Below are 57,671 nucleotides of genomic sequence, written 5' to 3'. Positions count from 1 at the left end.
TTGGAGCTATGATTGCTTACAACAAGATTACTGGGAAGGCTGAATATGTGTTGATACGGAATGCCGGCTGGAAGATTTCGGGTGTGTTAAATCCTGACGCAATGTTTAATGTAATGTATTGGCAAAAAGCAATGCTTAGTGCTAATGCTAAGTATATTGGCATGTTTGCGAATTCACTACATTATGCTTCTTCGGATGGGAATAGTGATATAGTTGTCAATGGTGTAAAATTGACTGATGATTATATACTTAACGAATGTATAGTTACCTGCGGGGATGTCTCTTTCACAACCTTTGATGAGGATATCCCTCAAACTGATGATAAAACGATTAAAATACAAAAAGATGGCTTGGTCTACGAGGGCTACATCAAAGAGGTGAGCAGTGTGATTGAGAGAAACGATGGAGTGAAGTATGATTTATTTGTCCGTTCAATATCAAAAGCTTAGAATATGATTATAAGTCCATTTACACCGCTGTTTTTTTCTCCGTCTACCGATAAATTTGGTGCAAAGAGTAAATATGTACAATTATTTGCCCGTACAGATCGCATTTTTATTGAACTGGTTTCTAGTCCGGACGAGCAGGAGCCTGTTGTTTATATTAATAATCTTCTAAATGACGCATCTACCTCCATTATATTAAGTTCATGGCAGATGAATGATGATAAGATTATCTATTTCTATAATATATCATTGCTTCCATGTGGATACTACAATGTCGCTGTAAATGGAAAAATCAGTGAGATATTTAAGATTACAGATGATGAACGCGAACTTTTCGAAACAACTCTTATTCAGTATTCGATGAAAGACAATAAGCAGCGTCTTGATACTGTTTGGTGGATAGATGGGATGCAATATTTCTTTGATTTGCGTGTTCCTGGCGGTTTCAAGGATAGCGGTTGGACGTTTGGTGTAGATAATGAACAGTTCATGACTTCTGAGGAGGATATTGTCGAGTTGTTCAGTCATGAATATACAACAATGCTATTCACTTTAGGAAATGCTATGGGATGCCCTGTATGGTTTGCCGAGTTATTTAATCGTGTTTTATGTTGCAATTATATCTATTTTGATGGGGTTAGATATGCTAGGAAAGAAGGTAACGTTCCTGAACTCAACCAACAAATAGAGGGATTAAAGAGCTTTGTTTTTAATCAGATGTTGCAGAAGGTGAAAACGATGAATCCTACTTTGGAATGGAATAATCAGGTATCTATGAGAAGAATTTATAATGATAATTATAGAGTCATAGCAAATGATAGGGAATTGCGTAGCCTAAAACTTGGATTTGAAAATGAAAAATATAAGATTCCAAATCCGCCCCAAGACATTTATGTTAATCTTGAGGATAGTGATTATATTGCTGATGGTACGACACTTATTGACTATAACATACTTGAGTTGAGTAACATAAATAAAAATAGCAGTCGGGGTGATAGTTATTGGATGTTATGTAGAATTGCGGGTAATGCTATCTCTGATACATATCTTGACCGTAATACAGGGGCCAGTCAATTAATTATAGCAGGACTTGATAATTTAACCACTGCTTTAGGTTTGGAAAAATACACATTAGAGCTACGTGTGGATTTAATTGTAGATACGCATCCTGTTAATGGAATAGCCGTCCCTCTTATAAATAGCGCTGATAACACGGCTGCAACAGATGGTTCAATCACGCTTAATCCTATATCTAAAGCTAGTGTTACGAATAATAGGTCATTTGCTATATATCTTCAAAATGTTCCGCCCGCTGTAACTGCAATTGTTGCTGATAATCCGTTGAATATCAAACTTACTTATACTAAATGATATATGTTAAACAATAAATTACAATAAAATGACAGAATCGGAGAAACGGCAAATTGTTAGTCTTATACTGCAAGCATTAAAGACAAACAGTCTTACAATAGAGCAATTAACTGATACAACAGAACTTTCTAAAGATATGTATGTTGAGGTTAGTGGCGGTCGGAAAATATCTATTGATTTACTTTCTAGTACCATAGCCGGGATGGTTGATGGCGATTTTGATACATTGGTGGAAAGTATCAATAAGATTGCAAAAGATTTATCGGATGGGGACACTGAGTTATTGAAACGCATAACAGGCGTTTCGGATAAATCCAGTGCTTTGACCGATCCATTTAAGAGTATTGGTACCTTTACTTCTATTGGTAGTTTTAAGGAGAAACTAAAAACATTATATACCGGTGATTCATCTATTGGTAACTACCGGTGTGTATTGAATATTGATTCGTCTAAGATTCCTGTCAATATTCAGGTTGAACGACTGGAACTTGATAAGGTTTGTCAATCGTTCACTTCCTGCATACAACTTGCTACAATGAAAGATGATACAAACGGAATCTATTTAGGTACTGTTTGTACAATCTCTCGAATTGGTATTGTTTCCAATGGAAGTGTTACATGGGATAAATGGACTTCAGTGATTAATGATTTTTGGGAAAAAATAGGCAAACCGGAAGGTATTGCTCCGTTGGATGGTGATGGTAAAGTTCCGTCAGAGAATTTGCCCGAATCTTTAGGACTGGGCGACGATGCAACAGATGCTTTTCCAGGTGACAGAGGTAAGGACATTGAAAAAGTCATAGATAACATTCCTTCTCCTCTTATGCTTCCAGGTTCTTTGGTGACAAATGTGTCTGCTGCAGGTTTCTTGATTGAATACCAGGTTAAGGATAAGGATACGGGCAAAGTGGAAACCGGGCGTCTTGTTTTGCCGATGGTTACCCTGGAAAAAGCGGGTGTCATGTCAGCAGAAGATAAACAGACACTAGATAGATTAAAGGATAGCGGTGGTTCCGGCAGTGGTTTTTACGATGTAACTAAACTCCATCCGCTTGAGGGCGGTTACTATACTTTAGCGACAGCTGTCGCAGCTTTGGAGACAGCCGGGATTCCGGACGACAAAAAGCCCGGACTTATTATCACATTTGAAATATCCTCCGGTACCTGGGAAGATTACCGCTTTTCCGGAACTGACATTTCCACTTTCCTCACTCCTGCAAGTTGGGAGCGTCATGGCGGTGGTGATGCAATCAAAGGCGTGTCTGTGAATGGTGAGTCTCTTGTACCTGATGAAACGGGGAAAGTCAATCTGGAGATAGAACGGCAGGAAACGGACGCCACCCTGGATGAAGAATCAACCAACGCAATTCAGAACGCTCCTGTTACGGCAAAATTCAAGGAAATAGAAGGAAGCTCCCTGTTTGCCAGCGATGTGACGGAGAATGACGACAACACTGTAACTGTTGCATTAAAAAACAAGGCAGGGGAGAATGTGACGGAGTTTACCATACCCGCCGGAAAAGGTGGTGGCGGCGAAGAAACGGGCAATACGACAAAAATAGCCCTGACTTCATCCGTTGACAATCCCATCCTAAAGGAGGGCGGTTCCGCTGTCCTTTCATATTCATACGATCATCAATACGCTTCCGGTGATGATAAAGGCATGTCTACCGGACAAAAGGCTGATATCACGATTACGATGAATCGTGGTTCACAAACTGTCTATTCCCAAACAACCAATGATGTTTTATCCGGCACATATACCCTTGACTTGTCCAAGTATCTGTTGTTAGGTACTACGGAAATTTATGTGCGTGCCGTCGTCACTGACCTTGAGGGGAAGAAACAGACAAAGCAGTCCTTTTCTTCGGTCAAGGTTATTACACTGTCTCTTACTTCCAGTTACAACATTGCTTCTCCCATATCAGGTTATGCCCCCGGCTCTACGGCATCTATTCCTTTTACCGTGTCCGGAACAGGAAGCAAGATGGTGACAATGTACCTGGACGGAGTGGAGAAGGACAATAAGGCCGTCACTAAGTCCGGTCAGACAAATGGCAGCTTCAGTATATCAATGACCGGGCTTCTTCCCGGTCGGCACACGGTGCAAATGGTTGCGGAACTTCAGGCATCCGGTGAGCTGACGATTCAGTCGGAAAGTATTTACTTCGATATATTTAAGGCGGGTTCGGAAAAAACTCATATCGGAGCCCGGTTCCGCTTCCCTGACGGGCGCATCTTTGATGAAACGGAACATCTGAATCCGCATATCGTGGTTGGTCAGTATGAGAAACTGCAATTTGACTTTATAGCTTATGCCCAGGAAAGGACCCCGGTTGATTTGACCGTGTACCGGAATGATAAACTAAGCCAGACTGTCAGTGTTCCGCGTACCATCCAGATGTACTCAAATCGCTTCACGGAACAGGAACGGATTGACATGAAGTTTATGTGCGGTGAAACGGAATATCCGTTCTGCATTGACGTAGCCAAATCATCCATTGACATAGAAGAAATAACGGCTGACCTGACCTTGAAGTTAATAGCTTCAGGACGTAGCAATACCGAAGGGAATCCGGCATCCTGGAGCTATGAAAATGTAGAAACGAGCTTTACGGGCTTTGACTGGAAGTCAAACGGTTGGACCGGGGATACCTTGAAACTGACCAACGGCGCATCCATCGACATTGACTATAGACCGTTTTCTACCGATGCCACGACCAACGGCGCTACTTATGAATTTGAACTGAAATGTTCCAACGTGACAGACCGTAACGGCATTATCCTCTCTTGTATGTCGGGAGGAATTGGTTTCCAGGTAACAACTCAGGAAGCGAGGATGCTTGCTTCCGGCGGCTCCGAAGTCAGTACCCTGTTTGCCTCTGACCTGGATTTGAAGATAGCTTTCGTCATTAATCCAAAATCGCCCAAACGTCTGTTGGAGTTGTATGTCAACGGAATCAGATGCGGTGGTAAGCAGTATGCGGCAACCGAAAGTTTCCGCCAGGAAGAAGCTGCTACCATAACGGTCCATTCGGATGCTGCGGATGTAGACTTGAAGAATCTTCGCGTTTACAAGCGTTCCCTGACTGATGATGAGGAACTGACCAACTACTTCGTTGACCGTCCGACTGCTGAGGAAATGGTCACATTGTTTCGGAAAAACGATGTGATGAATGATGAAGGCACGGATGTGGATATTGAAAAACTGCGTGCTCAAGGCAAGAGCGTGATGCTCATCGTGGGCGATGTTGATCTCGTTAATGCAACCAACAATAAGAAATTTGAAGTGCCCGTCCATGTCTATTTCTATTCCAAGTATGGAAAGGAATATGATTTCATTCTTCGTAATGCGGGGCTTCGGATACAGGGTACGTCCTCTACCACATATCCTCGTAAGAATTACAGGATTTACTTTGAACGTTCCGGGAAATACGGTACTACCCTTGAAGTTAACGGGGTTAATGTACCAGACCTGACGTATTCTTTCAAACCGGGCGCACGGCCAGTCAGCATTTTCTGTTTCAAAGCTGACTTCTCCGATTCATCCTCCACCCACAATACCGGAGCCGTCCGTCTCGTTTGTGACGTTTGGCGCAAGTGCGGTTTCCTCACACCGCCCCAGGCAGCATATACCGGACCGTATGACGTCCGTATCGGAGTGGATGGCGAACCGTTTGACCTGTTCTGCAATGAAGCCTATTACGGCAAGTATAACTTTAATAATGAGAAATCGGATTCGCATATAGTTTACGGATTCGAGGGAATTGAAGGCTTCAATGATGCTGCCACCCTGGGAGAAACCCGTAACAAGTGTATTTGTCTTGAGTTCTTGAATAACTCCCATCCGCTTTGTCTTTTCGGCACTTCCAACATTACCGCCGAAAATTTTGCAGAAGGACTTGAATTTAGATTCAAGCCGGACAGGGAGTGGGAGGATGCTGATGAGGAAGACAAAGCGGCCGTAAGGCGTTTATGGGAATGGGTGCAATCCTGTAAGGGTAATCCTGCAAAATTCGCGGCAGAGGTCACCGATTACTTTGATGTCAATTTCCTGTGTGGCTGGTATCTGATAACTGATTACCTCATGGGTGTCGATAGCCGGGCAAAGAACATGATGTTCAGCACCTGGGATGGTCTTCGCTGGTACATTTTACCGTATGATATGGATACCCTGTTGGGAGTCCGTAATGATTCTGTCCTGAAATACGGTTATATCATCACGCATGAAACGTTTGACGATTCTATCGGTTCGTATGCATTTGCCGGACATGATAGTGTCCTTTGGGATTTGGTACGTACCGGACTAAAGGAGAAATTGATGGAGGTTGCCGGAGTGATTCGTAGCAATATGAGTACAGAAGAAGTCCTGGAAATGTTCAATGTCAAAATGATGGGTAACTGGTGTGAACGGATCTACAATAAAGACGGTGAGTTTAAATACATCACCCCCCTGATTGAAGGCGTTGAAACCCTTGAAGGAGCCAAGTTCTATGACTATCTGTATGCCATGCAGGGAAGCCGCTACGCTCACAGGACCTTTATGATAAAGAACCGTTTTGCCTTGCTTGACGCTCAGTATGTTGCCGGAACATATCGCCAGGATTCTTTCGCTTGCTATTTTGGCTATAAATTTTCTACCGATAACCGTAAGCTCAAGATTACGGCCTTGGAACGATATTATTTCGGTTATGGCTACACGTCCGGTACAACAACGCAGTCGGCTGTATTGGCAGAAGATGAGGACTCGACCGTAGAACTGACGTTCAAACAGGATTTGATTGTTAACGACCCGCAGTATATCTACGGTGCGAGCAAAATCAAGAACCTGGATTTGACGGATGTCTCCCATGCTATTCTACAGACGCTTAATCTTAATACCTGTCGCGGACTTCAACGGCTGGATGTCAGTTGTTCAAAGACACAGACAACCTTGAACGCAATCCTGGTAAACGGCTGTAAAAACCTGCGTTATCTTGCGATGGCCGGCTTGAAGTCCACGGCTTTCACTAACCTGGATTTGTCGGAGAATGGACGTCTGGAAACATTCATAGCTAATAAGACTGCACTTGCAGGTGTTACTTTTGCTTCAGGTGCTCCACTTTCCCGGTTGGTACTTCCATCTACTGTTCAAACACTGGAGTTGCGTAATTTGAATAAATTATCGAATAACGGAATAACGTTTGAAAGCGTCTCTAACCTTACTAGATTGCTCATTGAAGATTGTGTACTGATTTCTTGGAATATCCTGGTTGAAAAATGTGTGGCCGTCAAATATCTTCGTGTAACCGGCATTGATATGGAAGGTGACCGTTCATTCCTTTCCGGATTCCAAAGATATGGTGGTGTGGATGAGAACGGGGCTAATACGGCCCGGTGCTGCTTGTTGGGTGAATACCGCTTGAATATTGTGATAGAAAATGAAGAACTGGAATCCCTGAAGGCGTATTTTGATGGTTTGAAAATAACAATGTCCCTTTCTGCTTTTATTAATGAAATTGATAAATTCAATAGTGAATCTTACGGCGGTGAACCCTATTATAATGAAATAACCTTAGAGAACATCAATGAAGTTCTTGAGTACTATAACGGTGAATCCTATAATGAATACCTTGAACGTTTCATAGAAGAAAACATGGATATAAACGATTTAATCAATAAGTAGTTATGACAAATGAACAGAGCGCGACCCTGCTGCGCCTCAATAAGCAGGAACAAGTAAAATCTTTGCAGGCGGTGGGCTTTTCCGATATTACGGAAGCCTCCCGTGCCAGTGAGTTTCCTGACCGGATACGTTGGGCCTCCGGATTGCTGGACTTGCGTGTCGCTTGTAACCGTATCTCAGACAATTCGAAATGGTATTTTACACGTGAGGAATGGGATTCCCTGACTCTTTCGAACAAATTGAAGTTTATCCGCCGCGGTCTGTTTGTCCGTGCACATTCCCAGTCTTTTGTCATAGCGGCACAGGAATGTTATGCCGAAGGGCTGTCAACAAGTTTTTATTGGGGCGGACTCGGTAAGACAATCGACGGGCTTTCCCAAAAGATTTTGGGTAAAGCGTACACGTGTTTTACCGGTAAAGAGGATACCCATTTAATCCTAAGCGCTCTGAAAGGTACGGTCAGCAACGGTATCGAAGGCGCTCCCGCCGCAGAAGCTGCCGTTGCGTATAAAGCGTTCACACTAGAGAGCGACGGTCTTGAAGATGATACGGATTGGTTTTTGCCTTCCTCCGGGCATATGATGATTCTGTATCGTTACCGCGAGCAGATAAACGAAATGCTGCGTGTATTTTGGAGCAGCGACAGTATGCTGCTGACTGACAAATATTACTGGACGAGTACCAATTATGATGTGTCCAGCGCATGGACGTGTGAACCGGATACGGGACGTATGCTTACGCAAAATAAAAATACAAGCCTTCTCCATGTGAGGGCAATATCGGAAGACTAACCATTAACATATTATGCTATTTATGACAGACAAGAATAATGAAAACGCATATCTTTTGCGTATGAACAAACATTCCCAAATCAGCGTTTTGCAGGAAATCGGTTTTAGCAGTGTAACTGAAAGTACGCCTGCGGGCGATATCGCAAAATATATCAGGTGGTCTGGCGGCCTGCTTGACCTGTCCTTCGCCACCCTCCGGATTGCTGACGGGGCAAGCATGTTTTTCACGACTGAGGAGTGGAACTCTCTTAGCGCCAATAACCGTTCAAAATACCTGCGTATAGGTCTCCGTATCCGTGCTGACCGTCGTCAGTTTGTCATAGCCAAAAGTGACTGTATTGATGACATAGGCGGACGTACTTTCAAGTGGGGAGCGTACGGTACGGACATCCGTGGCGTCAAGAACTATGGAATCAGTAATCAAGGGCTTTATGAAACGGCAGACGGAAAACAGAATACCGCCGCTATCATAGATGTAACCGCCGGTATCAAGGATAATAATGGTATTGTCGGCGCTCCTGCCGCTGAAGCAGCGAAGAGTTATAAAGCGTGTACGCTTGAACAGGACGGGCTCGAAGACAAAACCGGCTGGTATCTTCCCAGTGAGGGAGAACTCATGATTATCGCTAAATATAAGGTTGAAATCAACGAGCTTCTGACCTCATTGTCGGGTAGTCCAAATATCTTAACAGCCGATTGGTATTGGAGCAGTACTGAGTACGACTCCTTCAGCGCTTGGAGCGTGCTTATGAACTACGGCTCTGTTTATACCTACTCCAAGTCTAGCGCAGGCCGGGTTCGTCCCGTTTCCGCAATAGATTCTTTATCTCTTGGCTGATTACGTTTGGAAAGCCCCTATCCGGGGCTTTTTGTTTTAAAATGTTTTAGAGAAAAGAGTGTTAAATGGTAGGTCTGGAATACCCTCAAAAACCGACAATGCAGCAGATTCAGAGAAATATTGGACGTTATCGTGTTTGTCTTACAATGTATGGGGGAGACAGTTCCTGACGATATTGAGCAAATCGACCTCTTATATGTTCACAGATTAATACTTTCAATATATCAATTGTTCAAGAGATACTTTTTAGTATCCTTAAAAAGATAAGATTTCTAATTTGTTGTTTTATAGAAGTTTATCTCTATACAGATTTTCAAGATTTTGTGAAATTGAGAAACCTGTTATTATACTCAATACATTTGTCTTATACGGAATATTTTATTAATAATTAAACACTTTATGAGTATGGGTATAAAAGTATTGTATGATTGGATTTTGAAATCTAACCGGCCTGCACACGTTAAGGCTGGAATGTTTATTTTTGTTATGATGCTTGCCTTCTGTTTTTTGCTGTTAGGTCTCTCTTTTTGTAAATCAGCTATTGTCTCTTTAGGGACGACTGTTATTGCTGCATTGGTAGTTGAGTACATTCAAAAGAAATGTGGATATGTTTTTGACTGGCTCGATGCGTTAGCTACTGTTTTATTGCCAGGGTTGATTACTGTGTTCTCAACATTTATAGCTTCAATTTTATAAAATTAGGATTATGAGATGGTTGTATGAGCTATTTAATGTAGACCAGATACGAATTATTTTCGTTTCGATGTTCAGTTCTCTTCTTGCTTATTTAACACCGACCAAAGGTTTCCTTATAGCATTGGTGATAATGTTTGGATTTAATATTTGGTGTGGAATGAGAGCTGACGGCGTTTCGATTATACGTTGTAAAAACTTCAAATGGAGCAAGTTTAAGAATGCCCTTGTCGAACTTCTTTTTTATCTTATAATCATAGAGGTTGTTTTCTCCTTTATGACCTTGATAGGAGACGGTGAGAACTCTTTGTTAGTTATCAAGACTATTACGTATGTATTCTCCTATGTGTATCTTCAGAATGCATTTAAGAACTTGATAATTGCTTATCCTAAAAACAGGGCGTTCCGTATTATTTATCATGTGATACGCTTTGAGTTTAAAAGGGCTACGCCTACACACGTACAGGGAATAATAGATAGAATCGAGAATGAATTAGATAAAGAAGAAAAAATATGAAAGTATTGATTGATAACGGTCACGGTGAGAATACTCTAGGTAAGCGTTCACCGGATGGAAGATTAAGAGAGTGGGCGTATTCACGTGAAATAGCTGATAAGGTAGTGTCCGGATTACGAAAACTGGGAATTGATGCAGAACGAATTGTGAATGAAGATACGGACGTTCCTTTATCTGAACGGTGCCGACGGGCAAATGCTATTTACAGTACAACGGGGAAGAAGGCTATTCTTATCTCGATTCATTGTAACGCTGCCGGCTCCGGTGATGGTTGGATGAAAGCAAAAGGATGGAGTGTATTTGTGTCGAACAATGCGTCAGGTAATAGCAAGAAGTTGGCTGACTGCTTGGCTCAAGCAGCAGAATGTATTCCTGTATCTGTTCGTAAACCTATGCCCGGACAACTGTATTGGCAGCAAAACCTTGCTATCTGCCGAGATACAAATTGCCCGGCAGTACTGACTGAAAACTTCTTCCAGGATAACAAGGATGATGTAGAATACCTTTTGTCTCGGGAGGGTAAAGATACAGTCGCCCGGATACACATTGAAGGAATCGTTAAGTATTTGAAGCTATGAAAGCCTTGATTTATATAACCATGTTCCTGATGTCGGGAATATGGTTTGCTTCATGTCGGACTCAATATATCCCTGTAGAGACTGTGAGAACCGAATATAAAGTACGTGATAGTATACGGGTTGACAGCATCTATAATCAGGATAGCATCTATGTACTTGTCAGAGGTGATACCGTATATCAGTATAGATATAAGTATCTGTATAGGTATCAGCATGTGAATAGTACGGATACAGTAATTAAGACTGATTCCGTGCAGGTTCCTTTTCCTGTAGAGAAACAATTAACCCGTTGGCAATCTATTAAAATGGAATTAGGTGGATGGTCGTTTGGTTTGATTATAGTCACAGTTTTTGTTATTGTTAGGTGGTTGGTGTATAGACGAAAGAGTAAATGAGCAGGCAAGATATATCCTTTTGGAATAATTTTATGTGGGGCAACTATAATTTGTAATAGTAGTTCTTTTTATTTAGATTATATTTCTCATTTCTTTTTTTATTTCTATTTTTACAGCAATTTTATAATCAAAGTATGCCAGAAATAAAAATAGGGACAAGTATAGGGAGTAATTATGAAGGATATGAGCAATTAGTCTCAATATACCATCAAATGAAAGAATATAGTGATACCACAATTTATTTGGATTTCTCCTCAAATCGTTGGTTTGAAGCTAATTTGTGTGCGGTTTTAGGAGCTATTTATTTGCTGATGGAAAAAAATAGAGTCAAAATAGCTTGTTCTAATATGTCTAATTCTTTAATAGATATACTGACAAGAAATGGATTTATAGGAAGTAATTATTTAGATTTACCCGATAACCACAATGGAACGGTTGTTAGTTTTCAAAGATTTAAGCATAATCAAGATAATGCTTTTAATGGTTATATAAAAAGAGAACTTCTTTCAAAATCAGACTTTCCTAAGCATAGTTTATTGCTTGGAAAAAGAATTACTGAGAGTATTTTTGAAATATTTGAAAATGCGAGAACTCATGGGAAATGTGAATTTATTCATACTTGTGGACAATATTATCCGCGAAAAAGTCCTGCTCGATTGGATATAACAATCGTTGACGTAGGACAAACTATTCATAAGAATGTTAATGATTTCCATTTCCCTTTAGAAGAATTTGATGCTTGTACGGCTATAGATTGGGCTATAAAATATGGGAATACGACTAAAATAGGAAGGACAGGAGGATTAGGCTTAAGTCTAATTCTTGAATTCATAAAGCTAAATAATGGAGTAATGCAAATAATATCATCAAATGGATATTGGGAATATCGTGGAAATCGAGTACGTATGAACGCACTTAAGAACAATTTCCCAGGGACTATCGTTAATATTGAGTTCAATTTTGATGATAGCTGCTTTTATCAGTTAAAAAGTGAGGCTAATTTGACTATGAATGATATATTTTAGTAATTTTGTACCATGAATATGAAAGAGGAAAATGCTATATTAAAAGTTAATGAGTATACTGTATTAGATATTGCTGTATCTTCTGATGAAGGAGATAAGATTAATCAGCGTATTCATTTATTGTTGGAACGATACCAAAAAGTAACTATTGATTTTTCTGGTATAACTTTGTTGACTTCTGCTTTTTTAAATGCTGCTATTGGACAATTGTATAATGATTTCAATTCGGAAGAGTTGGCATCCCGTCTATTTTTGTCTAATGTGAGTAAGGACGATTTACCGTTGTTCAAAAAAGTAACGGATAGGGCAAAGGAATATTTTAAAAATGAACAGGAATTTTCTAAGACTACAAAAGAAATTTTAGATGGGGAATAATTGCATAGATATTAGGAATTACGCCCCTAAAAGTATGGATAATTTCTTTTTTGACAATAATATTTGGGTGTTTTTGTTTTGCCCAATAGGTAATCACGATAAGAGTAAACAGAAAATATATTCTTCTTTTTTGCAGTCTGTTCGTCAAGTAAATGCTACTATATGGATAAATAGTTTAGTTATTTCTGAATTTGCGAATGTAAGTATTAAACTGGATTATAATTTATGGAAGAAGAATGAAGTGAAGGAAGTATCATTAGAAACGGATTTAGATTATAAACAAGTATATAGAAAATCTCAAAGGTATCATGATACAGTTGCAAGTATTTGTGCTGCGATAAATCAAATATTGGTATTGTGTGAGAAATGTACTGATAACTTCAATGCTTTAAATATCCAATCGATTCTTTCTCATTTTATAGATATAGATTTTAATGATAGCTATTACATAGAGTTATGTAGACATTCATCTTTTAAATTTGTGACAGATGATAAAGATTTTATGAATACTTCAAATAACAATATAGTAATATTAGGTAATCTTAAAAAATAATTTCGCATATATATTTTCACCTCGTCCCTCTGATTCGGGGCTTTTTAATTATTATTTGTTGTATATAAAATAATCATATATATTTGTCCAAATAAAATTGATAAGTTATGGAATACTCAGATGAATTTAAGGAATTTGTAAATTATTGTAATCAAAAATGGCAAATATGTTGGTTAGGGAGCTCCTACTTCTAAAATATTAATGGTAGGAGTCAGCATTAGAAAAGCTTGCCCATTTTTATAATGATAATGCGTCCATGTGGAATAGTGTATTTAATAATGGAACTTTGTCATGGTATAAGGCAAAACGCTGATGTAGCAAAAAGTTGGGGAGTAAATACTTGGAGTAAGTATCAGAATTTGAAAGATTATATCTGTAATGGTGATGGCTTTCAAAAATATTATGTCAATTTCTCGACTTAAATGTTCACCACTGAGATAAATGATACTCCAAACCTTCGAATTTCTTGAACTGATAAAAGTGGAATTTCTGACTGGAAAGAACTTTTCAGGATATCTCCTTTCATTCGGAACTTTCCTATGATTGTACTGGCACATTCTAATTATATTCAGAATAATGACAATATCCGTGAAATAGATGATATTTTCGGTGTTACTTATGATGGTGATGATGTCGGTAAATTTTGGTTTAATAAAGGTAATTGGTTTTATACTCACCATGATATCAGTGGAAGTAAGTTTGTTATACATACTCGTCAATTAAGTGCTAATGTAAGGAATGAACTATTAGAAGAAATGACAAGAATTATAAAGAAACATTTAGGCAATTAATTAGTTTTTGGCATGAATAGAATTATAATTATTGATAACGGTTTTGATATTGCACATAAATTAAAAACTGGATACCGGGATTTTATAGATGATTATTGGATAACTGTTAGAGAAAAAGTATATGGTAGGTATTGGCAGCTATTGGACCAACAATATGGAACAAGCCATTCGTTAAGAGACTATGATGATAAATTTGTGAATATTAAGACATGTGGTAAAAGTGATACTGAAAAAGAATATTTTCCATATCAAGAGGGTAGCCCTTTGGGAGATTTGTGTACACTAATTACTAGATATAATAGTTCTAATACGACTATTGCAGCTTATCTAAAGTTTAAAAATCGATTTTTTGAACGTATATCTCGTCAATGTTCCCTCATTAATTGGGTAGATATAGAAAATGAATATTATAATGCATTGAAAGAACTACTTCAAGAAAGAAATCCTCAAAAACAAAGTGAAAGCATTCGGACATTAAACAAAGAATTTGATGATATTAAAGGACTATTAGAGGAGTACTTAACCAAAGTCACTAAAAATACAAAAATAAGCATACACCGGTCAATCCAAGAAGCTTTTTCAAGTTTTGTAGAATTTGATGAAATTGCGACTTGTAAACAAACAGTGTTTGTTGATTCTATTTTTTCAGACATGTTCCATTCAGGAGATGATACAGACTTCCAATGTGATCGAGAAAATTATCTGCAGTACAATTTATGTATGACAGAAAAGGAAAAACAAATGTTATTCATTGAGAAACATATCGATAAGAAATCTTTTAAAGAGAGGTACCTTATACCAAGTACATTAATTCTCAACTTTAATTATACAAAGACTGCAGAAAAATTATATGCAAGTGATAACCGTAATGAAATAATCAATATCCACGGGGAATTAGATAATGAAAATAATCCTATTATCTTTGGATATGGCGATGAATTGGATGATGATTATAGAAAAATAGAAGGATTACAAAATAATGATTTTCTAGAAAATATTAAGTCTATAAAATATCATCAAACAAAGAACTATAGAGAATTGTTGAAATTTATAGCATTAGGACCATATCAGGTATTTGTAATGGGGCATTCTTGTGGAAATTCTGATAGAACCTTATTAAATACTTTATTTGAACATGATAATTGTCTATCCATAAAGGTTTTTTATCATCAGTTTGAAAAAAGGTCTGATAGGAGATATTCTGATAACTATGCTGATATGATAAAAAATATATCTCGTAATTTTAATAATAAGCTTAATATGCGTGATATAGTTGTAAACCGAGAAAGTTGTTCTCCTTTGGTACCAGTAAAAAATAAGTGACTGAATAGACTAACTTTTTATGCTCTTTGTTAAATGCTATAGCCATTAGTTTTTATGTTCTTTAATAATTGACAGAATAGTATTCAAGTTAAAAAAATAATGGTATATTTGTGTGCAGGTGGGGATACTTGTTGTATCATCTCTCTATGGAAAGTTGCTAGTTTTCGAGAATGGGAGACAATGCGTTATTTATTCCATTAAGAATGAGTCTCGACTAAGGGTAGTTGGGGTTTTATTTTGTGTTTATCTTCTTGTATTTTCATATATAAAGTATGTATTCATAGTTTAATTTACTTATATGCTTTAAAAAGTACTATTCTCGAAGATATGAGTAAGTTTGTGCAACTTTAAAATTAGACATTATGGCAAAGAAGATTGGATATATTGAAAAAGATGGAGTAATCTTTGTATCTGTTAAAGACGTATTTGACTATCTATATGAAGTAGAGGTAATTACTACGGAAAAACAGATGTGTATATCTCGATAGAATTTTGAGGAGAATATCCTTAAGCGTTTATATGATTGTCATAAGAGTGGTGAACGGACAGATGCTGATATTCCTTGGATAAATAGATAGGGAGTTTTATTGCCATTGGTTACGTTTTGAATATACTGACCTCACAAAGGTTATTAAGAATCTGCGAAATGAAAGAGAAGTTAAGAAATTAGCAATAATAATTGATTTTCATGACTTTACACGCAGTAAGCTATTTGTGAAGCGTAAATTTGCATTAAAATGATGATTGAATAAGAAAAGCGAAGAAGAGGTAGCTATTCGGCTACCTCTTGGTTTTGTAACCCTCCCTATCAACAGCACACAATCAAACTCTCTGGAAGGGTTACATAGGTGTTACTATTGAATTGAGAATAAAGTTCGGTATGTACATAAAAAAAGTGAGGGGAACCACCCCCTCACCAAGTCAAACCAAAATAATCGGAATTATGTCCGTGTTATCTTGATGATGCAAAGGTACAAATTATTTTAGATTATCCAATACTTTTCGCAATGCTGCATTTGCAACCTCAGGTGTTGCTCTTACATAGTGGTATATTGAGCCCTTAGCTGAACTAGAAACAGAATGTCCTATTAAGTAGTCAATAATCATTGTCGGTGTTCCAGTATCGAAAGCATGTTGGGCAAATGATTTTCTTGCAGAATAAAACATCAGAGTTTTTTCTATACCTAGTTCTTTTTGAATAGTTTTTAGATTCTTATTTAAAGAAGCGTATATATTTTTAATTGTTTCATTTTTGTGTCTTTGTCTGAATTGCAATTTCCCTTCATCATTAAGATAATGATTGATTATCCATTTGGCTTCATTAGGTATATTGAATACAATTGGAGCGATAGATTTATTGTCTCTCATTATTTTCTTTCTATGATATATCATTTTGCCATTGCAGGTTAAAAAGTTGTAGTTGATTAAATCTGCGAGATTAATGCCGCCAAGATAGTATGAGAGCATAAATATGTCTCTTGTGCGTATAAGATTCTCTTTTGAGAATTGTGTATCTCTGATCGCTTTTATCTCATCTATGGATAACCAAATATCCCTGATTGACTTATCCGGCATCTTGTATGTTGCGAATGGATATGTTTCGTATGATATAAAATGGCATTGAAGCGCAAATCTCATGAGTAGACGTATAACAGACAGTCTCATTCTAATAGTATCTGAACGTAGTCCTGCAATACGTAATTCGTGCTCGAATTTGATAATTGTGAGATAGTTAATATTTGCAATGCTGACATTATTGCCAATGCACTTTTGGAGTGCCTTTACTCCTTTGTCGTACATTGAAATAGAACCTTCTGCAAGTGTATGAGTATCCAGGTATTCTTCATATAAATGCTCGAGTGTCATGTATTTCGCCTTCTTTATTCCTTTGATGGCATCTATCAGTTGTGAACATGTCATACACTCCTGGCATTCTATTGAATCCAAAGCCCTTTGGTAGTTATCAACTAACTTTCTTATCTTAGTATTAAGATATGTTGCATCATTTCTTTTTATGATGGCGCCATTCTTGAACTCTTTGCTAGAGTCAATTTTAATATCCGTTAAAATATAACGTGTTTCTCCGTTATGTGACAACGCGATTCTTACTTTATGTGTATTGTCCTTCAGTACTTTACCTGGGACAATTGTCGGAAATAGATTTGCCATAATTCTTCGACAATAAAATGGTAATGTAAAATGTGTTTCGACAATTTTTCGGTAATAAAATGACCTCAAAAGTGACGTTTAACATAATTTGTTACTAATTGATTATTAAATAGTTCGCTGTAAATCAGACCTTTTTAAATTTGTTCCCTAACAAATAGGGATTTCCCTATAACCCTTTGGGGAAAATCTTCCTTAAACGATAAATCTCTTCTTTATCTTTGTAACATGAATAAGTTTAAGTAATTACATAAACCTAAATGATATGAAAAAGATTGTTTACTTCTTGCTGTTTGCCTTGTGCCTTCCGATAGGTATCTTTGCACAAAGCGTTGATGACGACCTTTACTTCGTACCGTCAAAAGAAAAACAGGAGAAAAAGGAAACTCCGGTTAAGAAGGAAACGAAGAAGCAAGTGACTAACATCTATACTTCACCGGGTACTACGGTCGTGATTCAGGACCGTAAAGGAAAAATACGGGATGTGGATGAATATAACCGCCGTTACGATGCACGTGACAATGAGTTCGTGATGAATAACGATACTTTGTACATAAAGGAGAAATCCGAGTCGGATTTGGACGGGGAATGGGTGACCGGTGAATTCAACGGTACACAGGAAGATTATGAATATGCAGAACGCATTATCCGTTTCCGTAACCCACGTTTTGCCGTTAGTATCAGTAGCCCGTTGTATTGGGATATTGTTTACGGACCGAATTCTTGGTACTGGAATGTATATACCGACGGTCTCTATGCTTATGCGTTTCCGACATTCAGTAATCCGCTTTGGTGGGATTGGCGCTACGGTTCTTACGGTTGGGGATGGAACTATGGCTGGGGATGGCGTCCTTATTATGCTTGGGGGTATTATCCGGGCTATTGGGGCGGTTGGCATGGTGGCTACTGGGGTGGCTGGTACGGCGGCGGTTATTGGGGACATCACCACCATTGGCATGGCGCTCCCGTTTGGGGCGGTGGTCATTGGGCCGGTCCGACTTATACCAATCGTCGTTCTTATGGGCAAAGCAGTTATAGAAATCCTTCTACGGTTCGTCGTTACGGTTCAAGTACCAGAACGAGTTCCGCCGTTCGTGGAGGGAATGCTGTCCGTCGGGAAGGGAGCGCTGTCCGTTCTTCCGGCTCTACTTATAGCAGAAGTTCTACGGCCAGGCGTGTGGTAGGTACACGTTCTTCCGGTGAACGCAGTAGTTCAAGCAGTCGTAGGAGCGGAACTTATTCTCGCCCAAGTAGTACGCGGAGTACCGGAAGTCCTTCGTATTCACGTTCTTCCGGAGCAACTCGCTCTTCCGGCTATTCCCGTTCCTCCGGAACGACGAGGAGTAGCAGCGCAAGGTCGACATATAATCGTGGCAGTTCTACAACACCGCGTAGTTATTCTCCGAGAAGTAGTTCTCGTTCTTCTTCTTATGGCAGTTCCCGCTCTTCATCTTCCCGTAGTTATTCTCCCGCTTCGTCAGGAGGAAGCTCTAGAGGCAGTTATTCAGGCGGTGCTTCCAGGTCATCGGGTGGAGGTTCTTCCCGTAGTAGCAGTGCCAGAAGATAAGTATTAATTAAATGGTTTTGAAAAGGATGAAAAAGATATGTATTTTAACCGCTCTGGGGATATTGATAGCAGCACCCTGGGGAATGGCGCAGACTATTTATGACGGTGCCAAATTTACGGGAAAGGATTTGAATGGAACTGCCCGGTTTGTCGGTATGGGAGGAGCTATGAGCGCCCTTGGCGGGGAAATCTCTACAATGGGGACAAATCCGGCAGGTATCGGTCTTTATCGAAGTAGTGATGTAATGACTTCTTTTGGCTTTTCTCTCTATGGAACAGAGAGTAAGTATATGGGGAAGAAGCTGAATGCTGATTTGACAAAAGGGGCTTTTGATAATATCGGATTAGTCTTTTCTTCCAAGATAGGCAATACGACTCCGTTGCGTTTTGTGAACTTTGGTTTTAATTACCATAAGGCAAAATCATTTAATAGTAATATGATGATGGAGGGGAATCTGGGGAGTTATTCACAGACTTTTCAGATGGCTGAACAGGCGCGTGGTATCACGAGTTGGGGAGATTTGCCTTACATGGATAATAATATCGGATGGCTTTCTATTTTGGGAGCTGATGCAGGATTGATTAGAGATATTACGACACGCGAGATGACGGACGGGGAGAAAAATGAACCTTGGATAAAAGATGGTGAACAGTGTGAAGATATAAATGGCAATAAACTGTATAGATCTCCCGGACATTATGAAGGAATGTTGAATGACGGATATGCAAATTTCCGTTCGGAAGAACGCGGTGGAATCGACCAGTATGATTTTAATGTATCATTCAATTTGCATGACCGGGTATATTTAGGCGTGACTCTCGGCGCGTATTCTGTAGATTATAATAAATATACTTTTTACAGTGAGGACTATGGAAATGGGGAAAGGTATGACTTGCAGAGCTGGAATAGAATAACAGGTTCCGGTTTTGATTTGAAATTCGGAGCTATTATCCGTCCTTTTAAATATTCTCCTTTCCGAATCGGACTGGCTGTACATACTCCGGTTTTTTACAGTTTGGACTACAAGACAAGTGCGCAAGTCGTTTCCGATGTGCTTGATATTGTGGACGGAGATATAGAAGGATACGATGTACGTTCTTGGGATAAACTTCCGGGTAATGAAGATATGGTTCGTCCTTTCCATTTTCAGACTCCCTGGACTTATAATCTGAGTTTGGGATATACAGTCGGTAAGAATCTGGCTTTAGGGGCTGAATATGAATATCAGGACTATTCTTCCATGAAATTTAAGGATACGGAAGGATATTCTTCTTCTTTTGAATATGAGAATAGTACAACTTGGATGTTGAAGGGAGTTAGTACGGTTCGTTTGGGCCTGGAATATAAAGTTATTCCGCAATTTGCTATTCGTGCAGGGTATAATTATAGTTCTTCGGCGTTTAAGAAAGAAGCTTTTAAGGATTTGCCGATTAACTCGATTCAGAGTGATACGGATTTTTCAAATTCCAAATCGTTGAGTAATTATACATTGGGTATCGGTTATCGCGGTTCGATGTTTTATGCGGATTTGGCTTATAAATTTTCTACGTATAAATCGGACTTTTATCCGTTTGTCAATATTACGGAAGAGGACGGACAGTATGTTATCGGTTCACCGGAGGCTACTAAGGTGACTAATACACGTAGCCAAGTGTTGTTTACGGTTGGCATGCGCTTCTAATCTAATAAAGGACAGTTTTCAATTTCAATAATAACTTTTGTGTGTAAAAAATCCCTGGAGTACCGAGTGTCTACGGTAGTTCCGGGGATTTTTATTGTGTCATTTCCCATATCATAGAGAGCTGCGGATTTTTAATACTTTATCTTATCTTCTTTGTCCATCCATATTTTGAAAGCGGCGATGGCTTCATTGTGCAGTAAGATTTCAGAGGGGAGTTTTCTGCTTTCGGGGCTTAATTTCAGTTCATCGTAAATAAAAGAATCGTCAAAGCCGATGTTTTTGGCATCGGTTTTGTCATTGCCATAGTATATTTTGTCCAGCCGTGCCCAATAAATAGCGCCCAGACACATCGGGCAAGGTTCGCATGAAGTATATATTTCATATCCGCTCAGATTGAATGTTCCCAGTTTGGCGGCCGCAGCACGTATCGCACTGACTTCAGCATGTGCTGTGGGGTCGCAGGATGTTGTAACACGGTTTACCCCGGTGGCAATGATTTCCCCTTCTTTAGTGGCGATAACCGCTCCGAAAGGTCCTCCTCCGTTTTTTACATTTTCTTTTGAAAGCTCGATTGCTTTTCGCATTAATTCTTCTTTAGTCATGGCAATAAATATAGGGTTAGCTTTATTCTATTCACCTTTTTTACAAAGATAGAAAAAACTAACAACATATGATGGACTGCTTTCTTTAAATTTCTGCCGATACGGCAGGCTTAAAAAAGGCCGGCAATGTTTTATGTGTCCGTTTATGATATACGGACAGAAGCGATGGAAGGACTGATTTTACAGTTTTCCAAGAATCTTGTCCATGACCCAGTTAGTCAGGGTTGCACTTTCACCGTCACAGGAGCATATTGATTTTCCTAGTAAATGGTCTACCACTGCTTGAATGAGAGGCTGTTGCACATGTTCCGGATTGCCGATACATATTTCTTCCCGTCCGCGTTCCGTATGCAGGCCGATAGGTTCATAAGTGAAAACGGAAAAACAAATCATTCCTTTGTCTCCAATGATTTCAATGCGGTCTTCGCGGGCTGAATCGTGCGCTACAAAACACCAGGAGCCGCTACCTACTAATCCGTTATCGAACTGGAAACATGCGCTTAAGGTATCTTCTGCCGGATAAAGTCCGCCGCGATTGCTCTTATAGCCGCTGGCTTCGAGAATGCAACCGAACATATCCTGTAATAAATCTATTTGATGCGGAGCAAGGTCATAGAAATAACCTCCTCCGGCAATGTCGGCCTGCACGCGCCATGGAAGATTCTCACGGTTGTAATCCAAATCGCGTGGCGGTTGTGCGAAACGAATTTGTACATTGATTACATTACCGATTACCCCATTTTCTACCAGCTCTTTAACTTTTTGAAAGTAAGGAAGATAACGGCGGTAGTATGCAACAAAACACGGAACCCCCGTTTCGTTGGATATGCGGTTGATACGGGTACATTCTTCATAAGTGACTGCCATCGGTTTCTCAATATAAGCCGGTTTTCCGGCTTTCATGGACATAATGGCATAGGTGGCATGTGAAGAAGGAGGAGTAGCGATATAGACGGCATTTACTTCCGGGTCGTCTATCAGTTCCTGTGCGTCATCATACCATTTCTTGATTCCTCTTTCTTTAGCGTAAGCTTTCGCCTTTGCACCGTCCCGGCTCATTACGGCTACGACTTCCGAATGTTCTACTTTCTGGAAAGCGGGGCCACTTTTCGTCTTGGTCACTTCTCCGCAACCTATGAATCCCCATTTAATAATCTTTTCACTCATAACTGTAATACCTCTTTGCATCTGTTTTAACAGCATCCAAAGATAAAGCTATTTTTTGTCAAGAGCAACTTTCTTGATTATTAACTTGGATAAGGCGCGTCCAAATGAGCGGATATCGGCTTATCAGATCGGATGGAAAGTATTTCTGGTAAATCTTCTGGTATTCTTTTTCTTTCCGGAATTTATCCAGCCATGTATTCAAACTGTCAAGTAGGACGGGAGATTGTTTACTGACTGCCCATGAATAGAATTGCGTAAAGCTGATTGCTGTATTAATATCTATTTGCGGCAGGGAATCCGCTGTTGCCTGCGCGATATTCTCATCACATACGGCATAGTCGATATCTCCGTGAGCTACTAATGAAATTAATTGTTCGGAACCGTATTTCTCAATTTCTTTGATGTAAATCGTATCTCCGATTTCATTGCCCAGGTTTTGGATACGCAGGATGGAAGGGGAGCCTTTTACCACATGAAGGGTTCGCTGGGCTAGGTCCAGTTGGCTGCGGATATAAAGTGAGTCTTTTTCTCCTTTCTCTTTACGTTGCACTAGAACTTGTTTATTAAGAATGATGGGAGAGGTGAGGAGTAGGGAATCTTTTAATTCACTGGTTGCTAATATGCCATAGGTAATGACGTCATAGCGTCCTTCACTTAATCCTTCCAACCGCTCTTCGAAACTCATAAGAGGGGTGAGTTCCGTTTTCAATCCCTTGTCGCGGGCAAATGCCTGTATTAATTCATAATGAAAACCGGAGATTGTATCACCGTCTACATAAAAACTGATGGAATTGTATTCAGTGGCTATACGCAATATCCCCTCTTTGGCAATGGCTGCATAATCACGGGGATGTCCTTGGAATTGCTCTTTTTTGTTATATTGACGGAAAAAGAGAATTGCTGCCACCCCAATAATGATTACAGGAATTAAATAGCCGGACAGTTTTAATTTAGAAAGCGGTATCATGGGTTGTGGATGGTTTATTAATCATAGAAATTCCATGAAAGGCCGAATTTCAATACGCTTGGGTTGATCGGGTAATGAGGGGACAAGAAATAGTTGGGCCTGCTCATACCTTGGTTTACATGATACATCATTACGTAGAAACGGGTACGTTTCAAATGCAGGTTCGCATATACGTTTACAATTGGATAACCGCCGATTTCCACCTGGTCGTCTGTCGGTTGCAAATGAAAATTCTGAATGGCCGGCATATAGGCGGGAGCATTATATTTGGTGAAGTAACGTACGTCTGCGCCTAACTGGACACTGAGGACTTTTTTCGCTAATTTGAATTGCATATAAAAATTATGATACAGTGATAAATCGGGGAGAGGGAGAGTGGTCTGGTCGCTGGATTTCTGCCAAGTGACTTCGTTGTCCAAGTGGAAAATGCCTATCTTAAAGTCTTGGTTAAGACTTGCTGACAAGACTTGTAAGCTGCCGCTTTTTTGTTCCGGAAGTGCCTGCTGATTGAAATAGGTATAGTTTTTGATATTTTCAACCCCAACTTTCAAACGTGTTTTCCAACGTGCTATACTTAACTCTCCTTCAATGCGCGTACGGAACTCTTTGTCCATATCATTGTCCCACATAAAATGCTTTGAATGATAATGACGCATGTAGAAAGGAGCCAGGCGGTTACTGACTTCGCCTCGTGCTATGAGGCTGACAGTATCTTTCCATAATGGAAAATTCAGGTCTATGTCTCCTTTGACATTGAACTGTCCGATAGCTTTTCCTGCAAGTCCTACTTCACCGATGGCATGGTAATGAAGGACGTTACCTTCCCGTTTGGATAACTCTCCTCCGACAAATATTTCATTTTCGTTGTATCTGTCGGGATTGGGGTTTCCATCCATGTTCATAAGCGTGTACTTGCTGATTTTATAAGAAGCAAATGCTGTCAAACCGGCTTTTGCATACTTGTTGAAACCTTCCAATAGGGCAATGCCGATTGTGTTTTTGATTCCTATATAGGTGGTGCTGTCTCTTACTATTGCATTGTCTTGGCCGAAATAAGTGTTCTGGTAATAATTTTCATCGACTTCGTCATTGGAATTGAAAGTGTGCCGTGCACGTTCTACTTGAATGGTATGTATAAAACTCGTTACCGGCACAAATTCTTGTTTAACGGGAGTGGTGTCGTTTTCCGCTTGCGGTATATCGCGCTTGAATCCCAGATTGTAACGTTGGGTCAGAAACACGTAAAAATCATGGTTACGGTTGGTTGTTGCGTTTAATACGGTAGGTATATTGGTTGATTCGTATTCTCTCTGTCCCTGCGCCATTTCTTCGGGAGCAGTGATATACCGGTCGTCGGTGATTCCTCCGTTTTCATTTGTTTTCAGGTAATTATTGCTATATATGCCTTGTACCTGATAGCGGTCGCCAATGTAACTGCCGAATACAGCCGCATTGAAATATGCGGTATTCTGGTTGTTGTAATAACCTCGTCCGTATAGGTAGTCGATATTGAAACCGAAAGCGAGTTTTTTATTTACATTGACGGAAAAATAAGATTTAAACCGCTCTTCTCCGTTAATTTTGTTACCTGCTTTATGATAGGTCAGATTGGTGTACGGTACATTACTGTTTGTAAAGTTGAACTCTGTGGGACGTACAAAAAAACTGGAAAAAGGTTCCATGAAAATGGTCGGTTCCGGATAACGACGGTCAAAAAAGATACGTGATATGCGGGGAGAACCCATATTGGCGAGATGATTGTAATGCCCCGTAACTCCTTCTGTAAGATTTATATTCTGGAAATGATGGTAGGCGGTATCTGCGGGGATTATAGTTCGGTCGCCCAGTTGGTTTTTAATACGCCACATATACAACTTAGGCGGTAATCCCTGTACTTCCACATTTGCACTGTCCAGTTTGTCGGGAATCATGGCAGGGTCTACCTGGTTACCATATTGGTCATATCCGTTTTCGTCGATTTGTTGACTGCCGGTATTGAACTGTGCATGGACAGTTGTCAGTCCTACAACGGAAAATAATATATATAATAGTAAGATTCGTCTCATAATTGGAGGCAAAGATACTTACTTTAATTGATTTAACGATAATGGATAATTGAAAATTATGTTGCATCGTTATTTTACCTTGCTAATAATTATCAATTATCCATTATCTATATTTTGCATTGCGGCTGTTGATTAGACTTCACGGATTAGCTCCATTCCTTTTTTGATTGCTTCTTCATTCATGGGAATCAAGTGGTGGTGGCGTTCCGGGAGTGTTTTTTTCAGCCCTTTGATTACATTGTCCAGAGTGACAATAGGCCTGAGCTTTAATAAACCGCCGAGCACAATCATATTGAATGCTTTGGCATTGTTCATCTCATTGGCGGCATCCATCGCATCAATACGGTATACTTGGATGTCTTTCCGTGTAGGCGGATTGATGATTCCGTAACCGTCGTAAATCAAGATGCCTCCAGGCTTTACTTTATTCTCGAATTTCTCAAGTGAAGGCTGGTTCAGAATGATTGCCGTATCATATTTACTTAAAATCGGAGAGGAGATTTTATCGTCGCTTACAATTACGGTGACATTGGCTGTTCCTCCTCGTTGTTCAGGACCGTAAGCCGGCATCCAGCTTACTTCTTTGCCTTCCATCAGGCCGGAGTAAGCCAGAATCTTACCCATAGACAATACGCCTTGTCCGCCGAATCCTGCTATAATGATTTCTTCTTTCATATTCTGTTGGCTTTTAGCGTTATTCTTTATCTTTTAAATCACCCAGCGGATAGAACGGGAACATGTGTTCTTCCATCCATTTATTTGCTTTTTCCGGAGTCATTTTCCAACCGGAGCTGCAAGTTGAAACGATTTCTACCAGGTTGGACCCTTTGCCGCTCATGGAGTTTTCAAAAGCTTTACGGATTGCTTTCTTTGCCTTACGAATAGCCGGCACGGATTGTACGGACTGGCGGGTTACATAAGCGGTTCCTTCCAGTTGGGCTGCGATTTCTGTCATTTTCAAGGGATAGCCATGTAATGCGATGTCACGTCCGTAAGGGCATGTAGAACTTTTCATCCCTACCAGTGTCGTAGGTGCCATTTGTCCGCCTGTCATACCGTAAATAGCATTATTGATAAAGATTATGGTGATATTTTCACCGCGGTTCAGTGCATGGATTGTCTCGGCCGTACCGATACAAGCCAAGTCTCCGTCTCCTTGATAGGTGAACACGAGACGGTCCGGCCATAGGCGTTTGATGGCGGTGGCTAGAGCCGGGGCACGTCCGTGGGCGGCTTCCTGCCAGTCGATATCCAGATAGTTGTAGGCGAAAACCGCACATCCTACTGGAGAGACTCCTACCGTTTTTTCTTCCATCCCCATTTCCTCTATCACTTCGGCAATGAGCTTATGTACTACGCCATGACTGCAACCCGGGCAGTAATGCATGGCATTATCATTCATTAGAGTCGGTTTTTTATAAACCAGATTCTCGGGTTTGATTATTTCTTCTTTAGTCATAACTTTTTCTCTTTATCTGTTGGTGAATCGTATAAAAAACTCCATCAGCTTGACAAAAATTGCCGCACCACATACATAGATAAATATTTTGAAATCATCTTTTGCCACAAAATAAGTGATGATAGCTGCTACTGCCAATATCATGAAGATGATATTCAGTACGTTTCTTATTTTATCAGGATTCATCGTTTCGTTATTTGATTATTTTTTCTTCCAAAGCGGTGACAATTTCATCCGGGTCGGGGACAATACCGCCGAGGCGTCCGAAATGTTCTACTTTGATTTTACCGTTAACAGCCAGACGGACATCTTCAATCATCTGTCCGGCATTTAATTCCGTGACGAGCATGCCTTTCACTTTATCGGCATAAGAGGCGATTGCTTTGGTTGGGAACGGCCATAATGTGATGGGACGGAGGATACCTACTTTGATGCCTTTCTCACGCGCCATTTCCATTGCTTTCTGCCCGATTCGTGCCATTGAACCGAAAGCGATAATCAGGTAGTCTGCATCTTCACAGTTTATTTCTTCGAAACGGACTTCATTTTCTTCTATTTCCCGGTATTTGGCTTGAAAGCGGAGGTTATTCTGTTCCATCGCTTCTGGTTTTAATTCCAGAGAAGTGATAATGTTAGGTTTGCGGTTACCGGCTTTTCCCGTCGTCGCCCATGGACACTGCGTGATGATTTCGGCTTCGGTACGGCGCGGTTTGTATGCGGGGAGCACCACTTTTTCCATCATCTGCCCGATTACGCCATCGGCAAGGATGATAGCCGGATTACGATATTTAAAAGCCAGTTCAAATCCCAGACCGACAAAGTCTGCCATTTCTTGTACGGATGCCGGAGCAAGGGCTATCAATCTGTAATCTCCGTGGCCTCCGCCTTTCACAGTCTGGAAATAGTCGGCTTGGCTTGGTTGGATTGTTCCTAGTCCGGGACCTCCACGCATTACGTTTACAATCAAGCAAGGGAGTTCTGCGCCTGCAATGTAAGAAATTCCTTCCTGTTTCAGGCTCACACCCGGACTTGACGATGAGGTCATTACCATTTTTCCGCTACCCGCGCCTCCATATACCATATTGATGGCTGCTACTTCACTTTCCGCTTGGAGAACTACCATTCCGGTCGTTTCCCAGGGTTTCAGTTCGGCAAGTGTTTCCAGCACTTCCGATTGGGGGGTAATGGGATAACCGAAGTATCCGTCCGCACCGCAACGGATAGCTGCATGGGCGATGGCTTCGTTTCCTTTCATTAATACAACTTCTTCTGCCATATTCTTTTCTTTTATTCTACTTTTACTTTATACACTGAAATACATCCGTCCGGACAAACCGTTGCACACGAGCTGCATCCGTTGCAGGTATCTTCTTTTACTTGCCAGGCATAGTTATAGCCTTTCATATTCACCTCTTTATTGAGGGCGATTACATCGAGCGGGCACGCAACAGTACATAGGTTACATCCTTTGCAACGTTCCGTGTCGACTACGATTGCTCCTTTAATTTTTGCCATAATCTCTATTTTATTACGTTATCTTTATTCCTATTGTTATTGATTGTACATATCTTTGTGGTAGAAGTTGAGAATATCTATCACCATCTTTCTTGCCTGAACGGCAGGACTGTCAGGATTGAGTTCAATAGCATACTGGTAGTTGTCCAGCGCCTGCTTCCAATTTCCTTTTTTTCGGTAGGCATTTCCCCGTAAATAGTAGAGCGTATCTTTCTTTTTTTCAACAGAAGAATTTTGGAGAAGCTGGCTCAATTGTTCAATAGCTGTGTCCACATCCCCTTGATTGATAAGCTCTTTTAAGTTTTCTATTTGCTCCATTTCTTTTATCTTTCGGGATTCTGAAACGCAAAGATAGTTTTTATTTATGTAAATGGGGCAAACGAGGACGGAAATTTGCAACGTTTTGTTTTCTTTGTATATTCGATATCTGGATAGGCGAGGAGTGGAAAAGTGAATTCCTTGGTTCTCTTTTTTTGTTTATAACGAGAATATTTGTTTTCGCGGGTGAAGATAAAAGGAAGTGCCGGACAGAAAACAAACTTTTATACATCGCTTTATCATTTATTTATTCAGCCTAACAATATGGCGGATGTGGACGGGCGATACCGCGGAGCAAATGACAGTGTATATACTTCCGGAACAGGGGCTTATTATTCCACATTTTCTTTGTGGGATACTTATCGGGCGGCTCATCCTTTATATACCATTTTATGTCCGGAGAAAGTGGACGGAATGATTCAGAGCATGTTGGAACATTATCAAGTATGGGGGTGTTTACCTATATGGACTTTGTGGGGAAAAGAAACCCATTGTATGATAGGCAACCATGCCATTCCAGTGATAGTTGATGCATATTTGAAGGGATTTACCGGTTTTGACGCAGAAGAGGCGTACACTGCAATTCGGAACACTTCGACAGTCAGTCATCAGAATTCAGACTGGGAAATTTATGACAAGTATGGATACTATCCTTTCGATTTGGTTCTCAAAGAGTCTGTGTCACGTACTTTAGAGTCGGCTTATGATGATTATTGTGTAGCCCGGATGGCAAAGGCTGTTGGAAAGGAAGAGGATTATGCCTATTTTTCTAAACGTGCCTTGTATTATAAACATCTTTTAGATTCATCGACCGGGATGATGCGGGGAAAAGATTCTAAAGGCAATTGGCGCACTCCTTTCAATACATTGCTGTTGTCGCATGCGGCGACTTCCGGGGGAGATTATACAGAAGGGAATGCCTGGCAATATACTTGGCATGTGCAGCATGATGTGGAAGGATTAATAGAATTACTCGGAGGGAAAGATAAGTTTGCGGAAAAATTGGATTCTTTATTCTTTTTGGAATCTTCGGAAAAGAATGTAGGATTCACACAAGATGTAACAGGGCTTATCGGGCAATATGCACATGGCAATGAACCGAGTCATCATGTCGCTTATTTATATAATTATGTGGGGCAACCTAATAAAACGCAACAGCTTATTCGTGAGGTTTTTGACCGTTTTTATCAACCTGAACCGGATGGCTTATGCGGTAATGATGATTGCGGGCAAATGTCAGCATGGTATATTTTTTCTGCGATGGGATTTTATCCGGTGAATCCTGTGGGAGGAGAGTATATCTTGGGAGCGCCGCAGGTGGAAGAAGTCTCTATATCCTTACCTGAGGGTAAACAGTTTACTGTTCAGGCAAAAGGATTATCTGATAAAAATAAATATGTACGGTCGGTCACATTGAACGGCAAGCTGGTTAAGAATTTCAGAATCTATCATTCGGATATCATGAAAGGAGGTGAATTGATATTTTGGATGACTGATAAACTGTAGGATATAGTTTGTTCATCCGTAAATTAGGACAAATAGAGAAAAAGTATTTAGTTTTTGAAAGTGAAGGAACGGGAAGAGGGTGGAAATAATTTCAGATACTGGTTTGATTTTATGGAAAGTTCCTGTATTTTTGTGCAAAACTAAATGTGCATAAATCATGGCGGACATAATTTTAATCGTAATAAGCGCCCTCTGTATGATAGTGGGACTAACGGGTTGTATTCTTCCGTTTCTTCCCGGTCCTCCTGTTGCTTATGTGGGATTGGTCCTCCTTCATTTTACGGATAAAGTGCAGTATACTGCCACGCAATTAATCGTATGGTTGTTGATTGTAGTTGTGTTGCAGGTATTGGATTATTTTACTCCGATGTTGGGGAGTAAATATAGCGGTGGAAGTAAATGGGGAAATTGGGGATGTGTTATCGGAACTTTTGTCGGTCTCCTTTTCCTGCCTTGGGGAATTATCCTTGGTCCGTTTTTAGGAGCTGTAATCGGAGAATTGCTTGGCAATCGGGAATTTTCACATGCTGTAAAGTCCGGGATAGGTTCGTTAATAGGTTTTATAATAGGTACTTTGCTGAAATTTGTAGTCTGCGGTTATTTCTGTTATCTGTTTATTGTAAGTCTTGTATCACATTGAAATATAGGTGTATATTTGGAAAGATAGAGTTGTATTGAACTAATTTTAATATTAGTCTTATTAACTATGGGCTGAATCTGATTGTAACATTCCCTCAAAAAAAGACTATCTCAATTTTTATTTTGAGATAGTCTCTAGTTGATGTTAAAAATGAGTTTTTGAAGAATATCGGATGCCTGTTCACATTTTTATTTTACCGGAATCTTCTCAATTCTATTCTGATGACGTCCTCCTTCAAATTGTGTGGAGAAAAATTCGGTCAGAATCATATCGGCTTCTTCGGTACTGATAAAACGTCCCGGCATTACCAGGATATTGGCATCGTTGTGCCGGCGTGCCAAATGGGCGATTTCTGCATTCCAGCAGAGTGCGGCACGGATTCCCTGATGCTTGTTCAAAGTCATATTGATTCCATTTCCGCTGCCGCAGATGGCAATGCCAGGATAACATTCGCCTGATTCTACAGCAAGGGCTAATGGGTGGGCGTAATCCGGATAGTCCACGCTTACGGTAGAATAAGTACCGAAATCTTTATAAAGCCAACCCTTTGCTTCCAGCCAGCCGCGAACATATTCTTTCAGTTCAAAGCCTGCATGGTCACATGCTAATCCGATTGTTTCCATTAGAGCATTGCTTTTACTTGGTTATATACATTCTCGGCAGTGAATCCGAGTTTCTCATCCAAGACCTTGTAAGGAGCGGAGAATCCGAAAGACTCTAGTCCCCAAACTTTGCCGTGGTAACCAACCAAACCTTGGAGAGTTACAGGCAAACCTGCTGTCAGACCGAATATCTTGGCTTCTGCCGGAAGGACAGATTCCTGATATTCTTTAGGTTGGTTACGGAACAGACCTTCGGACGGGGCGGATACGATACGTACTTTTACACCGTCTTTGCGTAATAATTCACTACCGGTTACCAGTGTTGAAACCTCAGAACCGGAAGCTACCAGAATCACATCCGGATTTTCATCTGAACCTGCCACGATATATGCACCCTTAGCTGCCTGTTCGTAATCTGTCTCTGCAGGCAGGTTGGCAATATTCTGGCGGGAGAAAATCAAACCTGTCGGAGTAGACATGTTTTCCATTGCTAATTTCCAGGCAACAGTCGTCTCTTCCGCATCAGCCGGGCGGAGTACCAACATCGAATTATGTCCTTTGTGATTTTTCAGCTTTTCCATTAAACGGATTTGTGCTTCTTGTTCTACCGGTTCATGAGTCGGTCCGTCTTCACCTACGCGGAACGCATCATGTGTCCAGATGAATTTTACCGGTTGTTCCATCAGGGCAGCCATGCGTATGGCGGGTTTCATGTAGTCGGAGAATACGAAGAATGTTCCGCAGGCTGCGATTACACCGCCGTGGAGCGACATACCGATACAAATGCATGCCATTGTCAGTTCCGATACGCCGGCTTGGAAAAATGCGCCGCTGAAGTCGCCTTTCTTGAAAGAATGGGTCTTTTTCAGGAAGCCGTCCGTCTTATCCGAGTTGGAGAGGTCAGCGGAAGCGACAATCATATTTTCCACTTGTGTGGCAAGTGTTCCCAGTACGGTAGCAGATGCGGCACGGGTAGCGCTACCTGCCTTTTGTTCGATAGCGGTCCAGTTAACTTTCGGAGCTTTACCGGAGAAGAAAGATTCCAGTTTAACGGCCAGTTCGGGATTTGCTTTCGCCCATTCTGCTTTTCGGGTATATCTTTCCGCTACGATTCCTTTCAGCTCTTCTGCTCTTTTAGCATACAATTCCGCTACTTCAGGGAAAATAACGAACGGATTGTCAGGGTTACCGCCCAGATTTTTGATTGTATTTACGTAAGCATCGCCGCCGAGCGGAGCGCCGTGGGTTGCACAGTTTGCTTCGTAGCTGCTACCGTCTGCTTTGCGCGCGCCCTTACCCATTATAGTCTTACCGATAATTAGTGTAGGGCGTTCCTTCTCGGCTTGTGCTTCTTTTATTGCAGTACGGATTTCATCCGGAGCATTACCGTTGATACTGATAACTTTCCATCCCCATGCCTCATATTTTTTAGCCGTATCTTCAACGGTCACGTCTTTCGTTTCGGTAGAAAGCTGGATGTCGTTGGAGTCATAGAACATAATGAGGTTGTCCAAGCCCAATGCGCCCGCTATACGTCCGGAACCTTGAGAGATTTCTTCTTGGATACCGCCATCGGAAATGTAAGCGTAAATAGTCTGGTTCATTACTTCGTTGAAGCGCGCTTTCAAAAATTTAGCGGCAATGGCGGCGCCTACTGCAAAAGTATGTCCTTGTCCCAAAGGTCCGGAGGTGTTTTCTATGCCGCGCATGATATCTACTTCTGGATGTCCCGGTGTAGGGCTTCCCCATTGGCGGAATTCTTTCAGTTCATCCAGGGTGAATTTGCCGGTCAGTGCTAAAGTAGAGTAAAGCATCGGAGACATGTGCCCTGGGTCGAGGAAAAAACGGTCACGTCCTTCCCAACGGGGATTTTCCGGATCATATACTAAAAACTCAGAGAAGAGTACATTTACAAAGTCAGCACCACCCATAGCTCCACCCGGGTGACCGGAATTGGCTTTTTCAACCATTGAAGCAGCAAGAATACGGATATTGTCCGCTGCACGATTCATAAGTTTATTATCGTTCATATTTTAAGTAATTAATTAATTTGTCAAAATGTTGATGTGCTGATACCGTTGTTGCGAGAATGAGCGTAATTACAGATACACTGTCTTGCCGGTATGTCAGCACATACGATACTGTTGGCAAAGATAACTCTTTATATGGATTTAACAATCCGGAAGAGCTATCTTTTTTATCGGTGATTTTTCTGTCTTTTTGTTTGTCGTACGATAAGTATTTGTCCTTAAATTACTGTAACTCTAGCGTAACAATCGACTTGGCGGGAAGTTTTATCTTCATTGTGCCTTTATTGATTTTTACCTCTTTGAAAGGTTTCGTTTTTACAGTATTAGGATTTTCGAAAGAATTATAATCTGTCAGATTCGTGGAAGTCAGAATTTCTCCGACGGCTTTTTTCTCTTTTATATCTCCCAGGTTGATTGTGATTTCCTGTGCATTGTCGGCATCTATATTTGAGAGAGAGATGTGAATTACTCCTTTCTTGTCTTTGGAAGCGGTGGCGCTAACCATAGGCACTATACGATTGTCGCGTACGTTTTTCTTCTCACAGTTCAAATCAATGGGAAGGTAAGTAGCGTCTTGGTGTACTTTATACATCTTGAATACGTAATAGGAAGGAGTCAGTACCATTTGCTTTCCTTTTGTCAGAATCATGGACTGAAGCACATTGACTACCTGTGCGATGTTTGCCATTTTCAGGCGGTCTGTGTATTTATGGAATACGTCAAGGCTTAAAGAAGCGACAAAAGCGTCGCGTAGTGTATTTTGTTGGTACAGGTGGCCTCTGACGGTACCCGGCTCTTCGTCCCACCAGGTGCCCCATTCGTCGAGTAACAGAGCTATCTTTCTGTCCTTGTCATATTTATCCATGATGGCGCAATGTTTTTTAATTACATCTTCTACTTCGAGGCATTTACCCATTGTCCAATAGTAATCGTCTTTGTCGAATTGGGTTGCCGCTCCTTTGCTGCCACTCCAGCCGGTGACGGTATAGTAATGGAGAGAAAGCCCTTGCATTCGGTGTCCTACACGATTCATCAGTACATCTGTCCAATTATAATCATAGTCGCTTGCACCGCTTGCAACCTTGAAAAGGCTGTTGCCGTCGTAGTTGCGGCAATAGGTTGAGTAACGGCGGTAGAGGTCTGCGTAATATTCCGGACGCATGTTGCCGCCGCATCCCCAGCTTTCGTTACCTACACCGAGATATTTTACTTTCCATGGTTTGTCACGGCCGTTTTTACGGCGAAGATTAGCCATCGGTGAATCGCCGTCGGATGTCATATATTCTACCCATTTGGCGAGTTCCTCTACTGTACCGCTACCTACGTTTCCGCTTACGTAGGGTTCACAACCCAACATCTCGCAGAGGTTTAGAAATTCGTGTGTACCGAAACTGTTGTCTTCAATAGTGCCTCCCCAGTTGTTGTTTACCATTTTAGGACGTTTCTCTCTTGGCCCGATACCGTCCATCCAGTGATATTCGTCGGCAAAACATCCGCCCGGCCAGCGAAGAACGGGGACGGATAAATCTTTCAATGCTTGAAAGACGTCTGTACGATAACCTTTAATATTGGGAATATCCGAGTTTTCGCCTACCCAAAGCCCTCCGTAGATGCATGAACCTAAATGTTCGGCAAATTGACCGTAGATTTCTTTCGGGATGATTTCTTTACCTTGATTGGCATGTACGGTAATACTGGCACTTTTTTGTGCGGAAAGGGATGCCGATACAGCCAAAACGGCCGTACTGATTAATAGTTTTGATATTTTCATAATAGTTAGAGTGATGGAATTGGAAAAGAAAAAAGGCACGGATTTCACGGAATCATGATGACATACCTAATCCAAAATCCGTAAAAGCCGCGTAATCCGTGCCTAAAAAAGTGTGATTTAGCAGAACAGTTCTTTTTCTGTGAATTGTCCCAGTTTGATATATTTTTCGTATATCTTTTTGTATGCGGCAGCATTCTCCGGATTTGGCTTGTATTCATTGGCAAAACCGGAGTTCATAGCTTTTTGCGCATCTTCTACTTTGGCGTATATGCCGGCAGCAGTAGCTGCAAACATTGCAGCGCCTAAAGCACAAGCCTGGTCTGTACGGCAAACTTTGATGGGCATATCCAATACGTCGCTCAAAGTCTGCATGACAAACGGAGACTTTAATGCAATACCGCCGATGCCGATTACGCTGTCAATCCGTACGCCTTCATTGCGGAAACGGTCAACGATTGCTTTGGAACCGAAAGCGGTTGCTTCTACCAATGCGCGGAAAATGCGTGGAGCAGTACTTCCTAAAGTCAGTCCGGTGATTGTTCCTTTCAGCAATTGGTTGGCATCCGGGGTCCGACGGCCGTTCATCCAATCAGTGGCAATGATTGTGCTTTCACTGATAGGAAGTTTTTCCGCTTCTGCGGTCAGGGCTGGGATAATCCGGTCGACAGCTTCTTCAATCAGTTTTGCTTTCGTGTTGTCGTCAATCAGTGTCGATTCGCCGATGATATTACGCAGCGGGAATTCAAGTACCCTTTTGAACCAAGCGTAGATATCGCCGAAGCCGGATTGTCCGGCTTCCAGACCTACCATGCCCGGAATGACCGAGCCGTCTACCTGTCCGCAGATTCCTTTTATCAGATTATGACCGATTTCTTCATGACTTGCCACCATGACATCGCAAGTGGAGGTTCCGATGACACGTACGAATGTGTGGGGAGTTACTCCGGCGCCAACAGCACCCATGTGGCAGTCGAAAGCACCTCCTGCTACCACTACATTCGTTGTTAGTCCCAAGCGTTTCGCCCATTCTTCAGTCAGGTGGCCAACCGGTTTGTCTGCTGTTTCTGTCTTTTCAAACAGACGGGCACGGAATCCTGCCAATAGAGGGTCGATGCTGGTAAGAAATTCTTCGGAAGGAAGACCGCCCCATTTTTCATGCCACATGGCTTTGTGCCCGCAAGCGCAACGGCTGCGGATAATATCATCACTTTTGGTGACACCGGTAATTAAAGCCGGCAGCCATTCGCAATATTCTACGATACTATATGCTTTGGCACGTACGGCTTCGTCTTCTCTCAATACATGCAGGGCTTTTGCCCAGAACCACTCGGAAGAGTAGATGCCGCCTTCATAGGCAGAATAGTCAATATCCCATTCTTTGCATGCTTTATTGATTTCAGCGGCTTCCTTGATGGCAGTGTGGTCTTTCCAGAGAACGAACATTGCATTCGGATTCTCTGCAAATTCCGGCAGCAGGGCGAGGGGAGTACCGGTGGCATCTGTAAATGCCGGTGTGCTTCCTGTCGTATCAAAGGCTATGCCCACTACTTTTTCCGCGGTTCCGGCAGGGCATTTTGCCAATGCTTCCTTGACGCTGATTTCCAAAGCTTCAATGTAGTCCAGCGGGTGTTGGCGATATTGGTTAGCAGCGGGATTGCAGTACAAGCCTTTTTGCCAGCGCGGATAATATTTCACGGCTGTAGCGAGTGTTTCACCTGTCAGGGCATTTACGACTATAGCCCTTGCGGAGTCGCTGCCGTAGTCAAGTCCTATGACAAACTGTTCTTTCATATTATTAGCAAAGTGCTTTGTTCAACATATAATAAACTTCATTCATACGCAGTTCTTTCTTGAAACAACTGATAGTTGTGTCTTTATTAATATGTACCATTTCGATTCCTGCTATTTCTGCGTAATCTTCCCAATATTCTGCTGTCAGGTCATAAGAGAAGCAAGAGTGGTGAGTACCGCCTGCCAATATCCATGCGCCTGCACCTACTTCAAAGTTTGGCATCGGAATCCAGAGTGCGGATGCAACTGGCAGTTTCGGAAGCGGTTTCGGCTCAATGCATTCTACATCGTTAACAATCAGTCGGAAACGGTTACCCAAATCTACTACGGTAGCAGTACAACCTTTACCTACTTTTGATGTGAAGACAAGGCGGGCGGTCTGGCTCTTGCGGATACCTATGCCAAGGAAATGTACTTCCAGGCGCGGCTTGCCGGTTGCGATAAGCGGACATACTTCCAGCATGTGTGACTGCAGGATAGAACTTTGTGCACCGTTGAAATTCAGCGTATAGTCTTCAAGGAATGAACAACCTTTAGGAAGACCCTGATTCATTACCCATACGGTACGGTAAAGAGCGGCGGATTTCCAGTCGCCTTCAGCACCGAACCCGTAGCCTTCAGCCATCAAGCGTTGAGAAGCCAGTCCCGGAATCTGGTCGAAGCCATTGTGCTCCAAGTCGCCTAAATCATCGAAATTGGTAGTAAATCCTTTGGCTCCTTTGGCTTCCAAAATAGCGCGGATGGCAAGTTCGGCTTTAGCGGCATTCCATACTTTGCGGTATGCTTCCGTCGATTTATCTTCCAGAGAAGCGTCGTGGTCATATTCTTTGAAATAAGTAGCTACTAATGCGTCTACGTCATCTGTTTTGATTCCTTTGTGATATTCCATCAATTCACTGACCGGGCAATAGTCTACATGATATCCCATGCGCTGTTCTGCTTCTACTTTGTCGCCGTCGGTTACGGCTACATTGTTCATCTGGTCTCCGAAGCGGATAATCAGCATGTCTTGAGAATCTGCCCAGCCGGCACAAACACGCATCCAAACAGCAATCTTGTGCAAAGTGTCTTCTTCTTTCCAATAGCCTACCACTACTTTGCGGCGGATACGCATACGGGTACAGATATGGCCGAATTCACGGTCGCCATGTGCCGATTGGTTCAGGTTCATAAAGTCCATATCCATGGTGTCCCAGGGAATTTCCTTGTTGAATTGAGTATGTAGATGTAACAACGGTTTCTTCAACTGTTGCAGGCCGTGAATCCACATTTTGGCAGGAGAAAAAGTATGCATCCAAGTGATTACGCCGATACATTTTTCATCATTGTTAGCTGCTTTGAAAATGCCTTCCACTTCTTTAGATGAGTTAGCAGTTCCTTTATATACCACTTTGACGGGAAGTTTACCGGATTCGTTCAGTCCGTTTACCATTTCATTAGAGTGTGCGTCTACTGCGACTACTGCGTCACCTCCGTACAGAAGCTGTGCTCCTGTTACGAACCATACTTCGTATTGTTCAAATGCATTCATATCTTTAATTGTTTTAGATGTTATTATTCAGAAAAATGTTTTTTTACTTTTGTCCGTAATAAGCATTCGGACCGTGCTTGCGGCTAAAATGTTTTTCTATCAGTAATGGATTCATTGTCAAGTGAGGATTGACAGCATAGGCGATACTGGCCATTTTAGCTACCTGTTCCATCACTACGGCATTGTGTACCGCATCATGTGCATCTTTTCCCCATGAAAACGGTCCGTGGTTCTTCACAAGTACTCCCGGCGTATGCACGGGATTTAAACCTTCAAAACGTTTTACTATTACATTGCCCGTTTCCTGTTCATAGGCGCCTTTCACTTCTTCTTCTGTCATGTCTGCCGTACAAGGAATAGCATCATGGAAATAATCGGCATGTGTTGTTCCGATGTTCGGAATGTCGCATCCAGCCTGTGCCCAAGCGGTAGCGTAAGTGGAATGTGTGTGTACCACTCCGCCGATTTCCGGAAATGCTTTGTAAAGCACCACATGGGTGGGAGTGTCTGACGAAGGTTTCAGATGTCCTTCCACTATTTTGCCGTCCAAATCTACGACAACCATATCTTCGGCTTTCATTTCATCATAACTCACGCCACTGGGTTTTATGACAACCAAACCGGATTTGCGGTCGATAGCGGAAACATTCCCCCAGGTAAAAATGACTAATCCGTGCTTCACCAATTCAAGATTAGCATGAAATACTTTTTCTTTTAATTCTTCCAGCATATTAATAACTTTTTAGCACATTGTTCATAGCTTGAATTTAGGATCTTTACGGTATGCCTTACTGTTGAATTTGTATAGGGCGGCTCCACGTTTAGACCCCAATTTATCAATCTTGTCCGTCTTTTCTATATAATCCATTTCGGCGACGCGCTTCCGGAAATTCCGTTTGTCCATCGGTTCGCCGTAAATAGCTTCATATAGACTTTGCAACTGCGATAACGTGAATAACTTGGGAAGCAGGTTGAACCCGATAGGTTCGGCAGAAGCTTTCTGTTTCATCAGTTCTCGTGCTTTCTCAACCATTTGCGGATGGTCGAAAATCAGCGGTGGAAGTTCATTGATGTTTACCCAGTAGGCATTATGTTTTTGAACCAGCTTCCGGTCATATTCATTAATATTAATCAATGCATAATATGCTACGGAGATAACTCTTTCACCCGGATCTCGGTCAATAGCTCCGAAAGCCCCCACTTGTTCCATATATACGTTTTCCAACCCGGTCAGTTCGGCCAGTACCCGTTTAGCTGCATCGTCCACACTCTCGTCTTTTTGTACGAATCCTCCCATTAAAGACCATTCTCCCCTTGCCGGTTCGAAATTTCTTTTTAGTAACAACAAGCTTAGTTCCCCTTCGTTAAAACCAAAAATGATGCAGTCGATACCGACATGAAAGGTAGGATTCGCACTATAATAAGTCGTCATTTTGATTGATATTTTATTTTACCAGAAATATGCGTAGAACAATGCGCAGAGAACTACTACGCCGATAGAGGTGATGACATCCCATTTGTTCCAGCTTTTCCTGATTAATGTCTTATAGTCGTCTGTAAAGGTAATGGCCTCTATTTGTTTGGCGGTCGGTTTCGGAGTGAAAAGCGAAACGACAACCATTAATACGATAAGGAATACCAATAACCATATTTCAAAGATAAGCCAGTTTGTTTGCCAGAACCAAGTCGTATTTTCCCAGAACCAACCTGTCATGACGTCTTTTCCTGTATTGGTAAAGATATTGGTTAACAAACGGACCATACCGATTAGGAAACCTACTATCATCGCTGTTTCACCGGCTTTTGGAGTAATTCTCTTGGAGAATATGCCCAAAGCGAATACTGCTACCATTGCAGGAGCAAGCAACGATTGGATACCTTGCAAATAGTCATAAAGGCTGCCAAGGCTCATCATGACGGGAATCCATGCCATACCGAGGATAACTACGACTATGGTAGCGATGCGTCCTACTAAAACGTAAGTGGCTTCACTCTTGTTTTTAAACATAGGTTTGTAGAAATCTTCCGTGAAAAGCGTTGCACACGAATTGAAAAATGCGGCCAAAGAAGCGACTAGTGCGCAGATAAATCCGATAGTGACAATACCTTTTACGCCGGCGGGCAGTACGTCTTTCACCATTACAGCAAAGGCCGCATCCGTATTTGACATGTCAAACTCTCCTTTGGCTGCTAAAGCTGCTGCTACCATTCCCGGAATAAGGAACATGAATACAGGCAAAATTTTAAAGTAACCGGCTGCAATAGAACCTCTGCGGGCACGTCTCATAACGACGTCATTAGCTTCTCCTTTTTGTTGGCCGAGCACACGTTGTACAATGTGCTGGTCTGTACACCAATACCAAAATCCAATGATTGAAGCTCCGATAAATACCCAAAAACCCGGATAATCTTGATACATCGGGTCGGATTCGCTCCAGTGGAACATATGGTTTGCACCGTAAGCATTTCCGTCCGCACCTATATTCATGGCATTACGTGCATGGTCCATCATCTCTGTCCATCCTGTAGCAATGCTGCCGCCACCTAGAGCCGACAGTCCCAGAAAAAGGACCAGGAAAGAACCAATAATAAGGATAGGAGTTTGAATTGCCGAAAGTGTCATTACTCCTTTCATTCCGCTCAATACGGTGAAAATACCTGTCAGAACAATTAGTCCGATGGCGCCATACCAGAAAGGCAGACCAAGCAGGAATTCAAGGAATATGCCCCCGGTATAAGCCGTTACACTTACTTTAGTCAGGATGTAGGCGATTAATGTGATGATGGAAAGCCACGAACCCGTGCGTGGAGTATAACGGTATTTAAGAAAGTCGGGCATTGTGATGATTTTGCCCATTTTGTTGTTCAATAGTTGATAGAAAGGGACGAAAAGCCATCCTAAAAGAAGAATCATCCATCCTTGCATTTCCCAGTGTGCCATGCCTACTCCGGATTTGGCCCCTGTTCCTGCCAAACCTACAAGGTGTTCCGAACCGATATTGGCAGCAAAGATGGCGGCACCGATGATATACCACGGTTCACCTTTACCGAATAAGTAGTCCTCACTGCTTGCACCTTGTTGCGAACGTTTGTCTTTTTGTACGGAGCGCCATACGGCCCATGTCACAGCGACGATGCCGACTGCGATAATTACCCAGTCCAGCCAGATGAATTCATGCGAATTCCAATTCATGATATTAAATATTTAAAGTTCAACAATTATTTTTCTATACCGAATTTAAAGATACACCGGCTATGATATGTTTGTCCCGGTTCCAGAATTACAGAAGGCCAGTCTGCCTTATTGGGGCTGTCGGGATAGTGTTGTGTTTCCAAGCATACGGAGGCGCGTTGATTATAAACTATACCTTTTTTGCCGGTCACGGTTCCGTCGAGGAAATTACCGGTATAGACTTGAATTCCGGGTTCGTCGGTGTATACTTCCAATGTGATGCCGCTTTCGGGAGAAGTCAGTTTGGCAGCTACTGAGGAAATATCGCCTTTAGTGTTTAACACCCAGTTATGGTCATATCCGTTTCCGTTTTTCAGTTGGACAAAATCATAGTTGTCAATATCTTGTCCGACCGCTTTCGGAGCGGTGAAATCCATCGGAGTATCTTTAACCGGCGCTATTTCACCCGTAGTCATGAAAGTACTGTCTACCGGGGTATAGTAGTCTGCGTTAACATACAATATATGGTCGGTCGACGCTTTTGACGGATCGCCTGCCAGATTAAAGTACGAATGGTTAGTCATATTGATGATTGTCTTTTTGTCGGTAGTAGCGCTATATTGAATGTCGATAGCGTTGTCTTCTGTCAGTTTGTAAGTGACTTTGGCAGTAACGTTACCTGGGAAATTCTCGTCTCCGTCCGGTGAGATACGGGTCAGTTCCAATGTTGTCGGATCAATGAGATTTGCCTCATATACTTGATATTGCCATCCTTTGGGACCTCCGTGCAGACAATGTCCATAGTTATTTTGCGGCAGTTGAATCGTATCGCCATCCAGAATGAAACGGCCTTGGTTGATACGGTTGGCATACCGTCCGATGGAGGCTCCGAAATCACTGGGCACATTTATATAGTCAGCGATGCTGTCAAAACCCAAAACGACATCCTGCATTTTTCCGTTTTTATCGGGAACCATGATGGATACGATACGCCCACCGAAGTTGGTGATGCATACTTCCATGCCTGCTTTATTCTTTAACGTATAAAGATTCGTTTTGGCATTGTTCACTTCTGTTTGAAACTTTACCGGATTGAGCTCGGACAAAGTCAGTTCGGGAGCCGGCTTGTTATTGCACGCTGCTAACATTAATGCGGCAATTCCTGCAAGTAAAAAATGTTTTTTCATGGTTTTATTTTAAATGTAAATGAGATGCTTATCTTATTTTGGGTGTAAAAATAACACTTTTGTTTGGTGTATCAAATACACTCTTGTATGTTATGCAGCATAAAAGTAAAAAAACTGTTCCGGACATCAAGATTCCGAAATGGTTTCCTTAAATTTTTTCATGATTCATCATTGCACTCGGAGTTACATTGAACTGTTTCGTAAAACATCGCGTGAAATATTTGGGGTCATTGAATCCTACTTCATAAGCCACTTCCGCAATATTCATGCTTTTCGTTTCCTTATTCTTTAAAATAAGTTCCCGTGCGATGTTCAGACGGTAATTCCGGATAAACTGGCCGGCAGGCTGTCCGATGAGGTTTTGTAGTTTCTTGTTTAGTAAACTTTTGCTTACCCCGACTGCTTCACTGAAGTCACCAACTTCGAAATAAGAATTCTTATAGTTCTCTTTGATGACTTCCATTACTTGTTTCAGGAATTTTTTGTCACCGGATTCTTCATCCATGTTTAATGTTTCTATATCCATATCGAACGTGAATTTGCGCTGATACCGTTTCCTGTTTTCCAGGATGTTCTGGATGCGTGTGAGCAATAATGTTTCATCAAACGGTTTCAGCAAGTATTCATCCACTCCCGTACGGTAACTTTCCAGCCGTGTTTCCTGTGAAGTTCTGGCTGTCAGCATGAGAAAAGGAATATGGGAAATCGGGAATGTTTCTTTTACCCGGCGGGAAAGTTCGATGCCGTCCATTACTGGCATCATCAAATCACTGATAATGAAATCTATTGGATTATTGTTGAGCAGACATAGGGCTTCTTCCCCGTTTGAGGCTTCCATTACATAATATTGTTCCCTTAGGATGGAATGTATATATTTTCTCATGTCTGCATTATCTTCCACTACGAGAATGGTTAGTGCCTCCTTCTTTTTAGGAGTATCGGACGATAGGGGGACTATCGTTTCTGTATCGTTATGATAGACGGAAACGACTTTGCCGTTTTTTTCATTACCCGGTTGCAAAGGGAGAAGAATGCGGAATGAACAACCGGTGTGGCGGTTATTTCTAACTTTAATTTCCCCTCCGTGTATCTGTATGATTTTTTTGCAGAGATAAAGTCCGATGCCTGTACCCGCTTGTCCGTAAACCGGGTATTTCATTTGATTCCGAGACTGGTAGAAACGGTTGAAAATTCGGTTTATGTCTTCTTCCGGTATTCCGGAACCGGTATCTTTGACACAAATGTATAATTTCTTTTCTCCGTTGATAAGTGTAAGAGAAGCGATGTAGAGTGAAATGGTTCCACCGTTCGGAGTAAATTTGATTGCATTGCTTAATAGATTCGTTATCACTTTACGCATTGCCTCCCCGTCATATAGGATATCCGGTGTTTCCATTCGGTAATAATGATTGAGTTTGATGTTCCGTTCGCCGGCAAACGCTTTGAAAGGGGTAATTATGGAATTGGCTAAATTCAGGAGATTTCCCTGTGTTTTTATAATTTCCAGTTTCCCAGATTCCACCTTTCGGAAATCCATTAATTGATTAACCAGTGATAATAGATATTTGGAGTTACGTTCAACGAGATTCAACTGTTCGACTACCTGCGGATTACGGCTCAATTTCAAAGCGCGTTCAATGGGGCCGATGATTAAAGTGACCGGAGTACGAAATTCATGGGTAATGTTAGTAAAAAAGGATATCTTGTCGAGTGTCAATTCTTGTATTTTGCGTGACATACGGACTAACTGTGTCTTTTGTTTGGTGATTTTCTCGTTCTGTTGTGTCAGCATCCGGTTTTGGCGTATCAGTTCTTCCGTTTGATTTTCCAGCAGATATTTTTGTTGTTCCAATTCTTTGGTACGTTCTTCCACAGTGCGGCATAAATATTCTTTTTGATGTTTCAGCGTGCGTACCCGCCATTGATGGAATTGCCATATACCTATTAATATAAGGATGATAACCGATAGGATAAACCAGGTGTCTTTGTAAAAATAAGGAATGATGGTGATTTTTAATTCCGTCACGTTTTCGTTTGTCCATTTACCATTGGGTGTGTATTTAACCTGTAATGTATAATTCCCCGGGGGCAAATTGGTATAGCTTGCAAAACGTCGGTTACCGGGAACCTGTATCCACCTATCATCAAATCCAACCAATCGGTAACTATAAACGTCCGCATTTCCTCGTTTGAAATTAAGTGCGGAAAACTCGACGGAAAAAGACTTCTCTTTTTCGTGTAATTTCAATTCCGTAGTGATGGCAATGTCCTGTGGCAGATATTCGTTTCCGGGCAATATTTCTTTATTCCCTATTCGCAGACGGGTAAAGCGGACTTTAGTCATGGGAACTGAATCGGACAAGCGGTTACTTTCAACGGCAATCAGTCCGCCCACACTACCGAAATAGATTCGGTCGTATGAAGAACGGCAAAAGGCGTTCCAGTAAAATTGAGTATCAGGCAAACCGTCGTGTTGGGTGTAGTTGGTGAAATGGTTTTCTGCCGGGTGATAACAGGAAAGTCCGTTGTTAGTACTTATCCATATCTTTCCGTTGCTGTCTTCCAGTATTCCCCGGATGCTATTGTTCACCAATCCTTGTGTGGTATCGTATGAAATGAATTTTTCTTCTCCCTGGCTGTCAAACGTCCGTTTATAAATGCCGTACCCGTTACTTCCCAACCATAACGTACCATCCTGGGTTTCATAAAAACAGGTAATCTTCTCAATCAGGCGGGAATCCGGATCGTCCAGTTTGTAATGTAAATGTTTGTATCGGAATTTTTCCGAAGACGACCGGGAATGCAGATCAATTATGTAAACTCCTTCCATGCAGCCTACCCAAAGTTTACCTTCCCTGTCAATGATGGAGCCTATGCATCCGTGAATCATATTCCCTGCCTTATCCGCAAACGGTGGGATAAGCTGTGCTTTGTCTATGTCATAGAAGTAAAGCCCCTGATTAGACCCTATCCACATACCTTTATTTATGGAGTCATAAATCAATGTCCCTATAAAGTCAATGGGAAAACCTCCGCTTGTCTGTGAAGAAATTACTTTTATAGCTTGCTTGGGAGAATCAAGGTCGAACAGGTTAATGCCTCCTCCCCATGTCCCTACCCAAAGACGATTATCCTGGTCTGCTGTCAATGCACTGACAGAATTATGAGTTAATCCTCCATGTTCACAGGTGTAGTGTATGAAATCCTCACTGTTATATTCCTTCCGGTTCAGTCCGCCTTCTACCGTACCTACCCATAAAGTACCATATTTATCTTCATATATTGCATTTACCGGATTACAGGACAGGCTTAACGGATTTTCTTTATCGTGAGGATAGTAGTGAAACGGCAAACGCTTCGGATTCAACAGGTTGATACCTCCGCTTTCCGTTCCGAACCAGATGTGGTCTCCTTCCGTCAGCATGCAGTTAATGAAATTACTGTTCAATAGGTTGGAATTGGAGTTCGGGAGGTCACAGGCGAAACGTTCGAAATTATCTGTTATCGGGTTGTAAATATTAATGCCGCGAAGAGTGGCTATAATCAATTGCTTGTCATTCGTTATCGCCAGGTCAGTCAAGTAATTTTGTGAAAGGGAATGTATGTCGGAAGGATTATGCCGATACTGTTTCATTCCGTTTCCATGTTTGCCGTATCGGAATAATCCCCGGTCGGTGGAAATCCATACTTCATTTCCTTTAACGAGAAAATCGGATATATAAGTCCCTTCTTCGAATTTCAGGCATTCTGCGATAGAAGCGGTTGTTAGCTTCCCTTGTCCGTCCACGGAGATTTTAGCTATTTCCCCGTTGGCTCCCAACCATATTTTCCCGTCCTCGTCAATATCTTGCAAAGCGATGTCCGGTCCGTTCGGTAAGACTGGCGCCAAGGTTGAAACAACTTTTATTTCTCCTTGCTTGTCAAACTCGATACGGTGAAGCCCGTTAACGCAAGACAGCCAGATACAACCTTGTGTATCTTTTATGACGCGGGTTGCGGGTTGGCACAGGATTCCTGAAAAATCATTTTCCCGGTGAGAAGGAATAACAGGCTGAAGAGTTGCCAGGTCGATAATATCTGTTCCTCCTTCGGAGACTATCCAGAGACGTTGAAAATCATCCTCACAGACATTACGGATAAAATTGCTTTTTAATTTGAGATGCGGAGTACCGGGATTGTAATTGATAAATTCATATCCGTCGAAACGGGATAACCCTCCGCCGGCAGTCGATACCCATAAAAATCCCCGGCTGTCTTTATACAAATCATCGATAAAGTTGTGCGGCAGTCCGTCATTCATGGTGATGTAAGTGATATGGTAACGGTCGGCAAATTGTTCTTGTGCTTCAACTCCGCCGGCAGGAAAAAGAATGTTCCAAAATATAATAAGGAATAATAGGTGTTTTTTCATATAAATCCGTATTAATAGAGGCAAAGTTAAAAGATAATCTCTAATCGTGAAAACAGGAAGTCTGCTTTTCGGCAGAATTGTCGGATTGTCCACCAATCATGTTCATATGTCCACCTTTAATAGATGCAACCGGGCGTATTTTTATACCATGATTAACGAACGAGTACAGGTGATATGAAACATTTATTTTTCTTTATCCTTATAGTAACAGGTGGTATGTTTGCAGGGTGCGTTTCTTCTGTATTTACGCCTGTTCCTGCTGCAAATCCTTGGGAAGACAATTATCTGCCGGTGGCTGGAATGGAAAACTATCGTCAGTGGGGGACATATAATGTGCATGACCCGGCTTGCCGTAAATTAGGAAATTACTACTATATGTATTCCACTGACGCTATTTTCGGTGAAAACCGGAAAGAAGCCGAAGAGAAAGGAGTACCGCTGGGTTATATCCAAATGCGGCGTTCCAAAGACCTTGTCCATTGGGAATTTCTGGGATGGGCATTTCCCGAAATACCCGTTGAAGCCGTTCGTTGGGTACAGTCCTGTTCCGGAGGACAAGGAGCTACGAATATATGGGCCCCGTTTATCATCCCTTATAAAGACAAGTACCGGCTTTATTATTGTGTGTCTGCTTTCGGGCGTAAGACCTCTTATATAGGGCTTGCAGAGTCCGCCTCGCCCGAAGGCCCTTGGACACAAGTCGGTTGTGTCGTCAAAACGGATGACTCTGCCGTTATGAATGCCATTGATCCGAGTGTGATAGCCGATGAGACAACCGGTAAATGGTGGATGCATTACGGTTCTTTTTTTGGCGGATTGTATTGTGTGGAGTTAAATCCCGAAACTGGCTTGACATTGAGTGAAGATGACCTGGGCCATCTTGTAGCCCGTCGTGCCGGTTATTGGAAAGATAATCTGGAAGCTCCGGAAATTATTTATAATCCGGTTTTAAAACAGTATTACCTGTTTACTTCTTATGGTCCTCTAATGACAACCTATAATGTGCGTGTCAGCCGTTCGGATGTCGCCGAAGGTCCGTTTACCGATTATTCGGGGGAGGCCGTAAAAGATACGACCGATAACTTTCCGCTTCTGACAGCTCCCTATCGCTTTGAAAATCATCCCGGATGGGCGGGAACAGCCCATTGCGGAGTATTTTCTGATGGAGAAGGAAATTATTTTATGGCACATCAGGGACGTCTGTCTCCGCAGAACCAGTTGATGGTGCTCCATGTCCGCCAACTTTTCTTTACTCCTGAAGGATGGCCTGTCGTTTCTCCTGAAAGATACGCCGGGACATCTTCCCGTAAATTCCGTAAATCTGATTTGGTGGGAGAGTGGGAGATAATTCGTGTACGGGAACCGGAACATGGACGTCGGTCGGAAGTCGGGCTGTGGAATCTTTCCACACGTATGAAACTGTTGGAAAACGGGATTTGTAACGGTGAAGTCATCGGTATGGAAGGGGAACCTGTCCGTGTGAATGGAAATTGGTCTTTTTTGACCGAAAAACGCCTGTTAATGCTAAATTTTGGGGAAGAAGAAATTGAGAATCTGATTATCTTTGCAGGACACGACTGGGAGAATGAAAGAGAAACCGTTCTCTTTACCGGACTCGACAGCCGGGGACATTCTGTCTGGGGAAAAAGAATTAAGTAACCATATATAATTTTTTAATTGAAAACCATGAGAAGATACACTGGAATGTTGGCTACATTAGCCCTGTCTGCCGGAATGGCACTTTATGCGCAAACCAATGAAATGGTGATACAAACGAAAAAGTTGGGAGCGGAAATACAGCCCACTATGTACGGGCTCTTTTTTGAAGATATTAATTATGCTGCCGATGGCGGACTTTATGCCGAACTGGTTAAGAATCGTTCTTTTGAATTCCCTCAACACCTGATGGGTTGGAAAACCTACGGGAAAGTAGTTCTGATGGATGACGGTCCTTTCGAGCGTAATCCTCATTATGTCCGGCTTTCCGAACCGGGGCATGCACATAAACATACCGGGCTGGACAATGAAGGTTTCTTTGGCATTGGTGTTAAAGAAAGAGAGGAGTACCGCTTTTCCGTATGGGCGCGTTTGCCGCACGGAGGTACAAAGGAAACATTGCGTATAGAATTGGTGGATACCAAGTCCATGGGTGAGCATCAAGCATTTGCCGCGGTTGATTTGACAGTCGATTCCAAAGAGTGGAAAAAATACCAAGTCATTCTGAAACCCGGCATAACCAATCCGAAATCAACGCTTCGGATTTTCCTCACATCCAGAGGAACTGTCGATTTGGAACACATCTCCCTTTTCCCGGTTGATACATGGAAAGGACATGAAAATGGACTTCGTAAAGATTTGGCGCAAGCTTTAGCGGATATTCATCCGGGAGTCTTCCGTTTTCCCGGTGGTTGCATTGTAGAAGGTACAGACCTGAATACCCGTTATAACTGGAAAAAGTCAGTCGGTCCGGTAGAGAACCGTCCTTTAAATGAGAATCGTTGGCAATACACCTTTACTCACCGTTTCTATCCGGATTATTATCAAAGTTATGGACTGGGATTTTACGAGTACTTCCTGCTTTCGGAAGAGATAGGAGCAGCTCCGCTTCCTATTTTGAATTGCGGACTTTCCTGCCAGTATCAAAACAATGACCCGAAAGCCCATGTAGCAGTTTGTGATTTAGACAACTATATCCAGGATGCACTTGATTTGATTGAATTTGCTAACGGCGATGTAAATACGACATGGGGAAAATTGCGTGCTGATATGGGACATCCGGCCTCTTTCAATTTGAAGTTTATAGGCATCGGCAACGAACAATGGGGAAAAGAATATCCCGAACGTCTTGAATTATTTGTTAAAGCCATCCGGAAGGCTCATCCGGAAATCAAAATTGTCGGAAGTTCCGGTCCCAATTCCGAAGGTCAGGAGTTTGATTATTTATGGCCTGAAATGAAACGTCTGAAAGTTGATTTGGTGGATGAACATTTTTATCGTCCCGAAAGTTGGTTCTTGAGTCAGGGAGCTCGTTATGACAACTATGACCGTAAAGGACCGAAAGTTTTTGCCGGAGAATATGCATGTCACGGACAAGGAAAGAAATGGAACCATTTCCATGCAGCTCTGTTGGAAGCTGCTTTTATGACCGGATTGGAACGTAATGCCGATATTGTCCATATGGCTACCTATGCCCCGCTTTTCGCTCATGTAGAAGGTTGGCAGTGGCGTCCGGATATGATTTGGTTTGACAATCTGAAATCAGTGCGCACTTGCAGTTATTATGTACAACAATTGTTTGCACGGAACAAAGGGACAAATGTGCTTTCTCTTACTATGGACAAGAAACCGGTAACAGGGGCTGAAGGGCAGAATGGGCTTTTTGCCAGTGCCGTATATGATAAGAATAAGAATGAGGTAATTGTGAAGATTGCCAATACGTCTGACACCCCCCAACCGATTTCGTTGAATTTTGCCGGACTAAAGAAACAAGACGTGTTGGCTGACGGTCGTTGTATCAAACTCCGCTCGCTTGATTTGGATAAGGACAACACGTTTGAACAGCCTTTTGCCGTCACTCCCCAGGAAACGCAAGTATCGATGGAAGGTACTGTCTTCAAGACCGAATTGGAACCGAATACTTTTGCGGTTTATAAATTCACTAAAAAGTGATGGGTTATCTTGTAAATCCGGTACAATAAAGAGGCTTATAGGATTGAAGAATAAAGAAATAGTCATTTGAATCCTTTTACCGAACCACTCCCCTTGTTCTCCTCCCGATTCATGACAGCATAAGGACTAGAACAAGGGGAGTGTCATTTCTTAATTTATTTATAAAATTACTAAGTAAGGCTGCCTCATTTTTTATTTTGAAGCAGCCTTCTTGACATTTTAATTAAACTGTTCGTTATTAAGAAAATACTTGAATATGAATTATTTAAGAATTGTTATTGCTTTCAGTAATTCTCCTTCGTCAAATGTCATAAATGCGGCTGCTTTACCGTCTGTTCCGATAGTGTAAACAGTAGGAATTACTGTTACGTCACTTCCGCTACTGCTGCCGTGCATGCTGCTTGCCCCACTAACCGGAATATAAATCTTTCCGTCATAGTTGTCTGGAAAACCGATGCTGATAGAGTTTACGTCGGTGGGGAATCCTGTCACCCAGTTAAATGTTTGATTTTTCATGTTTACCACGGCCAATTTTCCGGAAGTAGTCATATTTTCCACAGCGCCGGCTTCCGGGAAGCATTCCAGCAAGAAGTAGTCACCGGTGATATGATACACCTTACGGAACCGGTAACCTCCGGATTTTTCTCCGATGTTGAAGTGATAGTCAGCGTCGAAAGTTTTACTGCCCTTAGAAATTTTCAGTGCACCTACACGGTCGTCATTGGCAGTCTGACCGGAAAAAACATAAATATTACCTTCGTCGTCAGTAGCAGCCTGCGCATAACGTACGCTACGTTGTGCACCGTATGACGCACCGATACGGTTATCATAAATGACGGAAGAAATATTCAGGTCGTAATTGGCAAATGCCACAGCCGCAGAATCTCGGTTGGAATAATACAAAGTCATAGCCAATTGATTGTCTCCGCAATCCAGGATTTCCGTAACGGCGGGCATTGTCCCTTCAATGGCATATTCATCCGTCAGAGCCTCGACGTAACAATTGGTGGAAGAGACATCATTTCCGTTTCTCAAGACACGCATTATATATGGGTTACTGATTTGTGCCGCATAGGAGTAATCGCCGAAAGTACCGGTGTTACCGAAGTTCTCTACTGTAATGGCGGTACCGGTTTCAATCAGTTTTTCTCCCTCCAGTTTATAAGTCCTTAAACCTGCACTGCCTAAACTGATAGCGCCGCGTCCGTAAATATAGCCGGTAAAAGTTTCTGTATTGGTATTCCAAGATACTTGGGTAAATGCGTCGAGCGCTTCGGTAACATCTGCCGCACCTACGATTTGCACATCATTTTCTCCTTTGGTAATGTCGGTAAATACTTTCAGGTAAGCCGGACTTTTCAAGTCTCGTTCCTTATCGGAAGAAGTAATGACAAATTTGATTGCAGTAGGTTCCTCTGTGGAATCATCCTCATCATCTCCAGGCGTATTTATCTCCTGGTCGTCATTAACCTGTTCGTCGTCGTCACAAGCTGTTGCTGCGAAACTCAATGCGAGAGCAAATGTTGCATACTTAAAAAAACTTACAATTTTCATCTTTTACTTTTGTTTTAGTTGTTAAAAAATATATTTGACTCAATTGGATTTCAGATGTCCTATTGCGCGTATCTCGCTTACTCCTTGTATGGTAATTCCCTTAGTCGCCGTTCCGGTGTCAGGGTCTATCATATAGATAGCCGCATCATTTCCCGTTTCGGTAATAGGCATGTAAAACTTGCCATTGTCAAACAGAGGAATACAGCCGGAATATTGCCCGGAGATGATTTTATTTTTATTGGGAACTCCCGTCACCCATGTGACCTCCTGTTTTTCCATATCCGCTATAGCATATTGCGTACCCGGTGTTATGGTAGATGCGGATTTGTCACGGTAGATTTCAAGGAAAAACTTATTTCCTGTCATGTGCCATACGCGGCGGAAACGGTAACCGTCCAAATGCTCGTCAAGGTTAAACATGTAACTTTTGTCAAACTCTGTCGCTCCCGGTTTAATACGCAGTGCTCCGCAAGGATTGGCTGTCTTGACATCATTGTGAGTATTCACATTGTTATTGGAGAACACATATACAGTTCCGTCATCCGCTTTTCCGATTTGTGACCACACCTGAGAACGGAATTGCCCCGCGGAATAGCTGATACGGTCGTCCTTGTAAATATGTTTTATATTCAGGTCTTTGTCCATGGCAGCTACCCAAACACTGTCTGGATATGCTACATTCCCGATGCTCGAACCGTTGCCTGTTCCGGTCTGGTTAAAACCGGATTCTACCATGCTCGTAAGAAACTCTCCGTTTCCCATATCAATAATTCCCGAAAAGGTCACCTGTTGCCCGTTTCCGGTAATGTCCTCCGTCCAAAGCGTTTCTTCACGTACGTTGGTAAGTTCCCGGTCTATGTCCCAATAAGTGAAAGTAGCCCCGTCGTTGCGGCTGTTGTCCGATTTAATCTGACCGCCTACACTGGTGAGCAGATAATTCTCAAAAAAACCAAAATTGGTAAAACGGTTGCTGATGGTAAATTCGGCAACTTTCTCAAGCGTCTTGTCCGGTTTCAGCCGTAATCCGTAGCCCAATCCTGCAAACTGTTGCTGATAGACGAGCCCCACGGCAAGATTATCTCTGAAAATCCATGTGTATTCCGTACTGGGTAATTCGAATACATTGTCGCTGATGCTCAGGTCCTCCCCCTCAAGAGTCTCCGCCTGCATGACATATTCACGCGAACCCTGACTGCTTTTGACTGCGATAAAATATTCCCCAGTCTTTTGAACAACTTCCTTGCCGCCTCCGGTGTCTTCGTCTGTACATGAAAACAATCCCATTGCCGAACCGGTTATAAGCACTCCCATCATGTTCAGGTAAAAAAAATCTTTGACTTTCATTTTCGTATTCTTTATGATGATTATGTTAAACTATTTATTTTGCTTAAAGAAGAAGTAACGGAATTTAACAGTGAAACTACGTCCAGGTTTTTGCAGGCTGTAATTATCGTAAAGCAACGAATTCGTGAGATTTCGCGCTTCCAGCGTGATGTTGTAACGTCCATCCTGCAATGAACAAGTGAGATTCGCATCATGTGAAAGCTGCATGGGAATATTGCGTTTCGCTCCGTTACTTTCCCAATCCCAATAAAATTCATGCACATATTGGAGGTTATAACCGAACGTCAGCATGCTCCTTTTGCCGAATAAACCGTGTATGTTACATGCCGCGTCTACATTACTGAACATATAAGGTATATTGGGTACACGATCACCGTAAGTTATGGATTCGGAACCGTAAGACGTATAATGCTCCCTATCTCTCATATCCTGATAGGAAAAATTGCCGCCTATGCTGAGAATATCCTTGTAAAAGTAGTGCGCGGTGATATCACCTCCCATTCCACGAACCTTTCCATGATTCTCGCTGATACCTATTCCGCCATTTTTTATGCTTCGGATTATGTAGTCGGAGATATACCGGTAGTTGAATCCGCCTTCGACGGAAACCGAATGCGCAGCATTAAAAGTATGCATATAGGAAAGGTTGACATTTACGTTACGGCTGTTCTCAGGTTTAAGGTCGGCACTTCCCATTTCCAAGTCACCGTCACCGAAGAGTTCACGGTCTGTTGGCAGGCGGTAAGTCTGTTCAAAAGAAAACTTTGCCTGCAAGTCCTTGTACAGATTGTAAGTGGCGGCCGTCCCATACCCCATGACATCATTTGTCTGGGATTGCAATTCGTATTTGGCCGCCCCGTTTCCACCTTTGTTTACGGGGCCTTTTACGTACGAGTGATAATACTTGCCGAAGACTGTCATATTCCAGATTTCGCCGGAAAGGTATTTATAAGAAACCCCCAGTATGTTTTTCCTGTTATATCGCGGCATGTAATAAGCTGCTGTATTTTGTCCGGCATTAGCAGCCAGATTATCAGTTTTTCGCACGTAGTCATTGTACATGTTATTAATAGAGAAATAATGATGTCCTGCCACATGGTATTTGAGATTAGCCACTATCGAGCCTGTCTTTCCGCAAAATTCTGAAAGAGTTGTGTTACTTTCCCCTTGCGTCTCCTTTTCCCTGTATTCCCCTGTCCAATAATAAGTACGGGCAACCGTATCTATATTATGAGTTGTAGTCTTATCGTAACGGGCTGCAATGTGTATGTCCAAATCTTTTATAAACAGATTTTTCTTCACATAATTGAGCGTAGGAGCCAGTCCTTCGGTCTTTCTCAGTTTGCCGCCGAACACGATAGCCATCATGTTGGAGTTTTGTATCTCAGCATATTCGTGACTGTAGGTAAATCCCAACATCAGACGGTCTGCCCAAGGTTTGTCTGTAATTCCGATTTGGGCAATGACTGCCTCGTTATGGTAACCGTCGTGGAAACGCTTATACCATTTTTCCTCAGAATCTCCGCGATTACTATCATTGGTCTTTATCTTATAATTGTTATCCGAATAGTTCTGATATGCGTTAAGTTGTACAGTAAAGCCATTTCTAGCCGTGTGCCCGAAACTAACGTTCGATTTATGGGTATTGAACGAGCCGTAAGAATAAGACACATCTGCAAAAGTATTTGAAGAAGTATTTGTCACGATATTGATAGCTCCTCCTAATGCGTCACCTCCAAAATCCACCGGTACAACCCCTTTGTACACCTCTACCTGTTTAGCAAGGCTGACAGGTATATTATTGATTTGGAATGACGCTCCCGCTCCCTCCAACGGAACTCCGTCCATGAATATCTTCACATGTTTGCCGGTAAAACCGTTCAGGTTGATTTGTGCGGTGGAACCGACTCCTCCTTCTTCCCTTATTTTTACTCCTGAAATCTTATCAAGCACATGTCCCAAATCAAGAGAAGTATTGAATAACTTTCGGGTATCCACCGCCACCACATTGAACGCTGACTTATTGACCCGGCTTATCATACTGCCTGCGACAACAACTTCCTCCAACTGTTCAACGGAAGGAATAAGAGTAATATTCATTTTCTGGCGGATACCTTCGATGAGCGTAACGTAACGTTCCGTACTCACATAACCGACGGCTGATACAACGAGCGTATATTTACCGGCAGGTGCATTCAGATGATAAATCCCCCTTTCGTCAGTCGTACATCCGTAGGAAGTTCCTTTCAGATATACAGTTGCAAATTCGATCATTCCTTCCTTCTTGTCTAATGACAAAACCTTTCCGGAAATCATTGACACTCTGTTCGTTTGCTGTGCACGGACAGCAACGGACACCAGTAACGGAATTAAAATGCTTAATGTAAAAACTGTTCTTTTCAATTTAAATTGTGTTAACGGTTATTTTTTAACTAGCTTTATTTGGACTAACTCTAAATAACTACTATTTTCGGGCTGCAAAGATATTGCTTTATAATAGTTTGTGTATATAAGACTTTTTATGCTTACCTATAAATCTTTTTATAAATGAAAGTAGATTTGGAATGGATTAGAACCTTTAAGGCTGTTTTTGAGGCAGGTACGATAAGTGGAGGAGCGAGGACATTGGGAGTGACCCAACCTGCCGTAACAGGACATTTGAAAGCGTTGGAAACCTATACGGGATATCCGTTGTTTGAGAGAAGCACGCGCAACCTGAAACCGACCGTGTATGCCAAACAGCTTTATAACCAGATAGTTGAACCGTTAATTAAATTGGAAAATGTAGAGAACAGGTTTCATCGTAAAAACGAACAACGGAACTCTATTACATTATATGTCGGAATTTATCCGGGATTGTTCAGGCAACTTCTTGTACCCAATATCAGGAAATTGGACTGTAACGTAGTCATTACCTTGAATGACAATGAGACATTAGAACAACTTTTGGAAAACGGCAATACGGATTTAATCGTTACGACAAAGAATATTCCTAACCGCAACATCATTTATGAACCTCTGGGAATATCTCGTTTTATGTTGGTGGCAGGAGGAAATACCGACATTTCGGGATTTATCGGTCTGGACATCCATGATAAAAGAAATCTTAAAAAATGGTTACAAAACCAATTGTGGTATAATACGGTTTACGGTGAACACCTCTCCACTTTCTGGAAACTGAATTTTGGAAAAGAACCGGACTTTGTTCCTAATTATGTGTTACCCGACAAATATTCCATACTCTGCTGCCTGAAAAACGGTACGGGAATGGCTGTCTTGCCGGAATCTTTATGTCGTGAGGCCGTAAACAAAGGAGAAATCAAAGAACTCTGGAGAGGATATACGGAAATGAAGAATACTTTATTTCTGGGACAGAGAAAGAATACGCTATACATAGCCAAAATAGAAGAATTGAAGAAAATACTTAAAACAGAATTCCATCGAACCCATCCGTACGGGAGAGAATAAGAAAATGAACTGGAATACAATAGTTCATATTCATGTGTTTCAAAATCCGGATAAAAAATGAGACTGTCTCAAAATGAAGTGACCCCAAAAAGTTGGACATGTTAAACATTATCCCGTAATAGAAA

General features: G+C 41.8%; 43 protein-coding genes and 2 pseudogenes (1 of these 45 running past the window's edge). 21 read left to right on the top strand and 24 right to left on the bottom strand.

Going from position 1 to position 57,671, the window contains the following annotated elements; all coding sequences use genetic code 11:
• The 14 genes from Q5076_RS08865 to Q5076_RS08800 form a co-directional block, all read left to right on the top strand.
• A protein-coding gene (locus tag Q5076_RS08865) for a hypothetical protein (protein ID WP_303012553.1) crosses the window boundary here: on the top strand, nt 1-449 show its final stretch. 1,543 nt of this gene lie to the left of the window's left edge; only the last 449 of its 1,992 coding nucleotides appear in the window; the start codon falls outside the window, past its left edge; it ends in the stop codon at nt 447-449.
• A 3-nt stretch (nt 450-452) separates the two neighbouring features.
• Entirely contained in the window at nt 453-1,817 is a 1,365-nt protein-coding gene (locus tag Q5076_RS08860; RefSeq protein ID WP_303012551.1) for a hypothetical protein, read from the top strand.
• A gap of 136 nt (nt 1,818-1,953) precedes the next feature.
• The gene (locus tag Q5076_RS08855) at nt 1,954-7,482 is read left to right on the top strand and encodes a CotH kinase family protein (RefSeq protein WP_303012550.1); all 5,529 of its coding nucleotides are present in this window, start codon (nt 1,954-1,956) and stop codon (nt 7,480-7,482) included.
• 2 nt (nt 7,483-7,484) lie between these two features.
• Nucleotides 7,485-8,273 (top strand): Vir protein, encoded by a 789-nt coding sequence (locus Q5076_RS08850; RefSeq protein WP_303012549.1) that lies wholly within the window; start codon nt 7,485-7,487, stop codon nt 8,271-8,273.
• A gap of 22 nt (nt 8,274-8,295) precedes the next feature.
• Nucleotides 8,296-9,111 carry a DUF1566 domain-containing protein gene (locus Q5076_RS08845; RefSeq protein ID WP_303012548.1) on the top strand — a complete coding sequence of 272 codons (816 nt, stop codon included), beginning with the start codon at nt 8,296-8,298 and terminating at the stop codon, nt 9,109-9,111.
• Between the two features lie 405 nt (nt 9,112-9,516).
• Complete coding sequence (locus Q5076_RS08840) at nt 9,517-9,807, top strand: hypothetical protein (protein WP_303012547.1); 291 nt, start codon at nt 9,517-9,519, stop codon at nt 9,805-9,807.
• Between the two features lie 10 nt (nt 9,808-9,817).
• On the top strand, nt 9,818-10,321 hold the full coding sequence (locus Q5076_RS08835) for a hypothetical protein (RefSeq protein WP_303012545.1): 504 nt from the start codon (nt 9,818-9,820) through the stop codon (nt 10,319-10,321).
• Entirely contained in the window at nt 10,318-10,899 is a 582-nt protein-coding gene (locus Q5076_RS08830; RefSeq protein ID WP_303012543.1) for an N-acetylmuramoyl-L-alanine amidase, read from the top strand. The genes Q5076_RS08835 and Q5076_RS08830 overlap by 4 nt, the downstream gene beginning before the upstream one ends.
• Before the next feature lie 529 nt (nt 10,900-11,428).
• The gene (locus Q5076_RS08825) at nt 11,429-12,319 is read left to right on the top strand and encodes a hypothetical protein (RefSeq protein ID WP_303012541.1); all 891 of its coding nucleotides are present in this window, start codon (nt 11,429-11,431) and stop codon (nt 12,317-12,319) included.
• Between the two features lie 12 nt (nt 12,320-12,331).
• Nucleotides 12,332-12,694 (top strand): STAS-like domain-containing protein, encoded by a 363-nt coding sequence (locus Q5076_RS08820; protein WP_288213710.1) that lies wholly within the window; start codon nt 12,332-12,334, stop codon nt 12,692-12,694.
• A 34-nt stretch (nt 12,695-12,728) separates the two neighbouring features.
• Nucleotides 12,729-13,247, top strand: a complete 519-nt coding sequence (locus Q5076_RS08815; RefSeq protein WP_288213711.1) for a PIN domain-containing protein — start codon at nt 12,729-12,731, stop codon at nt 13,245-13,247.
• 539 nt (nt 13,248-13,786) lie between these two features.
• Entirely contained in the window at nt 13,787-14,038 is a 252-nt protein-coding gene (locus tag Q5076_RS08810) for a hypothetical protein (RefSeq protein WP_303012538.1), read from the top strand.
• 12 nt (nt 14,039-14,050) lie between these two features.
• Nucleotides 14,051-15,361 carry an AbiH family protein gene (locus Q5076_RS08805; protein WP_303012535.1) on the top strand — a complete coding sequence of 437 codons (1,311 nt, stop codon included), beginning with the start codon at nt 14,051-14,053 and terminating at the stop codon, nt 15,359-15,361.
• A gap of 362 nt (nt 15,362-15,723) precedes the next feature.
• Nucleotides 15,724-15,849 (top strand): hypothetical protein, encoded by a 126-nt coding sequence (locus Q5076_RS08800; RefSeq protein WP_303012533.1) that lies wholly within the window; start codon nt 15,724-15,726, stop codon nt 15,847-15,849.
• Nucleotides 15,850-16,339: 490 nt separating this feature from the next.
• Here Q5076_RS08800 and Q5076_RS08795 read toward each other — a convergent pair whose 3' ends face one another.
• Nucleotides 16,340-17,530, bottom strand: coding sequence for a phage integrase SAM-like domain-containing protein (locus tag Q5076_RS08795; RefSeq protein WP_303012532.1), 1,191 nt, complete (start codon nt 17,528-17,530; stop codon nt 16,340-16,342).
• A gap of 262 nt (nt 17,531-17,792) precedes the next feature.
• Here Q5076_RS08795 and Q5076_RS08790 point away from each other — a divergent pair, with 262 nt between their 5' ends.
• Nucleotides 17,793-19,094 (top strand): hypothetical protein, encoded by a 1,302-nt coding sequence (locus tag Q5076_RS08790; protein WP_303012531.1) that lies wholly within the window; start codon nt 17,793-17,795, stop codon nt 19,092-19,094.
• A gap of 26 nt (nt 19,095-19,120) precedes the next feature.
• Nucleotides 19,121-20,776, top strand: coding sequence for an OmpP1/FadL family transporter (locus tag Q5076_RS08785; RefSeq protein ID WP_303012530.1), 1,656 nt, complete (start codon nt 19,121-19,123; stop codon nt 20,774-20,776).
• Nucleotides 20,777-20,907: 131 nt separating this feature from the next.
• On the opposite strand, the gene Q5076_RS08780 is transcribed toward Q5076_RS08785, so the two are convergent.
• From Q5076_RS08780 to Q5076_RS08735, 10 genes and pseudogenes are all read right to left on the bottom strand, one after another.
• Nucleotides 20,908-21,378 (bottom strand): nucleoside deaminase, encoded by a 471-nt coding sequence (locus tag Q5076_RS08780; RefSeq protein ID WP_303012526.1) that lies wholly within the window; start codon nt 21,376-21,378, stop codon nt 20,908-20,910.
• A gap of 180 nt (nt 21,379-21,558) precedes the next feature.
• The gene (locus Q5076_RS08775; protein WP_303012524.1) at nt 21,559-22,545 is read right to left on the bottom strand and encodes a Gfo/Idh/MocA family protein; all 987 of its coding nucleotides are present in this window, start codon (nt 22,543-22,545) and stop codon (nt 21,559-21,561) included.
• Nucleotides 22,546-22,672: 127 nt separating this feature from the next.
• A pseudogene (locus Q5076_RS08770) lies at nt 22,673-23,512 on the bottom strand (transporter substrate-binding domain-containing protein); the annotation flags it as partial.
• Nucleotides 23,513-23,529: 17 nt separating this feature from the next.
• Entirely contained in the window at nt 23,530-25,578 is a 2,049-nt protein-coding gene (locus Q5076_RS08765) for a putative porin (protein ID WP_303012522.1), read from the bottom strand.
• A 132-nt stretch (nt 25,579-25,710) separates the two neighbouring features.
• Nucleotides 25,711-26,253 carry a 2-oxoacid:acceptor oxidoreductase family protein gene (locus Q5076_RS08760; protein WP_303012521.1) on the bottom strand — a complete coding sequence of 181 codons (543 nt, stop codon included), beginning with the start codon at nt 26,251-26,253 and terminating at the stop codon, nt 25,711-25,713.
• A gap of 19 nt (nt 26,254-26,272) precedes the next feature.
• Nucleotides 26,273-27,037 (bottom strand): thiamine pyrophosphate-dependent enzyme, encoded by a 765-nt coding sequence (locus Q5076_RS08755; protein WP_303012520.1) that lies wholly within the window; start codon nt 27,035-27,037, stop codon nt 26,273-26,275.
• Nucleotides 27,038-27,049: 12 nt separating this feature from the next.
• Complete coding sequence (locus tag Q5076_RS08750; protein ID WP_303012518.1) at nt 27,050-27,223, bottom strand: hypothetical protein; 174 nt, start codon at nt 27,221-27,223, stop codon at nt 27,050-27,052.
• 7 nt (nt 27,224-27,230) lie between these two features.
• Complete coding sequence (locus tag Q5076_RS08745; protein ID WP_303012517.1) at nt 27,231-28,313, bottom strand: 3-methyl-2-oxobutanoate dehydrogenase subunit VorB; 1,083 nt, start codon at nt 28,311-28,313, stop codon at nt 27,231-27,233.
• An 11-nt stretch (nt 28,314-28,324) separates the two neighbouring features.
• A complete protein-coding gene (locus Q5076_RS08740) occupies nt 28,325-28,552 on the bottom strand; it encodes a ferredoxin family protein (RefSeq protein ID WP_303012514.1) in 228 nt (75 codons plus the stop codon).
• Nucleotides 28,553-28,588: 36 nt separating this feature from the next.
• Entirely contained in the window at nt 28,589-28,870 is a 282-nt protein-coding gene (locus Q5076_RS08735; protein ID WP_303012512.1) for a tol-pal system YbgF family protein, read from the bottom strand.
• A gap of 174 nt (nt 28,871-29,044) precedes the next feature.
• On the opposite strand from Q5076_RS08735, the pseudogene Q5076_RS08730 reads away from it, so the two are divergent.
• Both Q5076_RS08730 and Q5076_RS08725 read left to right on the top strand, forming a co-directional pair.
• Nucleotides 29,045-30,376, top strand: a pseudogene (locus Q5076_RS08730) (GH92 family glycosyl hydrolase); the annotation flags it as partial.
• A gap of 157 nt (nt 30,377-30,533) precedes the next feature.
• Entirely contained in the window at nt 30,534-31,016 is a 483-nt protein-coding gene (locus Q5076_RS08725) for a DUF456 domain-containing protein (protein WP_303012509.1), read from the top strand.
• 188 nt (nt 31,017-31,204) lie between these two features.
• On the opposite strand, the gene rpiB is transcribed toward Q5076_RS08725, so the two are convergent.
• The 10 genes from rpiB to Q5076_RS08675 form a co-directional block, all read right to left on the bottom strand.
• Nucleotides 31,205-31,639: a ribose 5-phosphate isomerase B gene (gene rpiB, locus Q5076_RS08720; RefSeq protein ID WP_303012507.1), complete on the bottom strand. Its 435-nt coding sequence runs from the start codon at nt 31,637-31,639 to the stop codon at nt 31,205-31,207.
• Nucleotides 31,639-33,648, bottom strand: a complete 2,010-nt coding sequence (locus Q5076_RS08715; protein WP_303012504.1) for a transketolase — start codon at nt 33,646-33,648, stop codon at nt 31,639-31,641. The genes rpiB and Q5076_RS08715 overlap by 1 nt, the downstream gene beginning before the upstream one ends.
• Nucleotides 33,649-33,871: 223 nt before the next feature.
• Nucleotides 33,872-35,419 (bottom strand): alpha-N-arabinofuranosidase, encoded by a 1,548-nt coding sequence (locus tag Q5076_RS08710; RefSeq protein WP_303012503.1) that lies wholly within the window; start codon nt 35,417-35,419, stop codon nt 33,872-33,874.
• A 117-nt stretch (nt 35,420-35,536) separates the two neighbouring features.
• Nucleotides 35,537-37,210 (bottom strand): ribulokinase, encoded by a 1,674-nt coding sequence (locus Q5076_RS08705; protein WP_303012501.1) that lies wholly within the window; start codon nt 37,208-37,210, stop codon nt 35,537-35,539.
• A gap of 4 nt (nt 37,211-37,214) precedes the next feature.
• Nucleotides 37,215-38,741 (bottom strand): L-arabinose isomerase, encoded by a 1,527-nt coding sequence (gene araA / locus Q5076_RS08700; RefSeq protein WP_303012500.1) that lies wholly within the window; start codon nt 38,739-38,741, stop codon nt 37,215-37,217.
• 43 nt (nt 38,742-38,784) lie between these two features.
• Nucleotides 38,785-39,471 carry an L-ribulose-5-phosphate 4-epimerase gene (locus Q5076_RS08695; protein ID WP_303012499.1) on the bottom strand — a complete coding sequence of 229 codons (687 nt, stop codon included), beginning with the start codon at nt 39,469-39,471 and terminating at the stop codon, nt 38,785-38,787.
• Nucleotides 39,472-39,495: 24 nt separating this feature from the next.
• Entirely contained in the window at nt 39,496-40,173 is a 678-nt protein-coding gene (locus tag Q5076_RS08690) for an NUDIX domain-containing protein (RefSeq protein WP_303012497.1), read from the bottom strand.
• Nucleotides 40,174-40,191: 18 nt separating this feature from the next.
• Nucleotides 40,192-41,934 carry a sodium:solute symporter gene (locus Q5076_RS08685; protein WP_303012494.1) on the bottom strand — a complete coding sequence of 581 codons (1,743 nt, stop codon included), beginning with the start codon at nt 41,932-41,934 and terminating at the stop codon, nt 40,192-40,194.
• Between the two features lie 26 nt (nt 41,935-41,960).
• Nucleotides 41,961-43,100, bottom strand: coding sequence for an aldose epimerase family protein (locus Q5076_RS08680; RefSeq protein WP_303012491.1), 1,140 nt, complete (start codon nt 43,098-43,100; stop codon nt 41,961-41,963).
• 148 nt (nt 43,101-43,248) lie between these two features.
• Complete coding sequence (locus Q5076_RS08675; protein ID WP_303012488.1) at nt 43,249-47,511, bottom strand: two-component regulator propeller domain-containing protein; 4,263 nt, start codon at nt 47,509-47,511, stop codon at nt 43,249-43,251.
• A 174-nt stretch (nt 47,512-47,685) separates the two neighbouring features.
• On the opposite strand from Q5076_RS08675, the gene Q5076_RS08670 reads away from it, so the two are divergent.
• The gene (locus Q5076_RS08670; RefSeq protein ID WP_303012486.1) at nt 47,686-49,170 is read left to right on the top strand and encodes an arabinan endo-1,5-alpha-L-arabinosidase; all 1,485 of its coding nucleotides are present in this window, start codon (nt 47,686-47,688) and stop codon (nt 49,168-49,170) included.
• 27 nt (nt 49,171-49,197) lie between these two features.
• Entirely contained in the window at nt 49,198-51,180 is a 1,983-nt protein-coding gene (locus Q5076_RS08665; protein ID WP_303012483.1) for an alpha-L-arabinofuranosidase C-terminal domain-containing protein, read from the top strand.
• Nucleotides 51,181-51,441: 261 nt separating this feature from the next.
• Here the strand turns inward: Q5076_RS08665 and Q5076_RS08660 are convergent, their stop codons facing one another.
• From Q5076_RS08660 to Q5076_RS08650, 3 genes are read right to left on the bottom strand one after another with little or no spacing between them, the layout of a single operon-like run.
• On the bottom strand, nt 51,442-52,734 hold the full coding sequence (locus Q5076_RS08660) for a DUF4374 domain-containing protein (RefSeq protein WP_303012481.1): 1,293 nt from the start codon (nt 52,732-52,734) through the stop codon (nt 51,442-51,444).
• 39 nt (nt 52,735-52,773) lie between these two features.
• Nucleotides 52,774-54,078 (bottom strand): DUF4374 domain-containing protein, encoded by a 1,305-nt coding sequence (locus tag Q5076_RS08655; protein ID WP_303012480.1) that lies wholly within the window; start codon nt 54,076-54,078, stop codon nt 52,774-52,776.
• A 30-nt stretch (nt 54,079-54,108) separates the two neighbouring features.
• Nucleotides 54,109-56,481: a TonB-dependent receptor gene (locus Q5076_RS08650; protein WP_303012479.1), complete on the bottom strand. Its 2,373-nt coding sequence runs from the start codon at nt 56,479-56,481 to the stop codon at nt 54,109-54,111.
• Between the two features lie 144 nt (nt 56,482-56,625).
• Between Q5076_RS08650 and Q5076_RS08645 the strand changes: the two genes are divergently transcribed.
• A complete protein-coding gene (locus Q5076_RS08645) occupies nt 56,626-57,546 on the top strand; it encodes a LysR family transcriptional regulator (RefSeq protein ID WP_303012477.1) in 921 nt (306 codons plus the stop codon).
• The last annotated feature ends 125 nt before the right edge of the window (nt 57,547-57,671 follow it).

The organism is uncultured Bacteroides sp. (assembly GCF_958445495.1).
In the GTDB taxonomy this organism is placed as follows: Bacteria; Bacteroidota; Bacteroidia; order Bacteroidales; family Bacteroidaceae; genus Bacteroides.
This window is presented reverse-complemented; position numbering and strand designations above follow the sequence as displayed.

What these genes read in the sequence shown, in the direction of transcription:
- Q5076_RS08740 (WP_303012514.1), bottom strand. Translation starts at nt 28,552, where the DNA reads ATGGCAAAAATTAAAGGAGCAATCGTAGTCGACACGGAACGTTGCAAA.
- Q5076_RS08715 (WP_303012504.1), bottom strand. Translation starts at nt 33,648, where the DNA reads ATGAACGATAATAAACTTATGAATCGTGCAGCGGACAATATCCGTATT.
- Q5076_RS08690 (WP_303012497.1), bottom strand. Translation starts at nt 40,173, where the DNA reads ATGACGACTTATTATAGTGCGAATCCTACCTTTCATGTCGGTATCGAC.
- Q5076_RS08755 (WP_303012520.1), bottom strand. Translation starts at nt 27,037, where the DNA reads ATGACTAAAGAAGAAATAATCAAACCCGAGAATCTGGTTTATAAAAAA.
- Q5076_RS08655 (WP_303012480.1), bottom strand. Translation starts at nt 54,078, where the DNA reads ATGAAAGTCAAAGATTTTTTTTACCTGAACATGATGGGAGTGCTTATA.
- Q5076_RS08735 (WP_303012512.1), bottom strand. Translation starts at nt 28,870, where the DNA reads ATGGAGCAAATAGAAAACTTAAAAGAGCTTATCAATCAAGGGGATGTG.
- Q5076_RS08710 (WP_303012503.1), bottom strand. Translation starts at nt 35,419, where the DNA reads ATGAAAATATCAAAACTATTAATCAGTACGGCCGTTTTGGCTGTATCG.
- Q5076_RS08695 (WP_303012499.1), bottom strand. Translation starts at nt 39,471, where the DNA reads ATGCTGGAAGAATTAAAAGAAAAAGTATTTCATGCTAATCTTGAATTG.
- Q5076_RS08800 (WP_303012533.1), top strand. Translation starts at nt 15,724, where the DNA reads ATGGCAAAGAAGATTGGATATATTGAAAAAGATGGAGTAATCTTTGTA.
- Q5076_RS08805 (WP_303012535.1), top strand. Translation starts at nt 14,051, where the DNA reads ATGAATAGAATTATAATTATTGATAACGGTTTTGATATTGCACATAAA.
- Q5076_RS08705 (WP_303012501.1), bottom strand. Translation starts at nt 37,210, where the DNA reads ATGAAAGAACAGTTTGTCATAGGACTTGACTACGGCAGCGACTCCGCA.
- rpiB (WP_303012507.1), bottom strand. Translation starts at nt 31,639, where the DNA reads ATGGAAACAATCGGATTAGCATGTGACCATGCAGGCTTTGAACTGAAA.
- Q5076_RS08840 (WP_303012547.1), top strand. Translation starts at nt 9,517, where the DNA reads ATGGGTATAAAAGTATTGTATGATTGGATTTTGAAATCTAACCGGCCT.
- araA (WP_303012500.1), bottom strand. Translation starts at nt 38,741, where the DNA reads ATGAATGCATTTGAACAATACGAAGTATGGTTCGTAACAGGAGCACAG.
- Q5076_RS08760 (WP_303012521.1), bottom strand. Translation starts at nt 26,253, where the DNA reads ATGAAAGAAGAAATCATTATAGCAGGATTCGGCGGACAAGGCGTATTG.
- Q5076_RS08785 (WP_303012530.1), top strand. Translation starts at nt 19,121, where the DNA reads ATGAAAAAGATATGTATTTTAACCGCTCTGGGGATATTGATAGCAGCA.
- Q5076_RS08825 (WP_303012541.1), top strand. Translation starts at nt 11,429, where the DNA reads ATGCCAGAAATAAAAATAGGGACAAGTATAGGGAGTAATTATGAAGGA.
- Q5076_RS08745 (WP_303012517.1), bottom strand. Translation starts at nt 28,313, where the DNA reads ATGGCAGAAGAAGTTGTATTAATGAAAGGAAACGAAGCCATCGCCCAT.
- Q5076_RS08765 (WP_303012522.1), bottom strand. Translation starts at nt 25,578, where the DNA reads ATGAGACGAATCTTACTATTATATATATTATTTTCCGTTGTAGGACTG.
- Q5076_RS08830 (WP_303012543.1), top strand. Translation starts at nt 10,318, where the DNA reads ATGAAAGTATTGATTGATAACGGTCACGGTGAGAATACTCTAGGTAAG.
- Q5076_RS08835 (WP_303012545.1), top strand. Translation starts at nt 9,818, where the DNA reads ATGAGATGGTTGTATGAGCTATTTAATGTAGACCAGATACGAATTATT.
- Q5076_RS08750 (WP_303012518.1), bottom strand. Translation starts at nt 27,223, where the DNA reads ATGAATCCTGATAAAATAAGAAACGTACTGAATATCATCTTCATGATA.
- Q5076_RS08795 (WP_303012532.1), bottom strand. Translation starts at nt 17,530, where the DNA reads ATGGCAAATCTATTTCCGACAATTGTCCCAGGTAAAGTACTGAAGGAC.
- Q5076_RS08725 (WP_303012509.1), top strand. Translation starts at nt 30,534, where the DNA reads ATGGCGGACATAATTTTAATCGTAATAAGCGCCCTCTGTATGATAGTG.
- Q5076_RS08860 (WP_303012551.1), top strand. Translation starts at nt 453, where the DNA reads ATGATTATAAGTCCATTTACACCGCTGTTTTTTTCTCCGTCTACCGAT.
- Q5076_RS08815 (WP_288213711.1), top strand. Translation starts at nt 12,729, where the DNA reads ATGGATAATTTCTTTTTTGACAATAATATTTGGGTGTTTTTGTTTTGC.
- Q5076_RS08790 (WP_303012531.1), top strand. Translation starts at nt 17,793, where the DNA reads ATGAAAAAGATTGTTTACTTCTTGCTGTTTGCCTTGTGCCTTCCGATA.
- Q5076_RS08665 (WP_303012483.1), top strand. Translation starts at nt 49,198, where the DNA reads ATGAGAAGATACACTGGAATGTTGGCTACATTAGCCCTGTCTGCCGGA.
- Q5076_RS08850 (WP_303012549.1), top strand. Translation starts at nt 7,485, where the DNA reads ATGACAAATGAACAGAGCGCGACCCTGCTGCGCCTCAATAAGCAGGAA.
- Q5076_RS08680 (WP_303012491.1), bottom strand. Translation starts at nt 43,100, where the DNA reads ATGAAAAAACATTTTTTACTTGCAGGAATTGCCGCATTAATGTTAGCA.
- Q5076_RS08645 (WP_303012477.1), top strand. Translation starts at nt 56,626, where the DNA reads ATGAAAGTAGATTTGGAATGGATTAGAACCTTTAAGGCTGTTTTTGAG.
- Q5076_RS08670 (WP_303012486.1), top strand. Translation starts at nt 47,686, where the DNA reads ATGAAACATTTATTTTTCTTTATCCTTATAGTAACAGGTGGTATGTTT.
- Q5076_RS08845 (WP_303012548.1), top strand. Translation starts at nt 8,296, where the DNA reads ATGACAGACAAGAATAATGAAAACGCATATCTTTTGCGTATGAACAAA.
- Q5076_RS08780 (WP_303012526.1), bottom strand. Translation starts at nt 21,378, where the DNA reads ATGACTAAAGAAGAATTAATGCGAAAAGCAATCGAGCTTTCAAAAGAA.
- Q5076_RS08820 (WP_288213710.1), top strand. Translation starts at nt 12,332, where the DNA reads ATGAATATGAAAGAGGAAAATGCTATATTAAAAGTTAATGAGTATACT.
- Q5076_RS08810 (WP_303012538.1), top strand. Translation starts at nt 13,787, where the DNA reads ATGATTGTACTGGCACATTCTAATTATATTCAGAATAATGACAATATC.
- Q5076_RS08660 (WP_303012481.1), bottom strand. Translation starts at nt 52,734, where the DNA reads ATGAAAATTGTAAGTTTTTTTAAGTATGCAACATTTGCTCTCGCATTG.
- Q5076_RS08675 (WP_303012488.1), bottom strand. Translation starts at nt 47,511, where the DNA reads ATGAAAAAACACCTATTATTCCTTATTATATTTTGGAACATTCTTTTT.
- Q5076_RS08685 (WP_303012494.1), bottom strand. Translation starts at nt 41,934, where the DNA reads ATGAATTGGAATTCGCATGAATTCATCTGGCTGGACTGGGTAATTATC.
- Q5076_RS08775 (WP_303012524.1), bottom strand. Translation starts at nt 22,545, where the DNA reads ATGAGTGAAAAGATTATTAAATGGGGATTCATAGGTTGCGGAGAAGTG.
- Q5076_RS08855 (WP_303012550.1), top strand. Translation starts at nt 1,954, where the DNA reads ATGTATGTTGAGGTTAGTGGCGGTCGGAAAATATCTATTGATTTACTT.